The organism is Gemmatimonadota bacterium (assembly GCA_040388535.1).
GTDB lineage: Bacteria > Gemmatimonadota > Gemmatimonadetes > Gemmatimonadales > GWC2-71-9 > Palsa-1233.
Genome location: JAZKBR010000002.1, coordinates 252,630 through 310,300, shown reverse-complemented (window position 1 = coordinate 310,300; position 57,671 = coordinate 252,630). Strand labels below are relative to the sequence as shown.

At 65.3% G+C, this 57,671-nt stretch carries 45 protein-coding genes; 18 read left to right on the top strand and 27 right to left on the bottom strand.

What is annotated here, in order from left to right; translation table 11 throughout:
• Nucleotides 1–43 precede the first annotated feature (43 nt).
• Nucleotides 44–3,625 (bottom strand): multifunctional oxoglutarate decarboxylase/oxoglutarate dehydrogenase thiamine pyrophosphate-binding subunit/dihydrolipoyllysine-residue succinyltransferase subunit, encoded by a 3,582-nt coding sequence (locus V4558_04935; GenBank protein ID MES2304826.1) that lies wholly within the window; start codon nt 3,623–3,625, stop codon nt 44–46.
• A 60-nt stretch (nt 3,626–3,685) separates the two neighbouring features.
• On the opposite strand from V4558_04935, the gene V4558_04930 reads away from it, so the two are divergent.
• From V4558_04930 to V4558_04900, 7 genes are read left to right on the top strand one after another with little or no spacing between them, the layout of a single operon-like run.
• On the top strand, nt 3,686–4,984 hold the full coding sequence (locus V4558_04930) for an acetyl-CoA C-acyltransferase (GenBank protein MES2304825.1): 1,299 nt from the start codon (nt 3,686–3,688) through the stop codon (nt 4,982–4,984).
• On the top strand, nt 4,981–7,119 hold the full coding sequence (fadJ, locus tag V4558_04925) for a fatty acid oxidation complex subunit alpha FadJ (protein ID MES2304824.1): 2,139 nt from the start codon (nt 4,981–4,983) through the stop codon (nt 7,117–7,119). The genes V4558_04930 and fadJ overlap by 4 nt, the downstream gene beginning before the upstream one ends.
• Before the next feature lie 35 nt (nt 7,120–7,154).
• On the top strand, nt 7,155–8,105 hold the full coding sequence (locus V4558_04920; GenBank protein MES2304823.1) for a hypothetical protein: 951 nt from the start codon (nt 7,155–7,157) through the stop codon (nt 8,103–8,105).
• A 2-nt stretch (nt 8,106–8,107) separates the two neighbouring features.
• A complete protein-coding gene (locus V4558_04915; GenBank protein MES2304822.1) occupies nt 8,108–8,602 on the top strand; it encodes a GNAT family N-acetyltransferase in 495 nt (164 codons plus the stop codon).
• Complete coding sequence (locus V4558_04910) at nt 8,599–8,811, top strand: hypothetical protein (protein MES2304821.1); 213 nt, start codon at nt 8,599–8,601, stop codon at nt 8,809–8,811. Before V4558_04915 ends, V4558_04910 begins: the two co-directional genes overlap by 4 nt.
• Nucleotides 8,812–8,869: 58 nt before the next feature.
• Nucleotides 8,870–9,169 (top strand): hypothetical protein, encoded by a 300-nt coding sequence (locus tag V4558_04905; protein MES2304820.1) that lies wholly within the window; start codon nt 8,870–8,872, stop codon nt 9,167–9,169.
• 58 nt (nt 9,170–9,227) lie between these two features.
• Nucleotides 9,228–9,596: a translation initiation factor Sui1 gene (locus V4558_04900; GenBank protein MES2304819.1), complete on the top strand. Its 369-nt coding sequence runs from the start codon at nt 9,228–9,230 to the stop codon at nt 9,594–9,596.
• A gap of 6 nt (nt 9,597–9,602) precedes the next feature.
• On the opposite strand, the gene V4558_04895 is transcribed toward V4558_04900, so the two are convergent.
• The 8 genes from V4558_04895 to gnd all read right to left on the bottom strand — a co-directional run bounded on the left by V4558_04895 (nt 9,603) and on the right by gnd (nt 20,836).
• Nucleotides 9,603–12,746 carry a CusA/CzcA family heavy metal efflux RND transporter gene (locus V4558_04895; protein ID MES2304818.1) on the bottom strand — a complete coding sequence of 1,048 codons (3,144 nt, stop codon included), beginning with the start codon at nt 12,744–12,746 and terminating at the stop codon, nt 9,603–9,605.
• Nucleotides 12,743–13,897: an efflux RND transporter periplasmic adaptor subunit gene (locus V4558_04890; GenBank protein MES2304817.1), complete on the bottom strand. Its 1,155-nt coding sequence runs from the start codon at nt 13,895–13,897 to the stop codon at nt 12,743–12,745. The genes V4558_04895 and V4558_04890 overlap by 4 nt, the downstream gene beginning before the upstream one ends.
• Nucleotides 13,894–15,249, bottom strand: a complete 1,356-nt coding sequence (locus V4558_04885; protein ID MES2304816.1) for a TolC family protein — start codon at nt 15,247–15,249, stop codon at nt 13,894–13,896. The genes V4558_04890 and V4558_04885 overlap by 4 nt, the downstream gene beginning before the upstream one ends.
• A 63-nt stretch (nt 15,250–15,312) precedes the next feature.
• Entirely contained in the window at nt 15,313–15,666 is a 354-nt protein-coding gene (locus tag V4558_04880; protein MES2304815.1) for a hypothetical protein, read from the bottom strand.
• Between the two features lie 110 nt (nt 15,667–15,776).
• The gene (locus V4558_04875) at nt 15,777–17,690 is read right to left on the bottom strand and encodes a beta-L-arabinofuranosidase domain-containing protein (GenBank protein MES2304814.1); all 1,914 of its coding nucleotides are present in this window, start codon (nt 17,688–17,690) and stop codon (nt 15,777–15,779) included.
• 40 nt (nt 17,691–17,730) lie between these two features.
• Entirely contained in the window at nt 17,731–18,438 is a 708-nt protein-coding gene (gene pgl, locus V4558_04870) for a 6-phosphogluconolactonase (GenBank protein MES2304813.1), read from the bottom strand.
• Nucleotides 18,435–19,814, bottom strand: a complete 1,380-nt coding sequence (gene zwf, locus V4558_04865) for a glucose-6-phosphate dehydrogenase (protein MES2304812.1) — start codon at nt 19,812–19,814, stop codon at nt 18,435–18,437. Before zwf ends, pgl begins: the two co-directional genes overlap by 4 nt.
• Complete coding sequence (gene gnd, locus V4558_04860) at nt 19,811–20,836, bottom strand: decarboxylating 6-phosphogluconate dehydrogenase (GenBank protein MES2304811.1); 1,026 nt, start codon at nt 20,834–20,836, stop codon at nt 19,811–19,813. Before gnd ends, zwf begins: the two co-directional genes overlap by 4 nt.
• A 107-nt stretch (nt 20,837–20,943) precedes the next feature.
• Here gnd and V4558_04855 point away from each other — a divergent pair, with 107 nt between their 5' ends.
• The 3 genes from V4558_04855 (at nt 20,944) to V4558_04845 (ending at nt 26,088) form a co-directional block, all read left to right on the top strand.
• Nucleotides 20,944–22,260, top strand: coding sequence for an amino acid permease (locus tag V4558_04855; protein MES2304810.1), 1,317 nt, complete (start codon nt 20,944–20,946; stop codon nt 22,258–22,260).
• A gap of 79 nt (nt 22,261–22,339) precedes the next feature.
• Complete coding sequence (locus V4558_04850) at nt 22,340–25,834, top strand: glycosyl hydrolase (GenBank protein ID MES2304809.1); 3,495 nt, start codon at nt 22,340–22,342, stop codon at nt 25,832–25,834.
• A 77-nt stretch (nt 25,835–25,911) separates the two neighbouring features.
• Nucleotides 25,912–26,088 (top strand): hypothetical protein, encoded by a 177-nt coding sequence (locus V4558_04845; GenBank protein MES2304808.1) that lies wholly within the window; start codon nt 25,912–25,914, stop codon nt 26,086–26,088.
• A 21-nt stretch (nt 26,089–26,109) separates the two neighbouring features.
• On the opposite strand, the gene rho is transcribed toward V4558_04845, so the two are convergent.
• From rho to V4558_04815, 6 genes are all read right to left on the bottom strand, one after another.
• Nucleotides 26,110–27,357 (bottom strand): transcription termination factor Rho, encoded by a 1,248-nt coding sequence (gene rho / locus V4558_04840; GenBank protein MES2304807.1) that lies wholly within the window; start codon nt 27,355–27,357, stop codon nt 26,110–26,112.
• A complete protein-coding gene (locus V4558_04835; GenBank protein MES2304806.1) occupies nt 27,354–27,923 on the bottom strand; it encodes an ankyrin repeat domain-containing protein in 570 nt (189 codons plus the stop codon). Before V4558_04835 ends, rho begins: the two co-directional genes overlap by 4 nt.
• 260 nt (nt 27,924–28,183) lie before the next feature.
• Nucleotides 28,184–30,031: a CocE/NonD family hydrolase gene (locus tag V4558_04830; GenBank protein MES2304805.1), complete on the bottom strand. Its 1,848-nt coding sequence runs from the start codon at nt 30,029–30,031 to the stop codon at nt 28,184–28,186.
• A complete protein-coding gene (locus V4558_04825) occupies nt 30,006–32,543 on the bottom strand; it encodes an ATP-binding protein (protein ID MES2304804.1) in 2,538 nt (845 codons plus the stop codon). The genes V4558_04830 and V4558_04825 overlap by 26 nt, the downstream gene beginning before the upstream one ends.
• On the bottom strand, nt 32,540–33,937 hold the full coding sequence (locus tag V4558_04820; protein ID MES2304803.1) for a tryptophanase: 1,398 nt from the start codon (nt 33,935–33,937) through the stop codon (nt 32,540–32,542). Before V4558_04820 ends, V4558_04825 begins: the two co-directional genes overlap by 4 nt.
• Entirely contained in the window at nt 33,938–35,263 is a 1,326-nt protein-coding gene (locus V4558_04815; protein MES2304802.1) for an amino acid permease, read from the bottom strand. It lies immediately after the preceding gene.
• A gap of 172 nt (nt 35,264–35,435) precedes the next feature.
• On the opposite strand from V4558_04815, the gene V4558_04810 reads away from it, so the two are divergent.
• From V4558_04810 to rsgA, 3 genes are read left to right on the top strand one after another with little or no spacing between them, the layout of a single operon-like run.
• Complete coding sequence (locus V4558_04810) at nt 35,436–36,368, top strand: proline dehydrogenase family protein (GenBank protein ID MES2304801.1); 933 nt, start codon at nt 35,436–35,438, stop codon at nt 36,366–36,368.
• Complete coding sequence (locus V4558_04805; protein ID MES2304800.1) at nt 36,365–36,682, top strand: hypothetical protein; 318 nt, start codon at nt 36,365–36,367, stop codon at nt 36,680–36,682. The genes V4558_04810 and V4558_04805 overlap by 4 nt, the downstream gene beginning before the upstream one ends.
• Nucleotides 36,679–37,587, top strand: a complete 909-nt coding sequence (gene rsgA / locus V4558_04800; GenBank protein ID MES2304799.1) for a ribosome small subunit-dependent GTPase A — start codon at nt 36,679–36,681, stop codon at nt 37,585–37,587. Before V4558_04805 ends, rsgA begins: the two co-directional genes overlap by 4 nt.
• 43 nt (nt 37,588–37,630) lie before the next feature.
• Here the strand turns inward: rsgA and V4558_04795 are convergent, their stop codons facing one another.
• The 11 genes from V4558_04795 to V4558_04745 all read right to left on the bottom strand — a co-directional run bounded on the left by V4558_04795 (nt 37,631) and on the right by V4558_04745 (nt 45,976).
• Complete coding sequence (locus tag V4558_04795; GenBank protein ID MES2304798.1) at nt 37,631–38,932, bottom strand: hypothetical protein; 1,302 nt, start codon at nt 38,930–38,932, stop codon at nt 37,631–37,633.
• A complete protein-coding gene (locus tag V4558_04790; protein MES2304797.1) occupies nt 38,929–39,246 on the bottom strand; it encodes a nucleotide pyrophosphohydrolase in 318 nt (105 codons plus the stop codon). The genes V4558_04795 and V4558_04790 overlap by 4 nt, the downstream gene beginning before the upstream one ends.
• A gap of 137 nt (nt 39,247–39,383) precedes the next feature.
• On the bottom strand, nt 39,384–39,890 hold the full coding sequence (locus V4558_04785) for a type 1 glutamine amidotransferase domain-containing protein (GenBank protein MES2304796.1): 507 nt from the start codon (nt 39,888–39,890) through the stop codon (nt 39,384–39,386).
• Nucleotides 39,891–39,980: 90 nt separating this feature from the next.
• Nucleotides 39,981–41,195, bottom strand: a complete 1,215-nt coding sequence (locus tag V4558_04780) for a hypothetical protein (GenBank protein ID MES2304795.1) — start codon at nt 41,193–41,195, stop codon at nt 39,981–39,983.
• A gap of 14 nt (nt 41,196–41,209) precedes the next feature.
• On the bottom strand, nt 41,210–42,106 hold the full coding sequence (locus V4558_04775; GenBank protein MES2304794.1) for a prepilin-type N-terminal cleavage/methylation domain-containing protein: 897 nt from the start codon (nt 42,104–42,106) through the stop codon (nt 41,210–41,212).
• Nucleotides 42,100–42,483: a prepilin-type N-terminal cleavage/methylation domain-containing protein gene (locus V4558_04770; protein ID MES2304793.1), complete on the bottom strand. Its 384-nt coding sequence runs from the start codon at nt 42,481–42,483 to the stop codon at nt 42,100–42,102. The genes V4558_04775 and V4558_04770 overlap by 7 nt, the downstream gene beginning before the upstream one ends.
• Nucleotides 42,480–42,935, bottom strand: coding sequence for a prepilin-type N-terminal cleavage/methylation domain-containing protein (locus V4558_04765; GenBank protein MES2304792.1), 456 nt, complete (start codon nt 42,933–42,935; stop codon nt 42,480–42,482). The genes V4558_04770 and V4558_04765 overlap by 4 nt, the downstream gene beginning before the upstream one ends.
• A gap of 83 nt (nt 42,936–43,018) precedes the next feature.
• The gene (locus V4558_04760; protein ID MES2304791.1) at nt 43,019–44,215 is read right to left on the bottom strand and encodes a hypothetical protein; all 1,197 of its coding nucleotides are present in this window, start codon (nt 44,213–44,215) and stop codon (nt 43,019–43,021) included.
• Nucleotides 44,215–45,108 (bottom strand): type II secretion system protein, encoded by an 894-nt coding sequence (locus tag V4558_04755; GenBank protein MES2304790.1) that lies wholly within the window; start codon nt 45,106–45,108, stop codon nt 44,215–44,217. Before V4558_04755 ends, V4558_04760 begins: the two co-directional genes overlap by 1 nt.
• A complete protein-coding gene (locus tag V4558_04750) occupies nt 45,105–45,491 on the bottom strand; it encodes a type II secretion system protein (protein MES2304789.1) in 387 nt (128 codons plus the stop codon). Before V4558_04750 ends, V4558_04755 begins: the two co-directional genes overlap by 4 nt.
• Nucleotides 45,491–45,976, bottom strand: coding sequence for a type II secretion system protein (locus V4558_04745; GenBank protein MES2304788.1), 486 nt, complete (start codon nt 45,974–45,976; stop codon nt 45,491–45,493). Before V4558_04745 ends, V4558_04750 begins: the two co-directional genes overlap by 1 nt.
• A 63-nt stretch (nt 45,977–46,039) precedes the next feature.
• Here V4558_04745 and V4558_04740 point away from each other — a divergent pair, with 63 nt between their 5' ends.
• Genes V4558_04740 through V4558_04730 form a run of 3 tightly spaced genes read left to right on the top strand, consistent with a single transcriptional unit; the run spans nt 46,040 to nt 50,110 of the window.
• Nucleotides 46,040–46,288, top strand: coding sequence for a hypothetical protein (locus tag V4558_04740; protein MES2304787.1), 249 nt, complete (start codon nt 46,040–46,042; stop codon nt 46,286–46,288).
• Between the two features lie 14 nt (nt 46,289–46,302).
• Entirely contained in the window at nt 46,303–47,943 is a 1,641-nt protein-coding gene (locus V4558_04735) for an amidohydrolase (protein ID MES2304786.1), read from the top strand.
• 49 nt (nt 47,944–47,992) lie between these two features.
• Nucleotides 47,993–50,110 carry a thiamine pyrophosphate-dependent enzyme gene (locus tag V4558_04730; GenBank protein ID MES2304785.1) on the top strand — a complete coding sequence of 706 codons (2,118 nt, stop codon included), beginning with the start codon at nt 47,993–47,995 and terminating at the stop codon, nt 50,108–50,110.
• 111 nt (nt 50,111–50,221) lie between these two features.
• On the opposite strand, the gene V4558_04725 is transcribed toward V4558_04730, so the two are convergent.
• Nucleotides 50,222–52,240, bottom strand: a complete 2,019-nt coding sequence (locus V4558_04725) for a serine/threonine-protein kinase (protein ID MES2304784.1) — start codon at nt 52,238–52,240, stop codon at nt 50,222–50,224.
• 289 nt (nt 52,241–52,529) lie between these two features.
• Between V4558_04725 and lon the strand changes: the two genes are divergently transcribed.
• Nucleotides 52,530–55,106, top strand: a complete 2,577-nt coding sequence (gene lon, locus V4558_04720) for an endopeptidase La (protein MES2304783.1) — start codon at nt 52,530–52,532, stop codon at nt 55,104–55,106.
• Between the two features lie 512 nt (nt 55,107–55,618).
• The gene (locus tag V4558_04715) at nt 55,619–57,517 is read left to right on the top strand and encodes a hypothetical protein (protein MES2304782.1); all 1,899 of its coding nucleotides are present in this window, start codon (nt 55,619–55,621) and stop codon (nt 57,515–57,517) included.
• Nucleotides 57,518–57,671: the final 154 nt, after the last annotated feature.

The window sequence follows — 57,671 nt, the reverse complement described above, 5'->3', positions numbered from 1 at the left end:
CAGTCCTCTAGTCTCTAGTCTCTAGTCTCTAGTCTCTAGTCTCTCATCTCTGCGCGCTGATCGCCTCCGCAACAATCCGCTTCTGCTCCACATCATGCTGCGACGAGTATCCCTCGGACGGCGACGCGCGCTCAGGCCGCCCGACGTACCGCAGCGTGACGCCCTTGGGGAGAATCGCCGTGAGGCGCGGAGCGATGTAACTCCACGCTCCCATGTTCTGCGGCTCTTCCTGCACCCAGACGATCTCGGTGAGCGCGGGATAGCCGGCGAAGAGTGCGGCGAGTTCCTTGTCGGCGAACGGATAGAGCTGTTCGACGCGACCGATCGGCGGCCGGGCCTGATCTCCTGCGCCCTTGAGCAGGTCGTAATACACCTTGCCGCTGCAGAGCAGCAACCGCTTTGCTTCGCCCGACGGTGCATCGCCGAGCACCGGCTGAAAGCGGCCGGCAGTGAGATCGTCGAGCGATGAGCCGGCGGCCGGGAGCCGCAGCAGCGACTTCGGCGTCATCACGACGAGAGGGCGCAACTCGCTGGTGAGTGCCTGACGGCGCAGCAGGTGGTAGTACTGCGCTGCCGTCGTGGGGTTCGCCACGCGGATATTTCCTTCGGCGCAGGCCTGCAGATAGCGCTCAAGACGTGCGCTCGAGTGTTCCGGTCCGCCACCCTCATAGCCGTGCGGCAGCAGGAAGGTGAGCCGCGAGGTGACGCCCCACTTACTCAGGCTCGAGGTGATGAACTGGTCGATCATCACCTGCGCGCCGTTGGCAAAGTCACCGTACTGTGCCTCCCAAAGCACCAGGGCTTCGGGTGCGGTGGTGGCATAGCCGTACTCGAATCCGATGCAGGCGAGTTCGGAGAGCGGCGAGTTATGCACCTCGACCGTTGCCGTGGCTTCGGGCAAGCGCTGCATCGTGATCACTTCGGCGCCGGTGTTGGTGTCGTGCAGTACGATGTGCCGCTGCGCAAAGGTCGCGCGGCCAACGTCCTGGCCCGTCAACCGGAGCGGCACGCCGTCCACGAGCAGTGACGCGAACGCGAGCGCCTCCGCGTGGCCCCAATCAATTCCCTTGGGAGCGGTGAGCCCGGCCCGCCGCCGCTCAAGCGTCTTCGCAAGCTTCGGATTCGGCGTGAATCCCTCGGGCCAGGTCAGCAACTGTTCGTTGAGCGCCGTGAGCATCGTCGCATTGACCGACTTCACCTCGATCGGAGGCGCTCCTGCGCCGCCGTGCGATGGCTTCGGCTCTGCCGTCGCCATGGACGCCCTGAACGCCGTCTGTACCGCGATGAAGTTGTCGTACGTCCGCGTCACGATTGTCTCGGCTTCACCCGGCGCGATGGCGCCTTCGCGCGTGAGCGCCTCGGCGTATTGTGCCCGCACCGTGGGCAGTGCCTTGATCAGTGCGTACATCGTCGGCTGCGTGTACGAGGCCTCGTCGCCCTCGTTGTGGCCGTGGCGACGATAGCCAACGAGGTCGATCAGCACGTCGCCGCGGAACTTCATCCGGTACGCCACGGCGAGCCGCACGGCGGAAAGACAGGCCTCCGGATCATCGGCATTGACGTGGATGATCGGAATGTCGAATCCCTTCGCAAGGTCCGACGAGTAGCGCGTGGAGCGCGCATCGATCGGGTCGGTGGTGAAGCCGACCTGATTGTTCGCGATGAGGTGAATCGTGCCACCGGTCCGGTATCCCGTGAGTCCGCCGAGGTTGAGCGTCTCGGCAACCACGCCCTGACCAGGGAACGCAGCATCGCCGTGGATGGTGACGGGCATCGAGGCATCGGAGTTGTAGCTCAGCTCCCGGGTGCTGCGATCGGTCTGCCGGGCTCGCGCATGACCAATGACGACCGCACCGACGAACTCGAGATGACTCGGATTCGGCAGCAGCGTCACCGACGTTTCCTTGCCACTCGGTGCGACAAAGGCTCCGGTCGCACCGAGATGGTATTTCACGTCGCCGGTGCCGCCCTCGGGAATCATCCCCGATTCGGCTGCCTTGCCACCCTCGAACTCGGCGAAGATGGTGGCGTACGGCAGATTCACCGTGTGAGCCAGCGCGTTGAGCCGGCCACGATGCGCCATGCCGAGAACCACTTCGCGCACCCCGGCATCAGCCGCGAGCTCGTTCACGAGGTCGAGCATCGGGATCATGATGTCGACGCCTTCAATGGAGAAGCGCTTGGCGCCGATGTAGGCGTTGTGAAGGAAGCGCTCCATCCCCTCGACCTGCGACAGCCGCTCCAGCAATGCCCGCTTCTGCGTGACGGTGAGTGGCACGCGATGCACGCCCGACTCGATCTGCTCACGCAGCCAGACGCGCCGTTCGTGCGACGCGATATGCTCGACCTCATAGGCAATCGTGCCGCAGTACGTTGCCTGCAAGTGCGGCAGCGCCTCGGCGAGTGTGTTGCCCGGAACGGCAATGCGCAGCACGTCGGTCGGAATGGTCGCCATGTCCTGCGCGGTGAGGCCCACCTCGGCCGGATCGAGGGCCGGGTCGCCCACGGGAGTGCTGCCGAGCGGGTCGAGATGCGCCGCGAGATGGCCGTGGGTGCGGAACGCCTTCACCAGCGCCATCGCGCCGGCAACGTGATGCAGCTGCACCGGCGAGGCTGGCGACATCGCCTCGTCCACGCGCGCGGGGCGCGGCGCATCGACGGAAGCAGCGGCCGGCGCGGCGATGGCCGCAGGGGCGGCGACACCGAGGCCCGAGAAGATCGTCTCGTAGAAGTTGTGCTCACCCTGCAGCATCTGATCGACCGCGCGCAGGAAGCTCCCCGACTCGGCGCCCTGGATCACCCGGTGATCGTAGGTGCTGGTGATCATCATCACCTTGGAGAGCCCGAGCTGCTTGATCGTCGCCTGGTCCATCGCCGCGAACTCGGGCGGGTAGGCAATCGCGCCCGTCGCGATGATGGTGCCCTGACCTGGCATCAGCCGCGGAACCGACGCCACCGTCCCGAGCCCGCCGGGGTTCGTGAGCGTCATCGTGGCACCCGCGAAATCGTCGGGCATCAGCTTGTTGGTGCGCGCCTTCTCGACCAGCGCTTCATAGGTGGCGAGGAAGGCCGCGAACTCCATGGTGTCGGCCTGCTTGAGCACCGGCACGACGAGGCCGCGGGTGCCATCCTTGCGCTGGGCATCAACTGCCAGCCCGAGATTGACGTGCTCGGGGACCACCTTGAAGGTGTCGGCGCCGCTCTTGAGGACGCTGATCCCCATCGAGGGGAATTCCTTGGTTGCCTGCACGAGGGCCCAGGCGATCAGGTGGGTGAACGAGAGCTTCTCGCTCCGCCCAGCCGCCTTGAGCTTGGCATTGAGGTCGGCACGGCGCAGCTCGAGGGTCCGGACCGGGAGCTCGCGGAAGGTGGTCGCGACCGGCAGGGCCAGCGACGCCTCCATGTTCTGGGCCAGCTTGAGGGCCGGGCCCCTCAGCTGTACCGCATTAGCGGGTACCGTGACCGTGGCGGCCACCGGGGTCGCGGGCGCGGCGGGGGTCGGCGCGGGCCCATGTCCGTTGGTCGCGGGCTGGAAAGGAACGGTATTCTGGCTCTCGAGCAGCGCCGTGAAGATGGCTTCGGCGGGAAGGGCGACTTCAGGCTGCTCGGGTTGGGTCGACGACACGCTTGGCTCCGACAAGTAGGTAACCCCTAAACATAAGCAGCTTTCGCTTACCTTTCGGCCATGCTCACTCCATCTCCCGGACGCCGCGCAGTTGTCATTGCCGGGGTCCGGACGCCGTTCGCAAAGGCCGGTACGGTGCTGCGCGACGCTTCGGCCGCCGATCTGGCCCGCCACTGCACCCGCGAACTCCTCTATCGAACCGAACTTCCCGGGTCGGAGGTCGATGAGGTCATCTACGGCCAGGTGGTGCCGTCGCCACTGCTTCCGAATGTGGCGCGCGAAGTATCCTTGCTGCCGCAGCTCCCCCGCACCGTCCCGGCATACACCCTGAATCGCGCCTGCGCCTCGGGGGCCCAGGCCATCTGCAACGCCGCCGACCAGATCATGGCCGGGCACGCCGATGTGATCCTGGCTGGCGGGGTCGAGACGTTTTCCGATGTGCCGATCCTGCATACCCGGAAGTTTTCCCAGGTGCTGGTGTCGGCGAGCAAGGCGCGTTCACTCGGTGAGCGGCTTGGCCTCTTCGCGCAGGTCCGGCCTCGCGACCTGGTGCCCGTCTCACCCGCCATCGCCGAGCCGAGCACCGGTGAGAGCATGGGGCAGTCGGCAGAGAAGATGGCGAAGGAGAATCACATCACGCGCGAGGCGCAGGACGAACTCGCCCTGATGAGTCACCAGCGCGCGGCCGCCGCCACTGCCGATGGCCGGCTCACCGCCGAAATTGCGCCGTGGTTCGCGGGGCGTGGCATGGATCAGGTCATCGCGGCCGACAACACCGTGCGCGCCGACTCCACCCTCGATGCCCTCGCCAAGCTGCGGCCGGTGTTCGACCGCAATTACGGCTCGGTCACCGCAGGCAACGCATCGCCACTCACCGACGGGGCCGCAACCACGCTGATCATGAGCGAGGAAAAGGCCAAGTCGATGGGTTACCGTCCGCTCACCGCGATTCGATCGTATGCGGTGGCCGCCGTCGACCCGGGCTGGCAATTACTGATGGGGCCGGCCTATGCGGTGCCGCTAGCACTCAAGCGCGCGGGGATCACCTGGCAGCACCTCGGTTTGGTCGAGATCCACGAGGCGTTCGCGTCACAGGTGCTCTCGAATATTCAGGCGTGGGGTTCGCCCGAGTGGTCGGCGCGCCTCGGACTCCCGGGCGTGACCGGCGAAGTGGACTGGAGCCGGACCAATGTCTCGGGCGGGTCGATCGCGATCGGTCACCCGTTTGCGGCCACTGGTGCGAGACTGGTGACGACGCTCTCCAACGAGATGGTGCGTCGCGATGTGCAGTTCGGCCTCATTTCGATTTGTGCACAAGGCGGGATGGGGTTCGCGATGGTCCTGGAGCGTGTGTCGTGAGCGCGTTCGTGGTGGAGCGGCGCGGCAATGTCGCGATCGTCACGTTCAACGTGCCGAACGAGCCGGTCAACACCATCAGCAAGGCGGTCGGCTGGGAACTCGACGAAGTGCTGTCGCGCCTGGCCTCCGACGAACCAACCAAGGCAATCGTGCTTCGCTCGGGAAAGCCCGACTCGTTCATTGCCGGTGCCGACATCGAAGAGTTTGTACAGCTGCGCTCCGTTGAAGAAGCGGTGCGCCTCTCGCGGGACGGCCAGCTGTTGATGCAACGCGTTGCCGATTCCAGCAAGCCTGTCGTGGTGGCGATTCACGGGGCCTGTCTCGGTGGCGGGCTCGAACTCGCTCTCGCCTGTCGCTACCGCGTCGCATCAGATCATCCGAAGACGCAGCTCGGCCTGCCCGAAACTCAGCTTGGCCTGATTCCGGGCGCCGGCGGCTCCAATCGCCTGCCACGGCTCATCGGCGTTCGCGCGGCGTTCGACATCATCCTCGCCGGCAAGAGTGAACGCGCGAAGAAGGCGTTCCAGATCGGTCTCGTCGATGAGCTGGTGCCCGAGGCGATACTGCTGGAGACGGCGATTGCCGCGGCCGAACGTCTCGCTCGCGGCTGGAAGCCGAGTCGCAAGGGACGTGGTATTGGTGGCGCCGTGCTCGATGGCACACCACTCGGCCGACTCGTGGTGTACTCCAAGGCGAAGGAGATGGTCGAGAAGAAGACCGGTGGCAACTATCCCGCGCCGTTGCGTGCGATCGACGTGATCCGCACCTCGCTCGAGAGCGGCATGACCAAGGGTCTCGAGGCCGAAGCACAGGCGTTTGGCGAACTGGCGATGACCGACGTGTCGCGCCGACTGGTCGAGATCTTCTTTGCCACGACGGCACTCAAGAAGGACGATGGCGTGCCGGCCGGAATGGGACGCGCGAGACCGGTTCGGCGGATCGGTGTCATCGGCAGTGGTTTCATGGGCTCGGGGATCGCTGGCACCGCGGTGCTGCAGGCGAATGTCGAGGTGCGTCTCAAGGATGCCGATCTGGTGCGGGTGGGGAAGGGGATCAAGGCGGCGACTGACCTGCTCACCGAACGACTGAAGCGCCGCCGGCTCACGCGTTTCGAATACGAGCGTCAGCGCGCATTGCTCTCGGGCACCGGCGATTTCTCGGGCTTTGGTGGGGCGCAGATCATCATCGAGGCGGTCTTCGAAGATGTCGCGGTCAAGCGCCAGGTCATTGCCGACATCGAAGCTTCGGTGCCGACTACCACCATCATCGCCACCAACACCTCGACGATTCCGATTCACGACATCGCTGCGGAATCACATCATCCGGAACGGATCCTCGGCATGCACTTCTTCTCGCCGGTCGAGAAGATGCCGCTGCTCGAAGTCATTCCCACGGGCAGCACCAGCGCCGATGCCATCGTGACGGCAGTGCAGTTTGGTCGACGGATGGGGAAGACGGTGATCGTCGTCGCCGATTCGCCTGGCTTCTGGGTCAATCGCATCCTCTCGCCCTACGTCAACGAGGCCGGGTATCTGCTCGAAGAAGGGACCCCGATCGAGGTGATCGACTCGGTGATGACGCAATGGGGTTTCCCGGTTGGGCCGATTGCCCTGCTCGATGAAGTCGGGCTCGATGTTGGCGAGAAGGCCGGCAAGGTGATGCATCAGAGCTTTGGCGATCGCCTGACACCGTCGCGCGTAATCGGCGTGATGCGCGCCGATGATCGACTCGGCCGGAAGAACGAGCGCGGCTTCTATTTCTACAAGGATGGCCACAAGACCGGCGCCGATGGCAGCGTCTTCCAGCTGCTTGGTGTTCGCCCGCAGGGTGAGGTCGATCGGCAACGCGTCGAGGATCGCCTGGTGTTCGCGATGCTCAACGAAGCGGCCATGGCGATGGGCGAAGGTGTCGTGCGGATGCCGCGCGATGCCGACGTCGGAGCGATCTACGGTATCGGCTATCCGCCATTCCGTGGCGGCCCGTTGCGCACCCTCGACGCGATGGGAGCGGCCGAGGCTGTTGCCCGGCTCGAACGGCTCGAGGCAGCGCACGGACCACGCTTTCACCCGGCCCCGGTGCTGGAGGAAATGGCGCGCACCGGAGGCCGCTGGTATCCGGCGGGCGGCGGCCGCTGACTCCCCCGCGTCGACGGGCGATCCTCGCCTGGCTTGTGGCGGCGGCCGTGATCTGGTGGCGCGCCCGTGCAGGAGGGTCATTCTACATCGTGGGGATGGAGGGGGCCTGGTCCGCCTCGCTCGGTCCGCTGCTGCCGGCGATCTGCGGCGGCATCAGTGCCGCTCTCACGCTCTCGATCGTGGACGCCGCGGCGGGGCCAGTGGCCGGTGTGGGCGCGGCGCTGATGGTGGTCGTGCTTCCCGGTTTCATTCCGCTGCACAGTGCTTCACTGATCGGCCCACCGCTTCTCACGCTGATGCTGGCGACGCTCGCGGTGATGCTGCACGCGCCGCGCTTCTCGCTGGCGTATGGCACCCTCGCGGCGGTCGTCGCGGTCTATGTGGCGCCTGCGGGCATTGGCTTGCCCGCCGCGGCCGTCGCGTGGGCGTATCTCTCGGGAAGCGGCCGATCGCGTTCGCCGATTCGTCGAGTCGCCTTCGCACTGGTTCCCCTGCTGCTGTTGCTCGCCCTCTCGCACTGGACCGGTGATGGCTGGCCGATCGCTGGAAGCGTGCTCTGGCGCGGTGGGCTCGATCGGATGTTACGCGCTGCGGGGAGCATCATTGGCGAGCAGCTTGCCCCGGGTATTGGGAATCCGACGCTCCGCTGGTTTGCGATCGCCGACATCTCGCTGCTGCTCATCGCGATTGTCGTGGTGGCGTGGCGCCGCGAAGCGCGTCGACGCCCCGAAGGTGCCTTCCTGCGACGCCTCTACCCGGCGGCCGGCGTGATCGCGCTCGCCTACGCGGCCGGGCTCGCGGCGCACTCGCTGCTACTGACGGGGGCTGCTGCACCCGATCTCGCGGCGGTCTTCCCGCTGGTGGTGGTCGCGATGCTGGTGGTGGCCGCGAGTATTGGCGTGTTGTGGCCGCGCTGGCCTCGGGTCGGCAAGCTGGCGGCGCTGGTGCTGATCCTGGGATGGGCCCAGGCGGCCATCCGGGGATGACGATGCCGACGATCGAGATCCGCGCCGCCGTGCCCGAGGATACGCCGTTGATCCTCACCCTCATCAAGGGACTGGCGGAGTATGAACGCCTCGCCGATTCGGTGGTGGCGACGGAACCGCTGATCCACGCGTCGCTCTTCGGTTCCCGACCAGATGCAGAGGTGATCATCGCCGAAGTCGACGGAGCCCCCGCCGGCTTTGCCCTCTTCTTCCACAACTATTCGACCTTCCTCGCCCAGCGCGGCCTCTACCTCGAAGATCTCTTCGTCTTCCCGGCATTTCGTGGTCTGGGCATCGGTACCAGACTCCTGGTACGGCTCGCGGCGATTGCCCTCGAACGGAACTGTGGCCGACTCGAGTGGTCGGTGCTCGACTGGAACGCCGACGCCATCCGCTTCTATGAGTCGCTTGGCGCCGTGCCGATGTCGGAATGGACCATCTTTCGTGTCACCGGGAGCGCGCTCGATGCGCTCGCGGTGCGATCGGAGGGAGTATGAGCGTTTCATTGCGATGCATCGCCTGTGGCCTGCTTCTCCTCGCTGCCTGCAAGTCGGCGCCACCGCCTGCGCGCACCGAACGCGAGCGGGATTCAATCATCGGACAGTCGAAACTGCCCGGCGCCGGCGGTGTTCGCGGAGCCACCCGCGCTGGCGATACGGCGGTGGCGCGCAACGCCCTCCGCGATTCCCTGGCGCAGGAGCCATAGCCGGGAGCTGCACCGCGCGGTAGCGTTAGCAGGGAACGTTCCTGCAGGAGGTGCCGCAATGAGTGGCTTTGGCGAGATGATCGCCTTTCGCGAACGTGGCGTGGCCGACGTGTTCCGCCATGCTCACGCCATCGGTCGTGCCACGGCGCGGGCCCCATCCGAACTCGGCCTCGAGATCAGCGCCCTGCAGTCGCTCCGCAGCCGGGGCATTCTCCGCGACGGCGAACTCGGCCGACTCTACCTCGACGAGGATGCCTTTGCTGCGGTGGCCCGCGCCCGACGAATGGCCCTGATGGCGCTCGCCATCTCGACGGCAGGCGTGATCCTGGTTGTCTGGGGATTGCTGCGACGGCGGTGAGGCCCCGCGTTACTTTGCTGCGCCGTTCGTATCCGATCCCGAAGGTTCAGGAGCAGTGATGCCATCGCGACCCCGCCCGCCACGCGGCGGCCTGGTCTACTCTACCGAGCTGGGGCGAACCTGCCCCGATTGTCGTCAGCAGATCAACCAGTGTCGCTGCCGCCACTCGACGGCCGTGCCCGCTGGCGATGGCATCGTGCGCGTCGGTCGCGAAACGAGTGGCCGGAAAGGGAAGGGCGTCACGGTGATCCGTGGTGTCCCCCTTTCTCCCGCCGACCTCGAACAGCTGGGCACTCAGCTCAAGAAGCGCTGTGGTTCCGGCGGCACCGTGAAGGACGGCGTCATCGAGATTCAGGGCGATCACCGGGATGTGGTGATCGCCGAGCTGACCGTGCGCGGGATGAAGGTGAAGCGTGTCGGCGGCTGATCCGCGCTAGACCTCGAGTCGGTCGCCCTCGCGCGCCGTGCCGACATAGAGCACCGGCATCAGGAAGACCGAGATCAGCAATCGCGAGAAGAGTCCCCCCACAATCACCAGCGCGAACGGCTTCTGCGAGTCGGAACCGACTCCGGTCGAAAAGGCCGCAGGCAACAGGCCGAGCGCGGCGACCAGCGCCGTCATCATGATCGGTCGGAGTCGGTGCGAGGCCGCTTCGCGTGCGGCCGAGGCGATGCCCATCCCTCGCAAGCGCAATTCGTTGACGTAGGAGATGTAGACCACGGCGGTCTGCACCGAGACGCCGAAGAGCGCGAGGAAGCCGATCCCCGACGAGACGGAGAGTGGTGTGCCGGTGGCCGCAAGTGCGAGCAGCCCTCCTACCGGCGCCGAAAGCACGACACCCACCACGGTAATCAGCGGAAACGAGAAGTTGCGGTACAGCGCGAAGAGCAGCACGAAAATCAGGATGATGGTGAGCGGTAACACGAACGCGAGCTGCCCGCGCGACGCGGTATAGTCCTCGTACTCGCCGCCCCAGTCGGCACGATAGCCGCCGGGGAGCTTCACCTTCGCCGCAACCTGCTTCTGGGCATCCTGAACTGCACCCGCGAGATCGCGACCGACCACCGCGAACTGGACCCCGATATAGCGCGAATTGTTCTCGCGGTAGATGTAGGATGCGCCGCTCGAGACCTGGATGTCGGCGAGCTCGCGGAGCGGTACCTGCTTGCCGCTCGGGGTCGCCATCAGGATCGCGCCGATCTGCTCCGGCGTGCGCCGGGATTCTTCCTGCAATCGCACCACCACATCAAAGCTTCGTTCGCCCTGCACCACCTTGGTGGCCGCCGCGCCGCCCACAGCCGCCGCGATCAGGGTGTTGACGTCCCCCGCATTGATACCGTACTGCGCGACCCGGGCCCGATCGACCTTGATGTTGAGCGAGGGCTGGCCGAGTTCGTGAACCTGAGTGATCCGGGTGATGCCGCGGACCTGCGCCAGTACCGCTTCAATCTCGAAGGCCTTCTGCTCCAGTACCTTGAGATCACTCCCGAAGACCTTCACCGCGAGCGAGCTCTTGAGCCCGGTCTCGGCCTCGTCGACGGCATCTTCTGCGGGCTGAGTGTAGTTGAATTCCACGCCGGGGAATCGGGCGAGTTTCTTGTTGACCTCGTCAATCAAGCCGGCCTTGGTGTGATAGGGGCCCTTCCAGTCGGCGTACGGCTTGAGTCCGACGAAGAATTCGGCGTTGAAGAACCCGGTGGCATCGCTGCCGTCATCGGGGCGGCCGTGCTCCGAGGCCACATCGGTGACCTCGGGAAAGGTGCTCAGAATCTCGCGGATCTGCGGCACCAGCCGCGCCGATTCGTCCAGCGAGATGGTCGCGGGCATCGTGGCCCGGACCCAGAGCGCCCCTTCATCAAGGTGCGGCATGAACTCCGCACCCAGGCGGGTCGCGAGCAGCAGTGCGGCGGCAAAGATCGCGGTCGACCCGCCCACCGTGAGACGCGGCCGCGCCAGGCACCAGTCGAGCGCGCGGACGTAGCGCTCGCGAACCCACTCGAAGGCACCGTTGCGCCGCTCCTGCACGCCCTTCCGAAGCACCACGGCGCAAAGCACCGGCAGGACCGTGAGTGCGAGGATCAACGAACCGATGAGCGCGAAGATCGTGGTGTCGGCCATCGGCGTGAAGAGCCGCCCTGACGGGCCGGTGAGCACGTAGATCGGGAGGAACCCTGCCACGATGATCGCGACGGCATACACGATCGGTCGATCGACCTCCGCGGCCGCCTCGGCGATCACTTCCCGGATGGAATACACCGTGCCGTGTTTTCGGGCGAGCGTCCGGTGGATATTCTCGACCATCACCACTGCGCCATCGACCAGGATGCCGAAGTCGATGGCACCGATAGACAGCAGGTTCGCCGGAATGTGCTTGAGGTCGAGGCAGATGAAGGCGAAGAGCAGGGCCAGCGGAATGGTCGCCGCGACAATCAGCCCCGAGCGAACATCGAAGAGGAAGAAGATCAGCACCGCCACCACGAGAAAGATGCCGCGGCCGAGATTTTCCGCGACCGTGCGCGTAGTCAGCTCGATGAGATTGCTGCGGTCGTAGTACGGCTTAATCCGGATATCCTTGGGGAGCACCGAGCTGTTCAGCTCCGCCGTCTTGGCCTGCACCCCCTTCAGGACGGTCTGCGCCTGCTCGCCGGTGCGCATCAGGATGACGCCTTCGACGGCGTCACTGTTCTTGTTGAAGCCGAACAGCCCGGTGCGGGGCGCGTTCCCAATCTCGACCTGACCGACGTTGCGAATCAGGATGGGTGTGCCGCCACGCACGGCGAGCACCACGTTGCCGATGTCCTCGGGCGTCTGCAGGCGACCGAGTCCGCGGACGTAGTAGAACTGCCCGCCCTCGGAGTAGAAGCCGCCGCCGGCGTTGCTGTTGTTTTTGTCGAGGGCATCCACCACGTCGGACACCGCCAGCCCCGCGCCGGCGAGCCGGGTCGGATCGAGCACCACGTGGTATTCCATCGTCGGGCCGCCGAACCCCGACATATCCGCCACGCCCTTCACCGACTTGTAAGCCTTGGCAATAAGCCAGTCGTTGATCGTCTTGAGTTCCATCGGCGATCGGTCGGGGCTTTCCAGCACATAGCGGTAGACGAGACCGGACGGCGAGAAGAGCGGTTCCACGCCGGCGCTGACGCCGTCGGGGAGTTCAACATCGGCGAGTCGCTCGAATACCTGCTGGCGCGCGAAATACGGATCGACGCCGTCGTCGAACGTGAGGTCGACCGACGAGAGTCCGAAGAACGACACCGAGCGCAGCACGTGCACGCCAGGAATGCCGTTGAGTTCGGTCTCGATCGGCACCGTGATCTCGCGCTCGATCTCCTCGGCCGCCTGCCCGGCCCACTGCGTCGAGATGCTCACGATCGGCGGGGAGAGGTCGGGGTAAGCGTCAATCGGCAGCCGGGAAAATGACCAGATGCCGACGGCCACCAGTGCCACACTCGCGAGCAGGACGAGGATCGGCTGCGCGAGTGCGGTGGCCACTATGCGGTGAATCACCGACAGCTTGGTGGTCGAGGTGTCGGCCGACGGCAGATGGCCGTGGCTGCTGTGCGGCTCGGTCACTGGGAACCGGCGGCCTGCTGGAGGAAGAGCGCGCCCTGGATCACGACCTGTTCACCCGCGGCAAGACCGCTGGTGACCTCGTACACATCGCCGGTCCGGCCACCGAGTCCGATGCGCCGGCGACTGAAATGGTCCTTGCCGGCATCGACATAGACGAAGGGGAGATTGTCGTCGTCGCGCAGCACTGCCGCGACCGGAATCACGATCCCCTCGCGCGCACGCGAACCGCGGATTTCGACGCGGACCAGCATGTTCTGCTTGAGGCGCTGCTTGAGGTTCGGCACCAGGATCCGGACGCCGAGCGCCTTGCTGTCGGGGTCGACGAGGGCGCCCACGTAGTCGATTCGCCCCGGGAACGAATCCGCGACGCCATCGATCCTGATCATCACCTGCTCGCCGCGATACACTGAACCCGCATCGCTCTCGAAGACCTGCCCCATCACCCACACCGAGCTGAGGTCCGCGATCGTGAAGGTCGGCGTCGCTCCGGCCTCGAGCAACTGCCCCTGCGTGATCAGCCGTTCGACGACGACGCCTGCAATGGGCGCACGCAGCGCCGATTGTCCGCTCGCAAGCGCCTTCCCCTGGCGGATGGCTTCGATCGATACCGAGTCCACTCCGAGCGCGGCCACCTGCTGCAGGGCAGCGTCGCGATCTGCTTCAGCGGCGGCGAGGTCGCTATGGGCCTGATCGAGTTCGGCGCGCGCCAGTGCGTCATTGGCGTAAAGCTTCTCATCGAGAGTCGCAATGCGCTGGGCATTCCGGAGAGACGCCTCGGCCTTGCGATAGTCGGCGACGGTGCTGGCGAAGTCGGGTGATGCGACCGTAGCGAGCTGCTGTCCCGGATGGACCACATCCCCCGTGTTCACGAGCAACCGCGAGACCGGCCCGGAAATCGTCGCCAGCATCTGGGTCGACTTGTCGCCGTTGAACTGCACCGTTCCGGTGGTGAGGATCGTGGGCGAGAACGCCTTCCGTTCCACCGGCGTGGTCAGGATCTGCTTGCGCTGCTCCGGCGTCACGACCGTGCCGCCATCGCTGCTGGTGGTGACGGTGGTCGTGTCGGGTGCCTTGCTGCGGCCGCACCCTGCGATGGCCAGGGTGATGCCAAAGATGAGCGCGAGCGCATTGCGTGCCGGGCTGCCGATCATTGGGAGACTCCCGTTCCAAACGTCGCGAGCGGTGAGGCCACCGCGCGCTCGAGGTCGGCCCGCGCCGTGTTCGAAGCGGCGAGGGCATCGGTGTACTGACTTTCGGCAGCGACCAGCGCCACCCGTGCAGCGTTGACCTCGAGCGCCGACGAGCCGCCGAGGGCGTAGCTCGCAGCGGCGATGCGATAGGCCTGGCGTGCGGCCGGCAGCAGTTCGTCGCGGATGAACACGGCCTGGCGCTGGGCGGTGGCCGCTGCAGCGTAACTCTGGCGCACCTCTTCACTCACCGCGGCCGTGAGGTCGCGGTAGCTCGCGGCGAGTTCGTCCTCGCGCGATTTCGCCAAGGCGATCTCACCCTTCGAGTGATTGCGATAGAGGATCGGAATCGGAAACGAGATCGCCGTGGTGAGGTAGCCTGGCGTTGGGGCGGCGTCGTAATCCTTGGCGATGCCGATGGTGAGATCGGGGAGCCAGAACTCGCGTGACAGTGTGGTCGCGGCCCGGGCGCCGTCGCGCTGATGTTGCAGCGATCGCAGCTCGGGGCGCTGGTGCAGGGCCGCGGCTTCGAGGGCATCAATCCCGGGAAGCGTCTCCGGAACCATCAGCGTGTCTGCGGTAACCAGCGGTGCGCCAAGCGGTCGGCCGAGCAACCGGTTGAGCGAGGCCCGCGCATTGGCAATGTCGGGCTCGTTGGCCATCAGGTCGTTGCGGGCCTGAGCCACGCCCACCTGCGCGTTCACGACATCGAGACGCGCCACTGTGCCGGCCTCGAAGCGCGACTGCGTCCTGGCCAGAAACTCCACCGCGAGGGAGTCGGCCTGTCGCAGGTTGGCCTGGTGCCGCAGCGCCGCGAGCAACGCGTCGTAGGTCTGGGAAGTCTGCGCCGCGATCGCCTGCCGCACTGTTACCGAATCCGATTCGCTCTGCCGGATCCCCGCCGTGCCGATCCTGGAGTTGAGCCGGAACTTGTTGACGAACGGGATGGTGATCGAGGCGCCGACGACTTTGCTGTCGTGGCCGCCGAGGCCGAACGGGCCCTTCGAGTTGTCCCACTCGGCGCCGAAGACTGGGTCGGGGAGCGCGGCACCCATCACCTTCCCGGCGCGTGCCTGCTGCGCCACGGCGCCGGCAACCTGCAACTGCGGATTCGCGATCAGCGCACCGGCAATCGCTCCGGCCCGCGAGAGGCAGAGTGGGCCATCGGGTCGCGCACCAGCCGCGGACTGCGCCAGGGCGCATTCCGGTCCGATGATCGGCGCCGTCGCGCCGGTAGCGGTTGTACCTGTTGCCTGTTGACCGAGCCCGGCGCTGGCATGGGCTGCCAGCGCGAGCGCGCCAAGAAAAGTTCGCATGTTTCCCTGCCGTGAGAGACGCGAATCGGCCCTGATGGGCGCGACTCGACTACCGACTACGCGTCAGCTGACAGCAGGTGGTGCGCGCGACTGATGGCTGGAGGGCGGATCGTGATGCGGGAGGAGAAGCGGTCGGACATCGGCAGGCGCGCGTTCCGACACGATGCTGGTCGGCAGACGGACGCCAAAGGCGACGTGCGCGAAGAGGGTCTGGGCGATACAGGCAGGGCAGGTGGTCGCGTCGTGATGCGTCGTGCTCGTCGGCGTTGCCGCGCCCATCGAGCTGCCGGAGCCGGCGACCAGCGACTGGATCGAGACGGGAGCGCTGCCGTTCTCGTTGCGGTCGACCAGCGGCATGATGAGCAGCAGCAACTGCGCAACCGTCGCAACGCCTGAAAGCGCGCGACGAATCGTCAATGCCAAGCCACCCCGCCTGAAGCTGCCCATGATTGGTAAGCCTAAAGGCGTCTGACGCCTGGCGCTAGAGAACTCTTGCAATGTTCCGATTGGGAACGCGGTGCCAGCTATCAGCCCGCCCCTGGCGGGTTGACCTGCCAGTAGACCACGAATCGTTCGTCCATGATCGAGTTGAACGGGACCAGGGTAATCGGCTCACTCTGCCCTTTGGTCTGGAATTCGAGCGTCTTCCCCGCGACCGGGGTGACCCAGTTCGTCACGTCGCCCGACGCCCGGATCGGTGCCACCGCAATCGGCTTGGCAGGATTGTCGGGGGACATCCGTACCGGTGTCGGCGGCGCGCGAAGCACGTCGGGGGTCAGCCCTTCGGCACCCAGCCTGCCAGCGAGGACCAGTGGTCCGAACATCACGGCTTGCTGGGTGGGCTCGCCAGGTAGCGCCTCGGTGTGGAGCGACATCGGCGTCGTGAACTCCACCAGGTCGGTATCGCGCCAGGTCCGCTTGAGGGTGAGCCATTGGCCCGGCGTGGCCACCGCGTTCTTGACCTTCAAGCCGTTCACCTTCACGGTCGCGCCGGTGGTCCAGCTCGGGACGCGCAGGCGCAGCGCCATCGATACGCCGTGCTTCGCCGAAATCCGGAGTCGGGTCGTGGCTTCGTGCGGGAAGGTTGTGTCCTGAACAATCCGCAGCCCGCGTTCGGGCCAATCGAGCTCCGAGGCGATGAACTGATTGACGTAGAGGCCGTCATCACTGCGGAAGTAGATGCTGTCACCGAACTTCGAGAACGATTCGACTCCCGATCCGTGACAGCACCAGAAGCCCTTGTCGGGTGTTCCGAAGTAGCGCCAGAAACCCGAGGCCAGCGCGAGATAGTACAGCTTCTCGCCGTCGCGCGGATGCTGGGTGCCGAGCATGCCGTTGAACAACGCGCGCTCGTAGTAGTCCGCGGCCTGCGCGTCCGCGTTCCACGCCATGATATCACGCGTGAGCTTGAGCATGTTGTAGGTGACGCAGCTCTCTTCGGTGTCCCACGACAGCGTGTTCGTCAGGTTCCCCGGTTCACCCAGCCAGAGCTCGCCGCTGCTCGAGCCTCCCGTCACGTAGGAGCGTCGCTGCGTTACCGTCTTCCAGAAGAACTCCGCGATGTCGCGCGAACGCTGCTCGCCAGTGAGGTTGTAGTGCCGCGCAGCGCCGAGAATCTTCGGGATGGTAGTGTTGGAGTGCACCTTGGTGAGGGTGTCGCGTTGCTCGGCCAGCGGCGTGAGGATCCGCTCGTGATGGAAGCGCTGCGCCAGCGTCGACCAGGCGCTGTTCCCGGTCGCGGTCGCAAGCTGGTACAGCGTGTCGGCCATTCCGCCATGCTCGTTGTTCAGCACCCGCGCCATGCGGGCGGCATCCAGCGGCTCGGCCCACGTCCGTGTCCATTCCGCCATCTTCGTGACCATCTCGAGCGCCCGCGCGTTGCCGCTCAGCGTGTAACTGTCGAGCAGCCCGGCCATGATCTTGTGGAGGGTGTAGAACGGCGCCCAGACCGACTTGCCATCGCGAAGTCGCTGGAAGAGTTCATCGGGGAAGGCACTGAGGTACCCATCCGCACGCTGGCACGCGGCGAGGCCATCGACGATCAGGTCGCCGCGGCGGCGGACTTCGCCATCTCCGAGTTGTGCCCCCATCAGCGCGCAGCCACTGAGATAGTGGCCCACAAAATGTCCACGCAATTCGTTATTGGGCGCTTCCCAGCCGTAGTACGGCTCGGCCGTGGACGGGAGCCCGGCGGTCGTGCGGAAGGAGTGCAACAGCCGATCGGGATCGAGCGACATCAGGTAGCGGCGATTGACATCGAGGGCGTCGCGAAAGATTCCAGGCCGGAGCCGCACTGCCTTCAGGTCGAAGGGCCGCGCCGCAAAGGTGACCCGCCGGACCGGCGCCGCCGTGCTCTCCGGTGACGCACCAGGGAGGGCGAGCATGGCGCCCATCGCCGCGGTGGTCGCGAGGAATTCACGGCGATCTGGTTGGTAACTCACACGTCCTCCTGACAGGTGCATTCGGCCCATATGCTAAAGGCTACCGTCCCGCAGCGGCCTCGTCCACCAGCCAGTCCAGGCGACCGCTACCCGGATGGATCACCTGGGCCGGCAGTGAATCGGGGTCGCGTGGCGGTTCCAGGACGCTGCGCAGCACATCGGCCTTGGCCGCGCCGCTCACCAGAAAGATGACTTCGCGCGCGGCATTGAGAAGCGGCGGCGTCACCGTGATCCGCCACATCACCTGCTCGGCGATTTCCTCGGCCACAACCCAGCGTACCTGCTCGCGGACCGCGGCGTGCCCGGGAAAGAGCGACGCGGTGTGACCATCGTCGCCGAGGCCGAGGAGGACCAGATCGGGGCGGCCACTGCCGAGCAGAGTGCGCAACGTGCGCTCGTAGGCGAGGGCCGCCTCGATCGGCGGCCGCGCCACGTCGACCGGATGCACGTTCGCAACGGGAATCGGCACCCGCGAGGTCAGGATCTCGCGGATCATCCGGAAATTGCTTCGCGGGTCGTCCGCCGGAACGTAGCGCTCATCGCCGAGGGCGATGTGGACCCGCGACCAATCGACCTGGCCCGCGAACTCGGGCGAGGCCAGTCGGGCGTACGTTGCCTGCGGTGTCGTCCCGCCCGACAGCAACAGCACGCATTCGCCGCGGTCGGCAATCGCGCGTCGCGCCGTGGCGACGATGCGCGTGGCCGCGCGATTCGCGAGTCCGGCCGGGTCGGGCGCGACTTCGATCATCCGGCCGTATCCGGGATCGGGTCGTGCCAGCTTCCGCCTTCAATGAAATTGGTGGCATCGGCGGGCCCCCAACTCCCCACGGCATAGGAGTGAAGCGGCGAGCAGTCGCCGAGGACGCCGTTGACGATACGCCATTCCTCTTCGACCATGTCCTGCCGCGCGAAGAGCGTCTGATCGCCATCCATCGCCTCGTGGAGCAGGCGCTCGTACGGGGTGGGCCCCGCACCAGGCCGTCGCGTTGCCAGCAGCTCGACATCTTCGCCGACCATTTCCTCACCGGCGACCTTGGCGCGCGCCTCCAGCGCCAGCGAGACATCCGGACTCAGACGGAAGCGGAAGCGGTTCGGACTCGCCTGGCCGGTATCTCCCAGGTGGATCTGCGGTGGCCGCTTGAGTTCGACCACTACTTCGGTCACGGTCACCGGGAGGTTCTTCCCGGCGCGGATGTAGAAGGGAACGCCAGACCACCGCCACGAATCGAGCCAGAGTCGCACCGCCGCATAGGTCTCGACATTCGACTCGGGAGCCACCCCTTCCTCGTCGCGATAACCATCGAACTGGCCGCGAATGACATCATCTGGTGTGAGCGCACGGATCGAGCGAAAGGCCTCCACCTGGGCGTCGCGGATGGCATCGGGTCCGTGGGCGACCGGTGGCTCCATCGCGAGCAGTGAGACGATCTGCAGCAGATGATTCTGGACTACGTCTCGGATGGCGCCGGCTTCTTCATAGAACTTCCCGCGCCCCTTCACGCCGAACGACTCGGCCATCGTGATCTGGACACGCTCGATGTAGTTGCGGTGCCAGAGTGGTTCGAGAAAGGTGTTCGCAAAGCGGAAGTAGATCAGGTTCTGGACCGGCTCCTTGCCGAGAAAGTGATCGATCCGGAAGATGTCGGATTCCTGGAAGTAGTTGTGCAGCGTGGTATTGAGCTCGAGGGCCGAAGCGAGATCACGCCCGAACGGCTTTTCGACCACGAGCCGTCCGGTGGTGGAGCACCCCGAGGCCGCGAGGCCACTTGCCACGTCATCAAAGAGTGACGGCGGAATCGCGAGATAGAACAACGGGTGCGATCGCTCGCCCATTTCCGCGCGCAGCCGGGTATAGGTGTCGGCGTCGGTGTATTCGCCTTGCACGTAGCGCATCAGCTCCGAGAGTTTCGCAAACGCCGCTTCATCGACGCCGCCGTGTTCGGCGATACTTTGCCGGGCGCGCGCGCGAAAATCGTCGATACTCCATTCCGAACGTGCGACGCCGATCACCGGCACGTCGAGGTGGCCGTGCTGCATCATCGATTGCAGGGCGGGGAAGATCTGCTTGTACGCGAGGTCGCCACTGGCCCCGAAAAAGACCAGGGCGTCCGACTGCGGGCTCATCCGTGGCCTCCGGCGGGCTTCTCGTGGTGGCCGCCGAACTGGAATCGCATCGCGGACAGCAACTGATCGCCGAAGCTGGCGGCGCCGCGCGAGGAAAACCGCGCAAAGAGTGCGGCACTGAGTACTGGCGCCGGCACACCTTCTTCAATCGCGGCTTCGAGGGTCCAGCGCCCCTCTCCGGAGTCCGACACACGCCCGGCAAACCCTTCGAGCTGCGGACTCTGGTGGAGCGCGAGCGCTGTGAGATCGAGCAGCCACGACTGGACCACACTGCCGCGACGCCACAATTCGGCAATCTCGGCCACATTCATCGTGTAGCCGAACATCTCCGGCTGGCGCAGTGGTGTCGTTTCGGCGTCGGCGTCCTTCTGGTGCAGTCCGGCGTCGGCGTGTCGCAGGATGTTGAACCCCTCGGCGTACGCCGCCATCAACCCGTACTCGATCCCGTTGTGCACCATCTTGACGAAGTGACCCGCGCCAGCGCCGCCACAATGCAGGTAGCCCTGATCCGCGGTGCCGCTCCCCGGTGTGCGTCCGCTGGTGGGTGGGGCCGCGGCGAGGCCGGGCGCGAGCGAGGCGAATATCGGATCGAGGCGCGCAACCGTGGCGGCTTCACCGCCAATCATCAGACAGTAGCCGCGCTCGAGTCCCCACACGCCTCCCGACGTCCCGACGTCGACCGCGTCGATGCCGCGGGTAGCCAGTGCTGCTGCGCGGCGGACGCCATCCTGATAGTGCGAGTTACCACCGTCGATGATGGCGTCACCCGCGGCGAGGAGCGGCGTGAGCGCGTCGATTTCCGTGTCGACGATCGCTGCCGGCAACATCAGCCAGATCGCGCGCGGCGCGCTGAGCTTCGACACCAGGTCGGCCCGTGAGGTCGCAGCCACCGCCCCTTCCCCCGCGAGTCCGGTCACCGCAGCGGCGTTGACGTCGTAGACAACGCAGCGATGACCCGAGCGCATCAGGCGACGAACCATGTTCGCCCCCATGCGACCGAGCCCGATCATGCCGATTTCCATCTGCTGCCTCCCTGGAGAACCCGGCGGCTGGCGAATTCGGGCCGCGGGTACGATGATGCAATCACGCCCGCCCGCGGTTCTCCAGCAACCCCGACACGAGTTTTTCGGTGACAGATCGCCTGCCGCGTGTTGTCGGCCCCGCCACCACTGTGCTCTTCGTCGTCGGCTGGATCATTGGCAGCGGCATCTTCCGCCTCCCCGCCGAGGTCGCCGCGCGCACCGGCTCTGCGGGCGTGACGCTGCTCTGGTGGGCCCTTGGCGGCGTTTTCGCCCTGGCCGGCGCGTTCTGCTACGCCGAACTGGGGACGCGGTTGCCCCGCTCCGGGGGCGAATTCGTCTACCTCAACGCCGGCTTCGGCCCCGGGCTCGCCTTCCTCTTCGGCTGGTGCAATCTGGTCTTCGCCGGGCCAGCCTCGATCGCGGCCGTCTCACGCACCTTCGCCGACTACGGCGCGACGCTGGTTCCGATGACCGAGTGGGCTCGACGCGCTGTCGCGGCATCGCTCATTCTGGTACATACCCTGATCGCCATTCGCTCGACCCGCGCGGGGGCGCGGGTGATGAGCATCGCCACGACCGGAAAGATTCTCGCGATCGGTGTCGTGGTGCTGGCGGCCTTCCTGCTACCGGTACAGGTTGCGCCCCTGCCCGATGTCTCGCGCGCCGTCCCGTCGGCCACCAATCTCGCCCTCGGATTCACCGCCATCATCTTCGCGTACAAGGGCTTCCAGAGCATCGCCCTGCTCGGCGGCGAAGTGCGCGATCCCCAGCGTTCGCTGCCCCTTGGACTCCTCGGCGGCACCGGTCTGGTCGCCATTGCATACCTCCTGCTCAACGGGGCGTTCCTGCGTGTCCTCGGTTTCGAGGGCGTCCGCGCCTCGACCGCAGTCGCTGCCGACGCCATGCACGGCGTGCTCGGGCCGAACGGCGCCCGGTTCGTCGCCGTGCTGGTGCTCACCGCGACCTTCGGTACCGTGAGTGCGCAGATGCTGGGCTTCCCGCGGCTCGCCTTCGCGATGGCCGAGGAGCGACTCTTCTTCGCCCGGTTTGCGTCGCTCTCACGCTGGCAGACGCCCTGGCAGGCGGTGCTCCTCGTCGGCGTCATGTCGGCCGGCCTGGTGCTTTCGGGGAGCTACGCCTCCCTGATCCGGCTGGCGGTGCTCGCCATCTATCCGCTGACCGCGGTCACCGTCTACTGCACCGTGCGGCTCAGGCAACGGCAAGGGCCACCGAGTTGGAGCATGCCGCTCTATCCGCTGCCGCTGCTGATTTTTGTCGCCACCGTCGCAGTGGTGAGCGGCTTCTCGCTCCTGGGCGATCCCCAATCATTTGCGTTCAGCATGGGCGCGACGCTGCTGGGGATTCCCGTTTATCTCGTCTGGATCCGCTTCTTCCGCGGGGCCGCGCCCGCTACCCGCGACTGATCCTCTGGCGCGAACTCCGGGGTCGGGTGATTGTTGAGCGCTTACCTACCCAGCTTCCGTCCACCCGGAGTCCCCGTTGATGCAACGTTCCCAAGTGATCGTCCGCGTTGTCGCGACTGCCGCCCTCCTTTCCTTTGATGGCGCGACACTCTCGGCCCAGCAGCCGGCGTCACCACCCCGGCGCGGTCAGACGGCACCGGTGGTTGCACCCCGGAAGACCCCCACAGACTCGATGAAACGGCCGGCAGGCGCCGCGCGCCCGGATACCACCCGGCGCGACTCCACACGTGCACCTCGCAGCGACTCGACCCGCGCCGAGGGCAGCGACACCACGCCGGGCCGGGGGATCGCAGGGGCGCTCGCCGCCTTGCTCAAGCCGCGGCTCATTGGCCCGGCGACCACTGGGGGCCGGATCTCGGCGATCTCGGTGCACCCGGAGAATCCCGGGATCATCTACATCGGCGTCGCATCGGGCGGCGTCTTCAAGACCGACAACGGCGGGGCCACCTGGAGCCCGATCTTCGATCGCCAGGCCTCGTACAGCATTGGCGCCGTAGTCGTCGATCCGAAGAATCCCAGCACCGTCTGGGTCGGCACCGGCGAGAATAATTCGCAGCGCAGCGTCGCCTATGGCGACGGCGTCTATCGCTCCGATGATGCCGGCAAGAGCTGGAAGCGGATGGGGCTCGAGAAGTCGGAACACATTGCCAGGATCGTGATCGATCCGCGCAACAGCGACGTGGTCTACGTCGCGGCGCAGGGGCCGCTCTGGGCCGACGGTGGCGAACGCGGCCTCTACAAGACCACCGATGGCGGCAAGACGTGGAGCTCCCTCATCACCGTGAGCGAGCGCACTGGCGTCACCGATGTGGTCATGGATCCGCGGAATCCGGATGTACTGATTGCCGCGACCTGGCAGCGTCGCCGCCACTTCTACACCCTGATCAATGGCGGTCCGGAGAGCGCGCTCTATCGCTCCACTGATGCGGGCAAGAGTTGGAAGAAGCTCACCAGCGGACTGCCGTCGGGAACACTGGGCCGGATCGGCCTTGCCATCTCGCCCAAGGATCCGTCGGTGGTCTACGCCACCGTGGAATCGGCGCCGGGCGATGGCGGGATCTTCCGTTCGAACGACGGCGGAATCACCTGGGAGAAGCGCTCATCGTATACGGCCCAGCCGATGTACTACGCCACACTCTTCGCCGATCCGTTCAACAGTCAGCGGCTCTACTCGATGGACGTGCAGACGCAGGTCTCCGACGATGGCGGTGCGAACTGGCGCACGCTGGGCGAGCGCTCGAAGCACTCCGACAATCACTCGCTCTGGGTCGATCCGCGCTTGCCGGAGCATTACCTCAACGGCAATGACGGCGGGCTCTATCAGACCTGGGACGGTGGCAAGAGCTGGATCTTCTTCGCGAACCTGCCGATCACCCAGATGTACGATGTCGACGTCAGCACCAATGGCCCGTTCTACATGGTGTGTGGAGGCACTCAGGACAACAACTCGCTCTGCGGGCCGGCCGCCAGCCGCAATACCAGCGGCATCCTCAACAGCGACTGGTTTGTCACCAACGGTGGCGATGGTTTCGTCTCGCGCATCGATCCTCAGGATCCCAACACCGTGTACGCCGAGAGCCAGAACGCCGGGATGGTCCGCTTCGACCTGCGCACCGGCGAGGCGATCGGCATCCAGCCATCGGAGGCGCGCGGTGAGGCCCCGAGCCGGTGGAATTGGGACACCCCCATCATCATCTCGCCGCACTCGCACACACGGCTCTATACCGCCTCGCAGCGGCTCTATCGCAGTGATGATCGCGGCAACAGCTGGAAGCCTGTGAGCGCCGATCTCACGCGCGCGCTCGATCGCAACAAGTTGCCGGTGATGGGGAAGGTGTGGGGCCCCGATGCCGTCGCGAAGAACCAGTCCACCGCGTTCTACAGCAACATCAGCCAGATCGCGGAGTCGCAGAAGCAGGAAGGGCTGCTCTACGTCGGTACCGATGACGGCCTCATTCAGGTCTCGGAGGATGGCGGCACCAACTGGCGCAAGGCCGACTCGATTCCCGGCGTGCCGTCCAACGCGTACATCCAGCGCCTGATCACTTCGCGTCACGATGCGAAGACCGTCTTCGTCGCCGTGAACAACCATCAGAACGGCGATTTCAATCCGTATCTGCTCAAGAGCACCGACGCGGGACGCAGCTGGGTCTCCATCGCCGGCGACCTGCCGAAGCGCGGCACGGTCTACACCATGGCCGAAGATCACGTCGATCCGAAGCTGCTCTTCGCGGGGACCGAGTTCGGTGCCTGGATCAGCCGGGACGGCGGCGCGCACTGGAACAAGATTCCCGGACTGCCGACGATTCAGGTGCGCGACATGGTGATCCAGCGCAGCGAAGACGATCTCGTGCTCGGCACCTTCGGGCGCGGGATCTATGTCGTCGATGACTACTCGCGCGTGCGCGATGTCACGACCGAATCGCTCGCGGCCGCGGCGTCACTCTATCCGGTGAAGGATGCGACGTCATTCGTGCGGCGCGGCCCCTTCGGTGGTGGCGGCAAGGGCTCGCAGGGAGAAGGGCTCTACACCGCCAACAACAAGGACTACGGCGTCCAGCTCACCTACTCGCTCAAGGAAACCCTCTGGACCTCGAAGAAAGACAAGCGGCTCGAGGCGCAGCGTGCCGCGGAACGCGCCGGCAAGCCGATCAGCTACCCGTCGGCGGAGGATTTCATTGCCGAAGCTGAAGAGGAGCCGGTGGTACTCGGCGCCTCGATTGCGGATGCATCAGGCAGAGTCTGGCGCGTGCTGACGCTCTCTGGCTCTCGCGGAATGCATCGCGTCACCTGGGACATGCGTGGCGCGCTCGATGCGCCTGGTGATGGCCAGACCAGCGGTGGTGGCGGCGGTGGCGGCGGTGGCGGCGGTGGTGGTGGTGGTGGTGGTGGCGGTGGTGGATTCGGCGGCGGTGCTGGTGGCGCTCCGGTTCCCCCGGGCAAGTACACCGTGACGCTGGTGCGGCGCGAGAAGGGAGTGACCACTCCGCTCGCGGGACCGGTCTCGTTCAACGTGCTCCACGATCCGGCAGCGACCACGACCGTCGCCGATCGCGAGGCCAACCTCGCCTTCCGGGCGCAGGCGCAGAAGCTCACCCGGCAGATTTCGTCGGCGGTCGATGCCGCCAGCACCGCGAAGACCAAGATGGATGCCATCGTGCGCGTGATCGATCAGATGCCACAGGCGCCCCGAGCACTCGCCGAGCGAGCGCGGGACATCAATCGGCGGCTGACCCTCTCCTTGCGCGCGCTGCGTGGCGACGCCATCAACTCGGCCCGGGGCGAGCAGGTGCCGGTCTCGATCCAGGCGCACGCCGGGAATGCCTCGCCCGACGGGATGCTTGCGGCACCCACGACCACCAATCGGGAGCAGTACGACATCGCCGCGGCCGACTTCACCGCCGAGTACGCCAGGCTGAAGCCGATCCTGGTCACGGAAATCCCGGCAATCGAGGCCGAATTGGAACGTCTCGGGGCGCCGCCGACGCCGGGCCGGATTCCGGCCCTCCCCTGACTGGAGCGGGCCCGGTCGGGGTACTAGCTTGCAGGCTGGTACCCCGCACGTCACCCTACGACCCGGGAGGTCACGCGGTGAAGAACAAGCAACTCGAAGCATTGATCAAGAAGGCAGCAGCGCAGGCGACGTCGGAGAAGGGGCGCAAGGCGCGCTTCGTCGACCCGACGCTCGAGGCCACCAAGCGGCCCGAGCAGGCAGAAGACAACGACCGGCTGCACATGTTCAAGGAGATGAAGCGGCGCGAGTTCTGAGTCTCGCGCCGCGCTGACGCGTCAGATCCCTCGCGCGATCAGCTCCCGCACCGTCTCGACCGCCTTGTTGGGCGAAAGATCCGCCACGGCCTGCCGCATCTGGTGCGAACGCTCCAGCTGATCCTTCGGCAGCAGCAATTCCTCGCGCCGCGTCCCGCTCGCCGCCACGTCGATCGCCGGGAAGATCCGTCGCTCGGCCAGTTCACGGCTCAGCACGATTTCGGAATTGCCGGTCCCCTTGAATTCCTCGAAGATCACTTCGTCGCCGCGTGAACCGGTATCGATCAGCGCGGTCGCAATGATCGTGAGCGAACCACCACCCTTCGACGGTTCCACCATCCGGGCGCTGCCGAAGAACTTCTTCGGGCGTTCCATCGCTTCGGCACCGATACCGCCAGAGAGCGTGCGCCCTGAGCCCCGATCAATGTTGTTGTAAGCGCGCGCGAGACGGGTCAGCGAATCCAGGATGATGACGACATCCTGCCCCAGCTCGACTCGGCGCCGCGCACGCTCGAGGGTCATCTCGGCCATCGCAACGTGTCGCGAGGCGCCGTGGTCGAACGATGATGCGATCACTTCGCCAGCACCCGCCATCTCCATTTCGGTCACTTCCTCGGGCCGTTCATCGGCGAGGAGGATGTAGACCGTGGCATCGGGATAGTTGGTGACGATGCCGCGGGCGATGGTGGTGAGCAGCGTCGTCTTGCCGGCCTTCGCAGGCGCGACCACGAGGCAGCGCTGTCCCTTGCCAAGGGGGGCGAGCAGGTCGATCAACGGTGCGGTCAGATCGCCACCCCGCTTGATCCCTTCCTTGGGGGAGAGCTTGAGCTGTTGCGTGGGGTGAATCGCCGGGAGCCGGCCGAAATCCTGGCGACCCTCCAGCGTGACGGGATCGAATCCGAAGATCGTCGTGACACTCGCCAGCGCTGGTGCCCGGCCGTTCTGCGGGATCGCTTCACCGGCGACCTCGTCGCCTGGGCGGAGTTTGTGGCGCTGGATGATCGACTGTGGTACGAAGACGTCGCCCGGTGAGGGCAGGTAGGAGGCGGAACGCTGCCGCAGGAAACCACCGCCCTTCTCGGTGAACTCGAGTACGCCGCTCACCTCGATTCGGGCGCCCCCATTGCCTCCGTTGCCGCCTCGCGGCGTCTCGAGTGCCGCGCCCGCTCCGCCGCCGTTCTGGATCGGATGCTCGCCCGTCTGCCCGGTCCGACGCCCCCGACCACGACCACCCCGCCGCCGCGGCGGCTTCCCGCGAGGATCGCTCACATCATCCCCCGTGCGCGCAGGGCGTCCCGGACCAGTGCTGCCCCCGCTTCGAAGTGATTCCCTTCGGCGAGGGCGAGCGGCGTCCAGCCTGCCGCTGAGATCGAGGGGTCGGCCCCTGCCGCGAGCAGGAGCTCGGCGAGGGAGAGGCGCTTGGCAGCGAGGGCAGCGTGGAGCGGGGTATTGGCCATGTGGTTTCTTGAAAGGAGTCGGTGGTCGGCACCACGCGCCAGCAGGAGCTCCGCCGTGAGGCGGGCGCCGAAGAAGGCGGCAAGGTGCAAGGGAGACCAGCCGTCTGCCGAGAAGGTATCGGCGACCTGCGGGTCAGAGTCGAGCAATTCCTGAAGTCGTGCGACATCATCTACGGCCGCCGCCTCAAAGGCGTTTCGCGGCCAGTGTTGTTCCCGCAGCCACCCGGTCGTCTCGCCGCTTCCCGCATAGAGGGCCGCGAGCAGGGGCGTTTCGCCGGTGGGCGCCTGGTGCATCAGCAATGTGGGGTCGGCGGCGACGAGCGAACGCACACGCTCCAAATCATTCCGCCGACACGCGTCGAGCAGGTCGTCGAACATGCAAACCGGTGTAGGGGAAGCGGCGCCGACGGGCGCGACTGCAAATAAGAACGCACGATGGGCGGAAATGCGCTAGGGGGCCAAAGGGATGACGGATGATGGATGACGGCTGACGGATCTGAACCCGGCACCCTCGAACCCCCGACCCATACCCCCCATCCCCCATCCATCATCCATGATCCATCACCCATCACCCATCATCCATCATCCACCATCCGTCATCCATCATCCGTCATCCGTCATCTGTCATCTGTCATCCGTCAGTTCACGATCGGCATCACAATATGCGTCGGACTCGCCGCGCTCCGCTGGATCGCGTGGGTCGCCTTCCGGAAATCAGCCGCCGTGGCCGCGAAGATATTGGGGACGTAGCGTTGCGGATTCCGGTCGATCACCGGGAACCAGCTGCTCTGGATCTGGACCATGATCCGGTGGCCCTTCCCGAAAGTGTACTCCTGCGTGTGCAGGTCGACGGTGAACTTCTCGACCTTGTTGGGTACCAGCGCACGCGGTTTCGAGAACGACTCCAGGTAGCGACCACGCAGCGCATCATTGGCGACCATGAGCTGGAAGCCGCCCATCTGGGGGCCGAGCGAGTCAGGGTAGACGTCGATGAGCTTCACGATCCAGTCGGCATCGCTGCCGGAAGTCGAGGCGAAGAGCTTCGCCGCAATCTCGCCGCTGATGGTGATCTCCCGATCGAGGACCCCGGTCTGCCAGGTGAGCACATCCGGGCGCCCCTCGACGAAGCGCTGATCCTCAAGGAGCCAGGTCCGCCAGAGCGAGCCGGGGCCGTAGGTCGGCTGGATCGGCCGCTTCCGATACGGGACCGGATTCGCCGGATCCGAGACGAACGAGTCCGCTGCAGCGGCGGCTGTCGGCCGTGTGAAGGTGAGGGTGCCGTGCGGGCCGAGGTAGAGCGGCGTCGCGGTCACGCCCTCCTTCCGCGGGAAAGTGGCGCTCGTCTCCCAGCGATTCACGCCGCTCCGGAACAGCGTCGCCTCGGCCGGCGTGCAGCCGATGCCGCTCTCCTTGAGGTGGCAGGCGAAGAACGGGCGCTGCACCTCGTTGCGATACCAGTCGCCCGTCGCGGCGCCGAAATCGATCGCGCCGAGTTTCTGGCCGGTGCCGCCCCAGCCACCGTGGTTCCACGGCCCCACCACCAGGAAGTTGAGATTCTTGCTGTCGTGCCTTTCCATCTCGCGATAGATGGCGACTGGTCCGTAGAAGTCTTCCTGGTCCCACCACCCCGCCACATTCAGCGTCGGGACGGTGACCGGATGATTGAGATACGGCACGGCCGCCTGCTTCTGCCAGAAGGCGTCGTAGTCCGGATGCGCGGCGTAGTCGGTCCAGGTCGGGATCTTCCCCTTGAAGAACTCCGGCTGCACCCGCGACAGCGGCCCGAGGTCGAGGTACCAGCTGTAGGTGTCGGCGCGGTTGAAGGGGAACTGCTGCGATTCCTTCCCCGATTCCATCATGTAAGCGTACTCGAAGCCGTAGGCCAGGCGGAACGCACCCTGATGATGGAAGTCGTCACCCATCCACATATCCGCCGGCGACGCCTGTGGTGACGCGGCGCGGAAGGCGGGATGCGGATCCATCAGGGCCTGCACCGTGGTCCAGCCATCATACGACACGCCCAGCATGCCCACCCGGCCGTTGTTGTTCGGGGTGCGATGAATGAGCCATTCCATCGTGTCCCAGGCATCGCTTCCTTCATCGATGGCCTTGGGATCCTTCCGATCGCGCGGCGGGCGCTGCATCACGAAGACGCCTTCGCTGCCGTAGTGACCGCGCAGGTCCTGGAAGGCGAAAGCGTAGCCGTCGGCGGCGAGCTCGCGATACGAACCACGGAATCTGCCATCGGCGCCATCGATGCCATACGGCGTGCGGGTGAGGATGATCGGGAGCTTCCCACTGCTCTGCTCCGGCACCCAGATCGAGGTGTGCAATCGGATGCCGTCACGCATCGCGATGAGGGTATCGACCAGCTTGACGTAGCGTGGGGCGGCCGGCGCGGTCTGACCGCGCGCCACCTGCCACGGGCCCAGCAGCAATGCAATGAGTATCAGGCTCGCGCTACAATCCCACCGACGATGGCGCATCCAGAACCTCCCTGACTCGTTCCGCGAGTTCTCGCGGGGTGAACGGCTTCTGCAGGAATGCGAGTTCGCCGCCGCGAAGGCCGAAGCGATTGAGCTCGTCACCGGTGTATCCCGAGATGAACAGCACCCGCATATGAGGATACGTCCGGCGCATCGCTTCGGCGAGTTGTGGCCCGCTTTCGCCGGGCATGATCACATCCGTCACCAGCAGCGCCGGTGCGCCGCCAACGTTGATCGCTCGGCGCGCCTGCTGGGCATCGGCGGCCGTCTCGATCTGGTAGCCGAGCCGTTCCAGAATCCGCCTGGCCACATCGCGCAGTGCCGGTTCGTCTTCCACCACGAGCACCCGCTCACGCCCGCCGGGGCTCTCCGAGAGCGCCGATGGCGTGGCCGACTGTGATTCGACAACAACGCGGTCAGTGGCCGGTAGCCAGATTGTCATTCTGGTGCCACCCTCCGGCTGCGACGCCACCGTGATGCCGCCGCGATGCTGCTCCAGAATGCTCAAGGTCGTGGCCAGGCCGAGGCCGGTGCCTTTGCCAGCCGGTTTGGTCGTGAAGAACGGTTCGAAGAGTCGCGCGCGCGTGGCCTCATCCATTCCCGCGCCGCTGTCGGCAAACTCGAGCACCACGTAGGCTCCGGCCGGGGCCGCGAGGTACGGTGAATTCAGCGGGCTCGTGATCGACTCGCTGCGCAGGGTGAGCACCAGCGTTCCGCCGCGCGGCATCGCATCGCGGGCATTGAGCGCGAGGTTGAGAATCACCTGCGTCAGTTGATTGGGATCTCCCAGGACCCGGGGAATCGATCCCTCGCTCCGGAGTTCCACCCGGATCGCCCCCTCGGCGAGGCGCTCGAACATCCGCAGCGTTTCTCGCAAGAGCAGCTCAAGATCGACCGGCCGTGGGGCGAGCACCTGTTGCCGAGAGAAAGCCAGCAGCTGGCCGGTGAGCCCGGCCGCCCGGCCCGCAGCCTGCCGAATCGTGAGCAGATCCTCATGATTCTCGTGCCCTTCGCGTGACGAGTCGAGCAGCATTTCGGTGGACGCCAGAATCGTCGTCAGCAGATTGTTGAAATCGTGCGCCACTCCGCCGGCGAGCCGGCCCACGACTTCCATCTTCTGCGCCTGCCGCAACTGCAGTTCAAGATGCGTCCGCTCTGTGAGATCGCGGGTCGACAGGACGATGCCGCCGACACCTGGCTCGGCCCGCAGATCCGTCGCCACGCTTTCCATCGGTCGCCACGAGCCATCCGTATGCAGCATGCGCCACATCTGGGTCAGCGATCCCTTGCCGGCCTCGACTCGGGCCACGAACGACCGGGCCCCGTCGAAATCCTCGGGGTGCAACAGGATGCTGAGCGGCTTGCCGAGCACCGATTGAGCAGGGGTACCGAGGACCGCGAAGACGCTCGGCGAGACGAACGAGATCTGCAGATCGCCGTCGCAGACCAGGATCATGTCGGACGAGTGCCGCACCAGTGCTGCGACGCGGGCCTCTCCACGCCGCTCTGCCTGTTCGGCGAGCAGCGTCCGGTTCTGCCGGGCGGTAAGCGTCTGGCGGACCAGCAGCAGCACGGTAAGGCCGATCACGGCGAAGGCGAGTGGCGAGGGAATGGTGGTCGAATGGCGAATCGAACTCACCAGCAACACCAGCGTCACCCCACCGGCTGCTACCAGGGGAAGTGGCGAGAACGGCTCGGCGATATCGGTGTCCGGCCTGGCGTCGACCTGCGGCCCCGGCCGGCTGTAAGCGAAGCCGGCGACGGCGAAGAGGGTATACGCGATGACGTAGGCGAACTCGGAAATTGCCTGCAGCCCGGTTTCGCCAGAGCCGTAATACGCCAGCTGATACAGCGAATCGGCGATGACGTACGTCACCACGGCCGCGCTCAGCAGGCGGAACGCGCGCCGATGGCCCGCCGGCCCGCCGGCGAGGACAATCGTGTTGAGCGTGATCAGCAGGAGGAGATCAAGAAACGGATACACCACCGTCACCACAAAATCGAGCGCCGGTTTTGCCGTGCGCGTGGTCGGCACGATGACGAAGAGCCAGATGAGAATCGTCGCGGCGACGAACGCAGTGGCGCTGTCCACGATCAGTTTCCATCGCTGATACGTGGCACCCTGCCGGCGCGGCAGCTGCCAGAGTCCCGCGGCGATTCCGATATAGGCCAGGATGTAAACTGGATCGCCGAGGTTCGCCGCCCCTTCGGGGACCTGCAGCACTTTGTGGACGTAGAGATAGATCGCCATCCCCGCGGCCATCCCGGCGAATGCGGCCGCGAGGATCCGGAGCGCGCGGCGCGTGTCGTGATCCTGGTGCGCGGCCATCGCCGCGCGAAGGAAGAGCCAGATGCCGGTGCCGACGAGTGGCAGGTAGGCCAGATCCTTCCGGACCACATCGCTGATAGCCGCGGGAATCGCTGTCGGGAGAAGCAGGCACGCGCCAAAGACCAGCGCGTAGCTTCCGGCGAAGACGAGGGGCGCGCTGACCCGTGGCGCGGGGTGGGTCATTGTGGCGGGAACACGGCCCCGTGCGCCGGCTCGAGCCGGGCAGTGAAGTGCCGCAGTGCCGTGGGCTGTTCGGTGATGCGCATCCCCTGCACCTGCTCTCGACGTTCGTGAACGTGCAGCAGCACTTCCGCGAGATAGTCGACGTGACTCTGGGTGTAGACGCGACGGGGAAATGCCAGCCGCACCAGCTCCATCGCGGCGGGCTTCTCGCTGCCATCAGGCTGCTGGCCGAACATCACCGAACCGATCTCGACCGACCGGATACCACCGACGAGATAGAGCGCGCAGGAGAGCGCCCACGCCGGATATTCGGTCACGGGGATGTGTGGCAACATTGCCTTGGCATCGATGTAGAGCGCGTGACCGCCTGATGGCGTGACCATCGGAATGCCGGCCTTCGCGAGGCGCTCCGCGAGATACTCTACCGACCGGATGCGGTAGCGGAGATAGTCCTCGTCGAGCGCCTCGTCGAGTCCGATGGCGATGGCCTCGAGGTCGTATCCCGCGAGCCCGCCATACGTCACGAACCCTTCGGTGAGAATCAGGTTGTTCTTGCACTGCCGCGCGAGGTCATCGTTGTTGAGTGCAAGGAAGCCGCCGATGTTGGCCATCCCGTCCTTCTTCGCACTCATCGTGGCACCATCAACTTCCGCGAACATCGCCTCGGCGATCTCGCGCGGCGTCTTGTCGGCCCACCCTGCCTCGCGCTGCTTGATGAACCAGGCGTTCTCGGCGAAGCGACAGGCGTCGAGAATGAAGGGCACACCGTGGCGCCGGCAGATGGCGCTGGCGCCGCGAAGGTTGGCGAGCGACACCGGCTGCCCGCCGCCGGAGTTGTTGGTCACCGTCATCATCACCAGCGGCACCTTTCCGGGATTCTCCTGCAGCACTCGCTCGAGTGCCTCGAGATCCATATCTCCCTTGAATGGATGCGAGACGCCGGGTTCGCGTCCCTGGATGCTCGGAAGATCAAGCGCCGTGGCGCCGCGCGCCTCGATGTTGGCGCGCGTGGTGTCGAAGTGCGTGTTGTTTGGCACGATTTCGCCGGCCTGCACCGCCGTGCCGAAGAGGATCCGTTCAGCGGCGCGGCCCTGGTGCGTGGGGATCACGTGACGCAGCCGGGTGATCCGTTGCACCGCCGCTTCGAAGCGATACCAGGAATCGGCGCCGGCGTAGCTCTCATCCCCCATCATCATGCCGGCCCACTGCCGCGATGACATCGCGCCGGTCCCCGAGTCGGTGAGCAGATCGATCAACACGTCCTGCGCACGCAAGAGGAAGAGGTTGTAGTGCGCGGCCCGAAGTGCCACGTCCCGCTCGGCGGGAGTAGTCTGCCGGATCGGCTCGACGCTCTTGATCCGGAACGGCTCGATGATGGTGCGGGGCTCGAACATTCAGCTCGTCGCGGCGCGTCGGCGCCAGAAAAGGAAGACCGGCACGCCGAGCAGCAGCAGCGCGGCGCCGCGGATGGCGTTCTGCGGGTTGGATGTCACCGACCCGACGACAACGTACACCGCCGAAGCGATGAAGATCAGGGTACTCACCGGGTGCAGCGGTGTCGCCGCTTTCACCGGGATGCCGCCGTCACGGCGTCGCAGCACGAAGAGTGAAGCGGCCGTGAGCCCGAAGAAGATCCAGTCGCCGAACACGACATAATCGAGCAGCTCGCCGTAGTGCTTCGAGAAGAGCAGCCCGATCGCCCAGGCACCCTGCAAGGCGATCGCGGCGACCGGCGTGCGCCAGGTCGGGTGCAACTTCGCAAATGAAGCGAAGAAGAGTCCATCACGTGCCATCGCCTGATAGACCCGCGGCGAGACGAGGATGACCAGATTCAGGAAGCCGAAGGTCGAAGCAACAATTCCGGCGGCGATCAACCGCCGGCCCGCCTCGCCGGCAATGGCACCCATCGTCTCGGCTGCCGGGGCGCTGCTCGCGGCAAGGCCGCTGATGCCCAGTGAGCGAAGATACGCCACGTTCACGAGCAGGTAGGCCGCCACCACCACCAGCACCCCAACCACGAGTGCCCGGGGCAGGTCGCGCTCGGGGGCCACCATCTCTTCGGCCACGAAATTCGTCTGTTGCCAGCCACCGAAGGCAAAGAGCACCGGGACCAGCGCCGCGCCGAGGGTGAGCACGATCCCGGTCTGGGGAAGTGTCGGTGCCGCCATCGCGGCCTGTATCCCCTGCGGGGCCGCCAGGGCGGCCAACACCAGCACGGCGATGGCCGTGAGCTTCAGGATGGTAAAGAGGTTCTGGGTCCAGGCAGCAGGGCGGACACCCCGGACGTTGATCACTGTCAACAGGACAATCGCCCCGGCGGCCAGCGGTTGCTGGGCCGACTCCGGCCACCCGAACAGGGTCGCGGCATACCCGGCGAAGGTCATCGCCACGGCGGCGATCGCTCCGGTCGCCATCACCAGCAGGAGCGCCCAGGCATACATGAATCCTGCGAGTGGGCCGAAGGCCTCGCGCAGGTAGGCATAGCCACCGCCCGCCCGCGGCCGCCGCTGCCCCAGTTCGGCAAAGACGAATGCCCCAATCAGGGCGATCACCGCCCCCAGCCCCCACGCCAGATAGACCAGCTCGGGAGTCCGGACGATCCGCGCCACCTCGGCGGGATTCCGGAAGATGCCCGAGCCGATGATCCCGCCGATGACCATCATGGTCGCCGAGAAGAGTCCCAGTTGTCTGGCGTACCCGACGTCCTTCGGTGTGGTCATCAGCTGTGCTCCGGGAGAGATGCGGGCAGTGTGCCGCCCCGGAGTGTCGCAATACGGTTTCCCGGGCGCAAGCGCGGCCCCTCCCCCCCGCCTCCCGCCGCGCTACTATTCCCGCCGTTCCGCTGCCCGCTGGGCGGTGCGTTCCAAACCCTGGCCCAGGTGATGCCGTCCGATGATGCGTTCCACACTGCTCTGGCTCTCCCAGCGCCAGTCGATCTTCAACTTTGTCCGCAGCAACGGGCTGGCCAACAAGTTTGCAGCGCGATTTGTCGCCGGCGAGACGATCGACACGGCCGTCCGGGCTGCCGAAGAGCTGCGGGCCAAGGGGATCACCGTCTCCCTCGACCTGCTGGGCGAGAGCGTGCACAACCCCGCCGAGGCCGGGCAGGCGCGGGATATGTACATCACCATCCTGCGCCGGATGCAGGCGGCGGGGCTCGAGGTCAATGCCTCGATGAAGCCCACGCAGATGGGGCTCGACATCGACGAACAGCTCTGCGAACAGAACGTGCGCGCCGTGCTCGATGTCGCGAAGCAAACGTCGGCCTTTGTGCGGCTCGATATGGAGGGCTCCGCCTACACCCAGCGGACCCTCGATTTCTTCGGGCAGAAGCTTTTTGCTGATTACGGCAAGCATACCGGCGTCGTGATCCAGGCCGCGCTCCGCCGCTCGACCGACGACGTCGCCTCCCTGATCCAGCTCGGCGCCCGCGTCCGACTCTGCAAGGGCGCCTATCTCGAGGCCGCGGATGTGGCGTATCCTGACAAGAAGGATGTCGACGCGCACTACGTCCGGCTGATGGAATCGTTGCTTACCAGCGGCAACTATCCCGGCATCGCGACCCACGACGAAACGATTATCGCGCACGCCAAGCAGTTCGTCACCGCCAACAACATCCCGCGCGACCGCTTCGAGTTCCAGATGCTGTATGGCGTCCGGCGCGACCTGCAGGAGGCGCTCGTCAAGGAAGGCTACCGGATCCGGGTCTACATCCCGTTCGGGACCCAGTGGTATCCCTACCTGATGCGTCGCCTCGCCGAACGCCCCGCCAACATCGTCTTCATCTTCGGCAACGTCGTCAAGGAAGCGATGCGCCGCTCGTGAGCGAGTTCACCCTGGGCGGTTACATGGCTGCCCACGATCGCGCCGCCGCATTTTCCGGAAGCGACGGCCAGCCGTATTCGGTGGCGCTGCTGGTGGAGGACGAACCTGATGAGCGTGGACGTTTCGGCGGTGCCTTGCTCTTTGTCCGCTGGACACCGTCGGGTGATGCACCGGTTGGACACCTCGAATCCGACTTCCTGGTCTGGGGCAAGACACCAGATGATGCGCGCGAACGCCTCGGGGCACTCTCACTCTATGATGTGAAGGCCGCGCTCGACGAGCTGGTCGCCCACGGCCGGCCGGAGGAGTTTTGAGCGACGTCGTGGCAGTCGTACTCGAACGCGAGGGTGGCAGTTATCGCGTGCTGGTCGACGGCATCGAACGGGTCGCCATCCTGCGCGGCAAGGCCAAGCGTGCCGAGGAGCGCGCGGTGGCAGGCGATCGTGTCCGTCTCGATCCTGCGACGCTCGGCGACGATGTCGTGGCGATCGATGCCGTCGAGCCGCGAACCTCGATCATGGAACGGCGCGTGCCCGATGGCCGCGGGACGCGGCCTGTCGCGGCGAATGTCGACCAGGTGCTCGTGGTCACCGCCGCGCGCGACCCCGATCCGATCCTGCAGCTTATCGATCGTCTCCTCGTGGTCGCCGAAGCCAACGATCTCCCCGCGTCGGTAATCGTCAACAAGATCGATCTCGGTTCGCCCGCCGGCATTATCGAGCACTTGGCGCTGGCGGGGTATCCGGTGATCGCGACCACAGCCAAAGCGGGTGAAGGGCTGGAGTTGCTGCGCGCGGCGCTGGTGGGCAAGGTGTCGGTGCTCACCGGGCCGAGCGGCGCGGGGAAGTCTTCACTGCTGAACGCCCTCGAACCGGGGCTGGGCCTGCGGGTGGGAGAGATCTCGAAGAAGGTGCGTCGCGGCACGCACACCACCGTTTCGGCAGTGATGATCCCGCTGGTGCAGGGCGGTTTCGTCGTCGATACCCCGGGATTCAGCGAGGTCGGCATCTGGGCGCTGCACCGCGACCAGGTCGATCAGTGCCTCCCCGAATTCCTGGCAGTACTGGGCGACTGTCGCTTTGGCGATTGCACTCACCGCACCGAGCCGGGGTGCGCGGTCCGCGCACTCGTCGATGCCGGCGGCGTTCCGGCCGAACGCTACGCGTCGTATCTCGCGATCCGCGCCGAACTCGAGGCGATTCCCGAAGACTGGGAATGACCGCACCAGAGGTGCGGTCATCCCGAGCGCAGCGAGGGATCTCTCAGGGCGTAGCGGGCTTCACCGTGTTGTCGAGTGCGGCCCCGACTCGGCATTCGCTTTCCCCTTCCTTTCCTGCGAGCGCGCACGCCTTCGCACGACCATCCAGATCAACCGAATGCAAGACTGAAATCTGCTGCCCAACGGCGACATAGCATTGCGTCCGGTTGGCACCCTCTGGAATCTCCCGGCAGAAGTTGATCCCGTCTTTCGGGTTGGCCGTGACGTCGATCCGGTTCTTCACCACACCCGAGAAGCAGAACGGCTGGTACCCGACGTCGCCGTGCGCGCAACTCTCGGCGGCCTTCTTGTCGTCGCCGATCGTCATTCCGGCCGTCATGGTGCCGATGCTCTGGTAGCACGCCGAACGAACCAGCGGAGGCGCCCGGTCGCACGTCGCGGCCGTCGCGGTCCAGTCGCGTCCACTGCGACGGAGGATGATCCCCCCCTGCAGCTCGTAACAGGAGCGATGATACTTCGCCTCGACCAGCGTGCAGGGGTAAAGCAGATCGGTCGAGTCGAGCATCTTGAAGGTGATGGTCTTGGTGTCTGGCGTGTGCTCGTGGTCCATCCCCTCCATTCCCTTCATTTCATCCTTGGCGGCGGTTTGCAGCGCGTGCGCCGAGGTGTGATGCGGGCCTGTCGCTGCGGCAACCGCATTCTCCATGAAGGCACCGCCGTAACACGACTCGCGATCCCACGAGGAGACCAGCCAGTCGCAGCCGGTGAGCGCCTTCGGCAAATCCCAGTTCCACACCATCTCGAAGCCGTGGCCGAGGCCGTGAACACACTGGAACCGGAGCCAGCGATCGGCCGGATCGGGCGCAATGAGGTTGCAGAGTTCGTTCGCGCGGGCCGAGTCGATTGGGCCCGACTGGGTGAACCACGACTGGATCACGCCGTGGTAACACCCCGACTGGAACAGGCCGTTGCAACTGCGGAATCGCGCCGAGACGTCGTCGCCGGGCTTCCACGCCCGGATGCCGATCACGTGGGTGTACTGGTGGCCGTCGCGTTCGACCTGGGGATCATCCTTGCCTAGTCGCGCCAGCGCGCCCAGTGCCAGCCGGACCCGCTCCCCCTTCGCCAGCGCGAGGAAATAATCTTCGTAGCACTGCCGCGAAACATTGGCGTCGCCGCCGCGGCACTGTCGAGCGGCGAGACTCGCGAGTGCAGAGGTATCGCCGGAAGTCACCAGCTGCTCCATTCGCGCGGTCAGCTCCTCGGGCTTGAGCTTGGGCGCGAGCTGGGCGCATGCAGCGCTGACCAGCAGGAACACCGGGAGGAGCAGGACCCGCACTTTCATGATTTCCTCGTCCAGCGGTTGACGTCGCGTTGCTCGACCTTCGCCATCATCCGGTCGAATGCATCGTTCAGATCGATCCCTTCCCGGTTCGCCATGCAAATCAGCACGAAGATGATGTCAGCCATCTCCATCGCCATCTCCCCTTCCGCCTCATCGCGCTTCTTGGTCTTCTGCCCGAAACGATGATTGACCTCGCGAGCGAGTTCCCCAACCTCCTCGCTTAGCCGCGCCATGTTCGTCAGCGGGTGGAAGTAGCCTTCCTCGAATTGCGAGATCCAGCGGTCTACTCGTTGTTGAGCATCGGCGAGTGGCATAGAGGAGTTCCGGTGAATCGTGAGTGTCATCCTGAGCGAAGCGAGGGAGCCTGAGCTCCACCCCCTCGCTTCGCTCAGGGCGACAAATTGCTTCTCCCTTCTCCCTTCTCCCTTCTCCCTTCTCCCTTCGCTAGTCTCTACTTCAACGCCGCGATAATCGCCTTCGTAAACGGCACGAGGTCCGCCGGCGTCCGCGACGATATCAGGTTGCCGTCGACCACGACCGGCGCGTCTTCCCAGAGCATGCCGGCGTTCACCAGGTCGTCCTTGATGGCGCCAACCGACGTGCCGCGTCGACCGCGGACGATGCCGGCGGAGATCGGGACCCAGCCGGCGTGGCAGATGAACGCGATCGGCTTGCCGGCCTCGTGCATCGCCCGCGTGATGGTGAGCAATTGTTCGCTTCGCCGCATGATGTCGGGAGCGTAGCCGCCCGGTATCACCAGGGCATCGAACTCTTCGGCGCGGATGTTGTCGACCGAGGTGTCCGCGGTGATCGGGTAGCCGCGCTTCCCCTGGTAGGTTCGCTCGCCCATGCCAGCCACAGTCGTCTCGTATCCCTCCTCCTCGAGGCGGATCTTGGGATACCAGAGCTCCAGGTCCTCATAGAGCGGCGCGACAAAGAAGAGAATACGGCGGGGCATGGGATCCTGTCCGTCGGGGTCGCCCAAAGATAAGCGGCCGGTGGGGAAGACCCCGCCGGCCGCTCTTCTGTGCACCCCTGGGCTGCGGTGCTAGTAGGCCTGCGCCCAGCCGTGCTGGGTGAGCGGCCGCGCGAGCGATGCGCCGTTGACCGCCTTGGTAATCGCGCAGGCCGAATAGTGGATGTCCACGTTGCCGCCGACTGAGCCGTTCGTCGTGGCGACGTCGGCACCGGCGGCCAGGATGGCCCCGTAGATCTTGTTCCCGTTGCCGGTAATCTTCAGCTGGTTTCGGACAATGATCAGTCCGGTCCATTCGAAGCCGCCGACGAGTTCGAGATCGCCGTCGATGAGCAACGTTCCCTGGCCCCGGCTGCCGGCGGCGAACTTGGTCTGCGCACCAGTGCCGTGGACCACCGGGAAATACCCCTGGCACTGCGGCACGGTCGCCGATGCCCGCCACGGTTCGCCGAAATTCAGCTGCACCGTGCGGTCACAAATCCCGAGACCGGCATCGAGCACCGGGCCGACGCCGTTGTACGGCGTCGTGTTCGGCAGAATCTTCACCCCGGGCTGGGAGCCCAGCGTCGTGAAGGTGTAGTCGACGAAGTTGGTGAAGGTCGCCGACGTCACGGTCGGGTCGTTCGGGGCATCGCGCGCCGGAAAGCCGAAGACGTTGTCGTTGTCCTGGTTGCTCACGCCGGTGCCGGTGGCGCTGCGCACGCCGACGACGTCGTCACTGTTCCCCGCGTCGAGTGCGTCGCATTCACCGGCGCCCCATTCGGGGGGCAGTGAATTGAAGCCGTTCACCTCGAAAGCGTTGCCGTTGAACTTGATCGGATCGTTCACGGTGACGGCGGCGTTCACGCCGATCGTCGGCTTCACGGTGCGGAACCACTGGGTCAGCGAGAGCTGGGCCAGCCGATTGCTGCTCGTCCCGCGCCATCCGGTAACTTCAACCATGAAGAGTTGCGTGTTGATCCGCTTAACCGTGGGCAGGTAGTAGAGCTTGCTTGCCTGCAGCGTCCGGGTGCCCCCGGACCAGAGCGTCGGCGAGGTTGGCGTCCAGACAGCCAGCGCGCCCTGCACCGTCGGGTCCCAGGTCGCGTAAACGTCGGCAAGGCCCGCCTCGGCGGCGTTCTGCGCATCGGCCGCCACCGTGGCGCTTGAAGAGGCCGAGCGGTCGAAGCGCACCACCATGAAGGCGGCGGTGATCGTCGCCCCAAGCACGATCAGCGCGTAGAGCGAAAGCAGCAGGGTGACGCCTCGCCGGTCGGCCCGGGTCGACATTCCGTTCAAATGTGTCATATCTCCTCGCGCCGTCACGGCCGGAGTGCGTTGCGAAGCGCGACGCGGGTGTACATCGGATACTGGTTCGTGCCGCGGCTGGTGGTGCCCGCGAGTGAGCTCGAACGGTCGGTGATTGTGGTGATCGCGACGCCGATCGAGCGCACCAGCAGGGGACTGGCGACGGCCGGATTGAGCGCGGTGCCGGCCGCGTTGTAATACGTCAGGTTGAAATGAGTCGTGTCGGGGAGGGGCCCGATCACCGGACTCATCTGGGTCTCGCCCAGCGAAATCGATCGTACCCCGATGAATGCCTGCCCCGAGGTGCCATCGACGAACGGGCCGTATTCCACTCGTTCATACCAGCGAATTGGGCCACCCACGCGCAGCTGCGGGATCGCCATCGCCGTCGTTCCATCGATGGTTGGCGGGACCGAGAGCGTGAGGGTCATCGCCGGGTCGGTGCCGCAGGTGCTGTTGGGGTCGATGGCCGTAACCAGCATCGGGAACCACTGGTCATCGAAGGCCGCGTTCGGGTCATTCTCGACGAAGAGCAGGAACTCGTCCGTCAGACGCGGAAGCCGCTGTCCGGTGACCGGCTTCCGGATCTTGAATTCGGTCAAGGTCGGCGTGCCGCAGGTAATGGCCATCCCGCGCATCGCCTTGAACGAGATCCGGTGGGCGGCGATCGCGATCAGGTCGGTCCCGGCCGAAAGCGTGGTGATGTTGGTGTCGTAGCCGACCTCGCGCAGCTCCTGGGGGAGCGAAAGCGTGCCGTTGCGCGCTTCGCCCATCGAGTTGGCCAGGGTGATCTGCGCGGTGGAAGTGTTGAGCATCACGCTCATCACCTTGGTAATGGTCACGCCGATGATCGCGAGCACGACCATGCTGATGAGCAGTTCCACGAGGGTAATGCCGCGACGATTCAGCACGCGACCCGCCCCGTGAGGGTATCGACCCTGGTCTGACCTCTGGAGAGCTTGTAGCTCGCGAAGACCTTCACCGTCCGGAGTACACCCGTCGTCGGGACATTCCAGGTCACCGAGATCCGGTTGCTCACCTGTGCCGACGTCGAGGAGGCGAACGTCCCGGCCGTGCATGCCGGCGAGGTCGCATTGGCATAGCTCAGCAACTCATCGAGCTTGGCGGTCGTCAGCCCGGAGGCGAGGGTCGAGACCTTGCTCCGCTGGAGATTGCGCGTCGTCATCATCGAGCCGCCGGCCACGGCAAGAATGCCGCTCGTGAGGATCACGATGGCGACCAGCAATTCCACCAGGGTGAAGCCACCCCGGCGAGGCTTGAGACTCATTCGACCCTCCCGTAACCCGTCACCCGGACAGTATCGGCCGCATCACCCTTGGTCGCGATCACCACAAACGGGGTCCCGCTCAGGACCAGCCCGGTCGGTTCGACCTGGAGGGTGACGGAGGTCGTGCTGACGCTCACGCCGTACTGGGTGGGGAAGTCGAGGTTCTGCCCGATGGTGACGCTCGAGCCGTTCCGGACGATGCTCACCGAGGCGATGCCGCTGGCAAAGGTTATCGTGGCCGGGAGGCGCGATCCGACCGCCGTGGCCCGGGCTCGCCGGAACAACGACTCGAATCCCGCGGTGGCCCCGCGCACATTGCGCCGGGCGAGTGCCGCGGAGATGGAAGGGGCGGTCATCGCCAGCAGAATACCGATGACGACAACAACCAGCAGGAGCTCCATCAGGGTGAATCCCCGACGGGTTCCGGCTCTACGGTTGGTAACGCGGTCCATCTGCAACCTCCTGCCTCAAGGGGTTGGGGGGCCGCCTTGGCCGCCTCAACCCGAAAAAAGCTACCTGATGGTCCCGCTCCCGGTCAGTACGAGGGCCAGTTGTCTGTCCACGCATTGCCGAGGCGAGCCCAGTCCCCATACTGGGACAGTGCTTTCTTGATCATGCAAGAGTCGTACTGGTACGTTTTGGTGCCGTTGCCTAGATCTGATGCAGTCGGAATCGGGAAGGAGGGGTTGGCAGCATTTGGTGGATTATAGGCCGGAACGGAGATGTTTAGCCCGGTATAAGTGGCTCCGTAGATGGTATTGTTACCATTTGATGTCAGCTTGCCACCGACCATTACGATGCCGTTAAAGCTCCAACTTCCGCCCAGTGTCAAATTTCCAGTCACTATCAGAATGCCATACCCATTGTTCATATCGCCCCCTCCGTTCAGGGTGACGTCTCCCTGAACGAAGTACAGCCTGGCGTTCGACGAGGTGGGAGGAGTACTCGGCGTCCAGCCGACCGTTGGTGAGACGGTCCTCTTGTAATAGTCCGGCGTGATGTTGGTCCGCTGCGAGAGATCGTACCAGTCGAAGGAGAGGTTGTCCTTGGCGGTGCCCGTGGGACCTGGGGTCCCGAGGATAACTGGGGCATTATCCGGGTTCCCATCCATCCAGCCTGACCCCGAACCCCCGGATTGGGTCAGGTCGGGGGTGGTGGGACTGCCGCTGGTCGACGGCACCCCCAGGCCGGGGATGCTTGCCAGTGGAGCAGGTGCTGTGGTGCAGTGATCTACGCCGCTGACGGTCCCCGACGCGCCATTCTTCTCAAACCCCGCGAGCGCGAAGAATCCCGCGTCGACGTCGAACGTGGCCGGGGCAAAGCGGAGGAATTGGCTCACGGTGCGTGTCGCCCGTGGCGCCGTGGCGTTGTAACGGTCGTTGGTGACCTCGGCCCGCGACGTAATCAACAGAATCGTGTCGACTGGGGTCACCGGCGAACGCCGGAAGTAGCGCAACGTCACCGTCACCTTGCCGCCGGTGACGTTGTACGTCACCGAATCGGGAAGCGTGGTCGGTTGGCTGGGGTTCGCCACCAGGTACTTGTCGATGCCGCTCTGCGCCATGGTGTACGCGTCGACCTGGGCCGTCGCATCGAGCGCCGTGCGTCGCTCGGTGGTGGTTCGGGTCCAGGCGCCGACAATCGCGACCAGCAACAGCAGCACCAGCAGCATCACGGTCATCAACGCCGCGCCGCGACGATTGGCGGTGAGTCGACTCTTGCGCGCTTTCATCAGGATGCTCGGTTCACGAGAAAAATCGCGGTGGTCACATCAGCTTGTTCCGGTCCGCTCGCCTTGCGCGCCGTCAAATCGCTTTCGCCAGGCAGGAAGAGCTCGAATCCCTTGATGTCGGTCAGCGGTGATGGCACCGCCGTCTGCGAGACGGTGGCGGCCTGATTGAAGAATCGAAACGCCGCCGAGGCGTCAAATGGCGCCGCAAGTTCCACGGCCGAGCCGCCGCCATCGAGGTAATTCCGCCAGAGTGCCGTCCGTCCGCTGAGCCCGGTCTGGTTCGAGTTGCCGAAGTAGAAGTTCGTCCGCCGATAGAGCATCACCGGTGTCCCGACCGCCACACGCACATCACTCCCCGCGTTGACAACAATGGTGATCTGCCGGGTTTTCTGGTTCGGAGCACTCGACGGCGCCGCGATCGCAAAAACGTTCGCCGGCGCGCTAGTGCAGGTCGAGGTCAGTGCGCCGTTGTCAGTCACCGTTCCCCCGGCGACTGCGGTATAGACGCCCGTGTTGCCTCGCGTTGCGTACCCTGAATATCCGCCCAGGTTCAGCACAACGCTGTCCACCGGGAGGAGGGCGATCACCTGCGTCGTGTTGGGTGAGACATAGGCGGCCGAGCAGACCACCCCCAGGGCATACGGAACCTTGACCGTGATCGAGCTCGCGCTGGCGGCTTCGATGCCCCAGTCGGGATCGACCATTCGCAGGTCGTTGCTGAGCACGTTGATCGCGCTTCGACCGACGCGTCGACCGGCTCGCTGCCCTTCGGCGCGCTCGGTGAAACGGCTCTGGCTCATCATCAGCGAGAGTGTGGCTGCGCCAAGGATCGCAGCAATCACCATCGCGATGAGCAGTTCAATGATCGTCACGCCACGCCGCGAATGGATCATGGCGTGTAGAAGGGGTTGGAGACACCACCCTTGCGGGTGATGACGCGGGTGAGCGCCCCGATCGGCCGGGTGCCCGTTGGGGTCAGGGTAATGGTCACAGTCTGGGTCCCGCTGGAGGTCGCTGCCACCGTGGTCATGGTGTAGGCGAGCGGAAGAGAGGTGACGGTCTTGGTCACCGTGCCGTCGGTCATATCGCCTGCCGGGATTGCCGTCACCCGGGAAACCTCGGCGTTCAGCACCGCCGCCCGGTAGGCCAGCTTGCCGGTATCGCGGGCCTGACGGCCGCTGGTCAGCAGCATCGCCGAGAGGCCACCCGCCATCGCGCCCAGGATGACGATGGCAATCAGCACCTCAATCAGCGTAAAACCGTTGCGTTTCCGCATCACTGCAACCTCACCAGACCCGCGGGTGAAACCGTCACGTGCCGCGAAAAATTGTCTCCCGTGACCCGCACCAACAGGGAAGCATCCACCAGTCCGTTGGGATAGACGATCACGGATGTCGGTGTAAACGCCACCACCGCAACCCCCTGATCGGGGCCGAATCCGAGGTCCCGGCTCAGGCGCAGAGTATCGTTCGGCGACGTCGCCCGGTCGCGCACTGTATACTTTCCACCCGACACATAGCTGATGACAACGGGCTTCCGGAGCCGAGCTGCCAAACCCACCGCCTGTTCCATGTCGCCGGCGATGATCGTCGCGGCCTCGTTGAGCTTGGCGTGGGTGGTGATCCGGGAGACCCGCGGCATCAGCATCGCCGAGAGCAATCCCAGCATCACGATCACCAGCAGCATCTCGATCAGGGTGAAGCCCCGTCGCCGTCGGGGGCCCTGCCTGAGCGAGAAATCACTACCAGATTGTAAGGTCATAGCTCACCGTATGGGGCGATTTTCGTGCCGTTTCCGGGCCCAGAATAACCAGACCGAGGCGAGATGCGCACAAGAGAACGAATTCTCAATAACCTCGAGCAGATCTATCGGGAATCATATGAGGCCGCCAAGCTCGGCGACAACGGCGTCCGGATGGCCGACCTCGACAATTCCTACATGCGTGACCAGTTGATGCTCGAGATCCTGCTCGATATTCGCGACCTCTTTGCCGTTTCACCGGCGGCTCCGGCCACCTCGGGGCAGAGTGCCCTCGAGAAGCTCACCGCCCTCCGCCGGCTCACCGGCCGCTGACCCCAGGAGCCCTGATGCGCCGCGCCTTTCCGCTGCTTCTTCTGCTGCTGGCCGCCTGCGAACCGGGCGCCAACGCCCCCAACCTGGCGATTTTCGGCACCATCTGGACCGGCGATTCGACCGCCCCCGAGGTCCGCGCCATGGCGGTTCGGGGGGAGACCATCTCCGCGATGGGCGACAGCGCCTCGATCGCGGCCATGGTCGGGGCCAATACTCGAATCCTCCTGGTCGGCAATGGCATGATCGTCCCGGGCTTCGCGGATGATCATGTCCACCTCACTGATGGCGGTGCCCAACTCGGCTACGTCGAACTGCGCGATGCCGAAACGCCGGCCGAGTTCACCCGACGCGTCAAGGCCTATGCCCAGACGCTCAAGCCAGGCGAATGGATTCTCGGCGGCAATTGGGATCACGAGCGGTGGAACGGCTCGCCGCTTCCGCGGAAGGAGTGGATCGATTCCGTAACGCCCGACAATCCCGTGTTCATCCAGCGGCTCGATGGCCATATGGGGCTCGCTAATTCGCGTGCGCTTGCCTTGGCCAAGGTGACCGCGGCGACCGCCAACATCACCGGTGGCACCATCGTCCGCGACGCATCGGGAGAGCCAACCGGCGTCCTCAAGGACGAAGCGATGAATCCGATGTTCGCGGTGATTCCCGCCGCGACTCCGGAACAGGTCGATTCGGCGGTTGCCCGCGCGATGCGGCACGCCAACTCGCACGGTCTCACCTCGATTGCCGCGGTCTCTGCGCCCTGGAGCGAAGTCGCGGCAGTCAAGCGCGCCAAGGCCAACGGTACCCTCTCGCTTCGCGTGGCGTTCTTCCCCGCACTCAGCGCCTGGCGCAACGTTGCCGACACAATGCGTGCAAACGGAGTGGGCGACGACTGGATCCGCCTCGCGGGCGTGAAAGGCTTCGTCGATGGATCGCTCGGTTCGACGACCGCGCTCTTCTTTCAGCCGTACCTCGATGATTCGACCTCGTCGGGCCTGCTCACGACTCCGCTCGATTCGCTGGCGCACTGGATCGGCTCCGCTGATTCGGCCGGACTTCAGGTCGTCGTCCATGCCATCGGTGATCGCGCCAACGCGCTTCTGCTCGACATCTACGACTCAGTAGCAGCTGCGCACGGCGCCCGTGATCGCCGATTCCGGATCGAGCACGCCCAGCATCTGCGAGTCGAGGATATCGGTCGCATCGCGCGCACCGGTGTGATCCCCTCGATGCAGCCCTATCACGCCGCCGACGATGGCCGCTGGGCATGGAAGCGGATCCGTCCCGAGCAGATGGCCGGGACCTATGCCTTCCGGTCGCTGCTCGACGCGAAGGCGCGCCTCAATTTCGGTTCCGATTGGCCCGTCGCGACGCTCGAACCGCTGCAGGGAATCTGGACGGCGGTCACCCGCCAGACGCTCGACGGCAAGAATCCGCAAGGCTGGCTCCCGGCACAGAAGATCACCGTCGACGAAGCCCTGCGTGCCTATACCGCCAACAACGCCTACGGTGTCTTCGCCGAGTCGCGACGTGGAACGCTGGCGGTGGGGAAGCTCGCCGATTTCGTGATGATCGATCGAGACCTCCGTAAAGTGCCCGCCGACAGCATCCGGGTCGCCAGGATCCGGACCACGGTCGTCGGCGGCAAGATCGTTTACTGAGCGCCGGGGCCACCTTACTTCGTGGCCCCTGTCTCGCCATCTTTTCGGGATGGCAACTCGCACGCAGTCCCGGCCCAAGGCCGCCACCAAGCTCGACAAGGGCGACCTGCTCGAATTCTTCCGGCTGATCACGCTCTCGCGCCGCCTGGACGACAAGGAAATCCAGCTCAAGCGCCAGAACCGGATCTTCTTCCAGATTTCGGGCGCCGGGCACGAGGCCGTGCTCGTGGCCGCGGCCAAGGTCTTCCGCGCCGCCCACGACTGGTTCTACCTCTACTATCGCGACCGGGCCATCTGCCTCGGCCTCGGGATGACGGCGACGGAACAACTCCTCTCTGCCGTGGCCGCCGCCGACGATCCCAACTCCGGCGGTCGCCAGATGCCCTCGCACTGGGGTCACAAGGATCTCAACATCGTCTCGGTGTCGAGTCCGACCGGTACCCAGTTCCTGCAGGCCGTCGGTGCCGCAGAGACCTGGCTCCGTGCCTCGGCCAATCCCGCCATCGCGGAGATGACGCCTGGTGACGAAGTCGTCCTCTGCACCACGGGCGACGGCACCACCAGCGAGGGTGAATTCTGGGAGGCGATGAATTCGGCTTGCAATCTCAAGCTGCCGGTGGTCTTTCTCGTCGAAGACAACGGCTACGCGATTTCGGTTCCGGTCGAGGTCAACACGGCCGGCGGTTCGATCTCGAAGCTGGTGCAGTCGTTTCCGAATCTGCTGGTGCTCGAAGTCGATGGCTGCGACCCGCTCGCTTCCTATGATGTGATGCTCAAGGCGCACGACTACGCCCGCCAGCGGAAGGGACCCGCGCTGGTGCACGCCAAGGTCATCCGCCCCTATTCGCACTCCCTCTCCGACGATGAAGTGCATTATCGCACCCTCGAAGAGCGGGATCGCGATGCCGCGCGCGATCCGTTCCACACCTTTCCGCGCTATCTGCTCGAGCAGGGCGTCGCGACCGAGGCCGAGCTCGAACTTATCCGTGCTCAGGTCGAGGAAGAGGTCAATGTCGCGACCGACATCGCGCTCGCGGCGCCACAGCCGGCACTGTCGACGATCTACGACTACGTCTACTCGCCCGATGTCGACCCCACAGCCGAACAGTTCGACACCGAGGACGATCCGCAGTTCAGCGGTGACCCGACCACGATGGTCGACCTGCTGAATGCCTGCCTCAAGGACGAGATGGCGCGCGACCCGAAGATCCTGATCTTCGGACAGGATGTGGCTGACGCCTCGAAGGAATCGGCCTTGCCGGATGTGAAGGGGAAGGGCGGGGTATTCAAGGTCACCTGGGGGCTGCAGAAGCAGTTCGGCAGCAATCGCGTCTACAATTCGCCGCTTGCCGAAGCCAACATCGTCGGTCGCGCGATTGGTCTGGCGACCCGCGGGATGAAGCCGGTCGTCGAGATCCAGTTCTTCGACTACATCTGGCCGGCGTACATGCAGCTGCGCGACGAACTCGCGCTGATGCGCTGGCGCTCCAACAACACCTTCGCCTCGCCCGTCGTCGTTCGCGTGACCTACGGCGGCTACCTCAAGGGCGGTGCGGTCTATCACTCGCAGACGGGTGCCGCGATCTTCACCGGTGTGCCCGGGCTCCGGGTGATCTGCCCGAGCACGGCACTCGATGCGAACGGTTTGCTGCGCACCGCCATTCGCTGCGAAGATCCGGTGCTCTTCCTCGAGCACAAGCACCTCTATCGCCAGGCCTACAACAAGGGTTCCTACCCGGGCCCGAATTTCATGATCCCGTTCGGCAAGGCGAAGGTCGTTCGTGAGGGCACCGACGCCACGGTGATCACCTACGGTGCCGTGGTGCAGCGCACGATTCAGGCAGCGAAGGAGCTCGAGGAAGCCACCGGCAAGCGGGTCGAGGTCATCGACCTCCGCTCGCTCAACCCGGTCGACTGGGACACCATCGCCGACTCGGTGAAGAAGACCAATCGCGTCATCGTCGCCTACGAGGATTCACTCTCGTGGGGCTACGGCTCGGAGATCAGCGCGAAGATCGCTGATGAAATGTTCCACTGGCTCGACGCCCCCGTCCGCCGCGTTGCCGCCACCGACACCTTCGTGGCCTATGCGCCCGAACTCGAGGACGTGATCCTGCCCCAGACCGCGACGCTCAAGGCGGCGATGGAAGAGATCCTCGCCTACTGAAGAGCAGGATGACAGATGACAGATGACAGATGAAAACTGAAAGGCCGGCACCTCATCGAGATGTCGGCCCTTTGCCTATCCATCATCTGTCATCCGTCATCTGTCATCCCCTTACAGCGCCTCTCTCAGCTCCGTCGCCACATCAATCGCATTGTCGACATCGCGGCTGAGCGCGCGCGCCTGCTGCGTGGCCTGGGTGAGATCGTTGATCACCGCGCCCACGCCGCTCTGGCGGAGGCGGAGGATGTCGAAGCGCAGGTTCTGCATCGCCAGCACGCAGCTCTCGAAGCGATCGGAGATCTGGGTCCGGCGCGTCGTGAGATCGGTGCGCGCCTGGCGCTGCCGTTCGAGCATCGCGACCTGGCGATCGCGTTCCTCGCTCTCGGGGCGCGCCTTTACTTCGGCGAGCCGCACATCGATCCGCAACCCTTCGTCACCTCCGAGCGCGGCAGCGTCCATCGCGTTGAGCGCCTGCGCCAGGTCGACCGCCCGGTCGTGCAGGCCTTCCACCGTCTGGATCATTTCGGGAAGGAGCTCGCGATCGGCGTCACCGAGCTTGGCCCAGAGCGTGAGGATCGCGATCCGGTCGCCGTGCATCTGCATCATCCGGTCGTACTGCGTGCCGAACTCCGCCTTGCTGGGCGCCGCGAGACTCTTCACTCCCTTGATCTTCTTGATTGAGCCGCCGCCGCTGATCGCGTCCGGTGCGTCCGGGCGATGCAGTACGTCGCGCCACGAGTAGCCTGCCTGCCACAGGTCGGAATAGCGCTTGAACAGATTGAACGACATCCCGGCGAGCGGGAAGAGGAACCATGGCGAGTGCAGCCCGGTAAAGACGTTCAGCATGAAGAGGCCGCCGTTGATGGCAGCAAATCGTGCGAACTCGGCGCGGGCCTGACGCACGACGACTGGCTCACCAGTCTCCGGCAGCGGCAACTCGTTCTTGCCGCGCCGACGCGCTTCGCGCGCCGCACGCGCCGCTTCTCGCGCCGCATTCGCAGCGTCACGCGCACTGAGGCCGCGTTCGCCCGGGCGAGCCGGAAGATTTCCTCGCGTCCCGCCAGACCCCGGGCGTTCACCTGCGCCACGCGTCGGCCGCGCGGTTGACGACGGCCGGGTCGACGACGGACGCGCGCTGCCAGTGCGATCCAGCGAGCGCGGTGAGGGACGATCCCCCGCGAGCGGCCGCGTTGGCCGTGCGCCGCGACCAGCCGGCGACTGTGGCCGCGTCTCGGCCTTCCACCCAAGCCCGGTGGGGCGGTAACCCGCGACATTGCGACTCTCGAGCGACCGTCGCAGGCCGTCGGCCGAGGGCCAGCGATTGGTCGGATCCTTCTCGAGGCAGCGCGCGACCGCGAGTGAAAGATCCTCGGGAATATCCGGGTACTTCTCGTGCAGCAGCGCCGCCGGCTCGGTGATGTGCTTCATCAGGATGCCGGCCACGGTGGGCGCGTTGAACGGCAACTCACCTGAGAGCATCTGGAATGCGACGACACCGAGCGAATAGAGATCGCTCCGTCCGTCGATCTCGCGCTCGCCCGCCGCCTGCTCCGGCGACATGTACGACGGCGTGCCGATCGCCATGCCAGCACTCGTGAGTGTCGCGTTGCTCGTCCCCGACATCGCCTTCGCGATACCGAAGTCCGTCACCATCACGCGGCCACGTGTTCCTTCGAGCAGGATGTTGTCGGGCTTGATGTCACGATGAATCACGCCCTGCCCATGTGCGGCGGAGAGTGCGTCGGCCGTCTCTTTCATGATCCTGCGCGTTTCTTCGGCAGGCACGCGACCGCGACGACGAATCCTGGCCGCGAGCGACTCGCCCTCGATCAGTCCCATCACGAAGTAGACGATACCCTGACCTTCTCCGACGTCGTGGATCGGGACGATGTGCGGATGCGCCAGCTTCGCGGCCGTCTGCGCTTCACGGGTGAAGCGTTCGCGGATTTCCTTGGAGAAGGCCAGCTCAGGCGGGAGCACCTTGACGGCAACGCGCCGCTGCAACCGTTCGTCGCGCGCGCGGTAGACCACCCCCATGCCGCCCCGGCCGATCTCGCCCTCGATCGTATAGGCGTCGCCGAGCGCCTCCTTCAGGAGCGTCGGCAGCGCGTGCTGGGCAGGATCGCTCATCAAGGACCTTGGGTGGCAGAACTGGTTGGCGGCAGGTGCACTAACCCCTGAATTTGCACAGGGATGCACCTGCGAGCAATGTGCCGCCCGAAGCCTGCCGTGCTGACAGCCCCCCAAGGCTCCCGGGCGGGATCTCCGTCCCGGTGGCGGGCGTACTAGAAGGGAACCGGCCACCACGGCAGGTATTTGGCTCTGAAAGGTGGCACGACGGATGCGCTTCCGTCCCCACCGGCCCCGATCGGCCATCCGCCCCCGGATGCGCCATCGGTCCACTGGCAAGGAGAACATCGTGTCCGAACGTCTGAGTCTTCCCGTCCTGCCGCTGCGGGACGTCGTCCTCTTCCCCGGGGTTACCGCGCCGATTGGCGCCGGTCGCCCGATGACCATCAAGGCGATCGAGGCCGCCCTCGCCTCGCCCGACAAGCTGATCTTCGCGGTCGCCCAGCGCGAAAACGTCGAAGGCGTCACGCCCGAAGGGCTGCACGCCATCGGCACTATTGCGCGCATCGGCCAGCTCCAGCGCGGCATGTCGGGGATGCAGCTCCTCCTTCACGGTGAGCGGCGCGGGATGACCGTGACCATGACCGAGGAGAACGGCCACCTCGTGGCAGCAGTCGTCCCGATGGACGATCTCCCCCCCGTGAGCGACAACGACCCGAATTTCATTGCGCTCCACAAGGAGCTTCGCGCCCGGGCGGCCGAGCTGGGCCAGAAGTCGGGCCTGCCGGAAGAAGTGGTCCAGCAGGTGCTCAACGGTGTCGACGACCCAGGTCGCTTCGCCGACCTCGTGGCCGGCTACCTCGACCTCGAGGCCAAGCAGCGGCAGTCGCTCCTTGAAACCCTCGCCGTCGACGAGCGGCTCCGTCGCGTCCTCGTGCAGGTGCAGCGACAGATCTCGGTGCTCGACGCCCAGGAGGAGATCAAGACCCAGGTCCAGGAAGAACTCGGCGATCGTCAGCGCGAGATCTACCTGCGTGAACAGCTCAAGACCATTCGTCGCGAGCTCGGCGACGAAGACGAGGCGGGTGAAGTCGATGAACTCGAGCTCCGTCTCGAAGCACTCGACCTCCCCGAGGACGCGCGCAAGGAAGTCGATCGCGAACTCGGACGCCTCCGCCGCATCGGCCGCGAGTCGATGGAGTCGCAGGTGATCCGGACCTACCTCGAGCACGTGGCCGAACTGCCCTGGAACGATCGCACCGACGAACGGCTCGATCTTCCCGAGGCCGGTCGCATTCTCGACTCCGATCACTACGCCCTCGGCGACGTGAAGGACCGCGTCCTCGAATTCCTGGCGGTTCGTGCCATGCGCGCGCGGCGTGATGCTGCGGCCGCGGCGGAATCCGCGGCTTCAGCCCACCCGGAGCCCGCGGCTTCAGCCGCGAACGTTCCCAGCAGTACACCGGGCGGCGCTGGTGGTGACCCAACGGATGGGGCGCCCGGCCGAGCCGCGACTTCAGTCGCGGATTCGGCCGCGGATTCGGCCGACCCCGAAGAAGCCTCCAAGCGCTCGCCCATCCTGCTCTTCGTCGGCCCTCCTGGCGTCGGCAAGACATCGGTGGCCAAGAGCATCGCCCGTGCGATGGGACGGAAGTACGTCCGCATCTCGCTGGGCGGCGCCCGTGACGAGGCCGATATTCGCGGCCACCGCCGCACCTATGTCGGTGCGATGCCTGGGCGCATCATCCAGGGGATGAAGCAGGCCGGCACCCGCAACCCGGTCTTCCTGCTCGACGAAATCGACAAGCTCGGCGTCTCGTTTCAGGGCGATCCTGCCTCGGCGCTGCTCGAGGTGCTCGATCCGGCACAGAACGATTCGTTCACTGATCACTACCTCGGGATTCCCTTCGACCTGAGCGAAGTGCTCTTCGTGGCGACGGCGAACTTCGTCCAGAACATTCCCGGACCGCTGCTCGACCGGATGGAAGTGGTGGAATTCTCGGGCTACATCGAGGCCGAAAAGGTCGCCATTGCCGAGAAGTACCTGGTACCGCGGCAGGTCGAGGAAAACGGCCTGACCACGGAAGAGATTTCGTTCACCGGCCCCGCGCTCCTCGAACTGGTACAGCGCTACACTCGCGAAGCGGGTGTGCGTCAGCTCGAGCGTGAAGTGGGCAAGGTCGCCCGCAAGGCGGCGCGCCGGATCGCTGATGGTGCGGCGACGGTGGTAGAGGTCACGCCTGCCCTGGTGCGCGAATTCCTCGGCCGACCCAAGCTCCATCCGGAGCAGAAGTCGGGCGTCGACCAGATCGGGACCGCGACCGGGATGTACTACACCCCGATGGGTGGCGACATCATGTTCGTCGAGGCCTCGTCAATGCGCGGCAAGGGTGAGCTGGTGCTCACCGGGCAGCTCGGCGACGTGATGAAGGAGTCGGCGCGCGCGGCATGGACCTACGCCAAGGCGCACGCCGCAGCGCTGCACATTCCCGAGGAGATGTTCGACCGCGACCTGCACATTCACGTGCCGGCCGGCGCCATCCCGAAGGACGGCCCGAGTGCCGGTATCACGATGGCGACCGCGCTCGTCTCGGCGCTGTCAGGTCGCGAGGTGCGTCACGACATCGCGATGACCGGTGAAGTCACCCTTCGTGGTCGGGTGCTCCCCATCGGCGGCGTGAAGGAGAAGCTCCTCGGCGCGCTGCGTGCGGGCATTACCCGGATTATCGTGCCGAAGGACAACGAGTCCGATCTCGACGATCTGCCGGCCGAGGCGCGCAAGCGGCTCGAGGTCTACCCGGTGGAAGAACTCGGCGAGGTGCTGGCGCTCGCGCTGCGTGATGTTCGCTACACCGAAGGGAAGCTGCTCTTCGGTGACGAGAACCCGAGAGATGTGGTCGCGTTGAGTGCGCCGTTCAAGCACTAACTGCAGGATGATGGATGATGGATGATGGATAAGAGCACGGGCCGGCATCTCAGTGAGGTGTCGGCCCGTTCTCTGTCTACAAGTACACGTTCGGCGCCAATTCCTGGAGTCAGCTTGCGAGGTGCGCCCTCGCGGTCTATTCATTGATTCCTGCGCTTCACAACCCGATCGTACTTGAGTTGCCCCCGGCTCAGAGGTAGGTGGTGATCCCACGACGGTTGTTCGCGGCTGGACTCTTGCTTTTCCCCCATGCGTGGGTCGCGGCGCAGTCGAACATCTCTGGACAAGTAGTATGGGCCGACAACGGTTTGCCCCTTCGCGGCGCCTCGGTCGAGGCCAGGTCAAGCCGGGTCAGGGTCACTTCGGACAGTGCTGGTCAGTTTCGGCTTTCCATCACCCGATTTCCTGCGGTCCTCATCGTACGTGCGATTGGGGCCGAGCCCGATAGCCTGACATTTTCAGTACTCCCGCGCGGACCGGTCTCCTTCCAACTCCGCCGGGCTGCACAACGGTTGAATGACCTCGTTGCTGCGGAGAGATCACGTACCACGAACGTCACGGAGCTCGCCGGGAGAGCCGTTGCAACCGCTCCCATTTCGGTAGAGCCGGATGCAATCCGTGCCCTGTCCAGCGCACCCCAGCTTGCCTTTCCCTCGTTTGTCTCGGCCCGCCCCTCGATTCGTGGTGCCGACCTTGACGACGCGTCCCTGACAGTCGATGGGATAGAGGCCATCAACCTCTTCCACGTTGGGCGCTACATCTCCGCGTTTCCACCGCTTGCGGTCGGCAAGGTCAGGTTGAACGCTCAGCCCGCCGCGATGGAAGTGGGGAACACTCTGAGCGGCCGGATTGAAATCGAGGGACTGGTTCCGGAGGAAGAGCCGTTCATTTTGGCTCAGTATGGTCTTGGGATGACTTCGCTGGCCGGCGCCCTGCCGGGTCGTATCGGTCTCTCGGGCGCCGTCCGCAGTGCCGCCGGATCCGCAGTCGGCGTTGCTGCTGACCTCGCGGATTTTCACTTTTCAGTTCGCGATGCGTACCTCCATGGCGTCTCTCGTATTGGCGCAACACCCTTGCGCGGTACGGTCTTCGCCTCGAAAGATGAACTGGTCAGCAATGACGAAACCGCGTTCATGCACTGGTCAAACCTGATACTCGGGGTCGAGGCAGACTTGAAGCCGCTGCCCTCGCTGACGATTCGGCCCCGGGCATTCCTCTCCCGACACAGTGAACGCGCCATTGAAATTGATGCGCGAAATGGTGAGGCCGACGTGGACAACCAGTTTGAGCTCGCGGGTATTGCGGTCGCAGGAACCTACTCCCCTCGAGAATCATCATCGAACGTGGTATTTGGCGGGAGCTTGGCAAAACGGGCAGTGATCAACCGGATTCTGGTCGGCGGGTCTCCCCCCATACCCGGCCGCGACTATCGCGGCTCAATGCCGGAATTTGACGCCCACCTTGCTGGGAGTCGTCGCGTCCGTGGACTGGGAGTGGAGCTCGGACTTCGTGTCGATGGGTCGAACGGTGTCACGCGATGGCAACCCGGGCTGAGTATCACGAGCGTGGTTTCGAATAGCTCCAGATTTGAGTTCGGCGTGCGGCGAGCCGCACGACTGCATCAGATCGTCTCGGATGCGAAGACCGACCCGAAACTGGCATACTACGACTACTGGCTCAACGGTGGGGTGGATGGCGCGCCCGTCGCGCAGGCCACGGTAGCAAGCATGGGATATCAGGCGTGGTCATCGAAAGTGCGTTGGGGTGTTTCGATTTTCGGTTCGAAGGGCACCGGTTCAGTCGATCTCGCCCCTGAGGAGCAGGTCGGTCGCGAGACAACATTTCTCCGCTTCGGGCGAAGCCGGACCGTCGGTGTCGAAATCAGTGCCGGGGCGGGAGATCTCGCGTCTGGCAACGGGTTCAACGCGGCCTACTCGCTGATGAGGACTGACCGCGATTGGGGAGGAGGCTGGGTACCTGCGAATCTCGACAAGCGCCATCGCTTCAAGGTTCTCGCGTCGAAACGCATCGGCTCTTCGACGATCCTCTCGACGGGTACCTACATCGAGTCGGCAGCCCCGTTCACGCCGATCACGAGCTTTTCCGTCGGGCCCGGTCCCTCGTTCATTGCGTATGGGAGAGAGAACAGCTCTCGTGGGAAATGGGGAGCGCGGATTGACGCATCATTGTTGTACGCCGTTCGCGGGCCTGGCAGCTCGCACCTTGAACTTGGCGCAAGCATCACCAACCTGAGTATTGGTGATCAATCACCGCGTGAAGGGCAGATCAGCTACTCGAGGACGCCGTATATCACTTCCAATCCCTTGATAACGCTGCCGCCCATCCCGAGCATTCTCATTCGGGGTTGGCTCGGCCTCGGGCCCAAACTCGGCGGCCGACCACCATACTGACTCCAGAAACCACGACCGGCTGGAGGGCGCGAGACTGGAAATCGGAACGGGCCGGCATCTCAGTGAGGTGTCGGCCCTTGGTACATTCGGAAATCCATCATCCATCATCCATCATCCATCATCCATCATCCATCATCCATCATCCATCATCCAT

Bases quoted from the DNA above. Each gene is read 5' to 3' on its own strand.
- V4558_04910 (MES2304821.1), top strand. From the start codon at position 8,599: ATGAGCGTTTCATTGCGATGCATCGCCTGTGGCCTGCTTCTCCTCGCT.
- V4558_04915 (MES2304822.1), top strand. From the start codon at position 8,108: ATGCCGACGATCGAGATCCGCGCCGCCGTGCCCGAGGATACGCCGTTG.
- V4558_04890 (MES2304817.1), bottom strand. From the start codon at position 13,897: ATGATCGGCAGCCCGGCACGCAATGCGCTCGCGCTCATCTTTGGCATC.
- V4558_04850 (MES2304809.1), top strand. From the start codon at position 22,340: ATGCAACGTTCCCAAGTGATCGTCCGCGTTGTCGCGACTGCCGCCCTC.
- pgl (MES2304813.1), bottom strand. From the start codon at position 18,438: ATGATCGAAGTCGCGCCCGACCCGGCCGGACTCGCGAATCGCGCGGCC.
- V4558_04825 (MES2304804.1), bottom strand. From the start codon at position 32,543: ATGACCCACCCCGCGCCACGGGTCAGCGCGCCCCTCGTCTTCGCCGGA.
- V4558_04785 (MES2304796.1), bottom strand. From the start codon at position 39,890: ATGCCCCGCCGTATTCTCTTCTTTGTCGCGCCGCTCTATGAGGACCTG.
- V4558_04750 (MES2304789.1), bottom strand. From the start codon at position 45,491: ATGCGGAAACGCAACGGTTTTACGCTGATTGAGGTGCTGATTGCCATC.
- V4558_04790 (MES2304797.1), bottom strand. From the start codon at position 39,246: ATGCCACTCGCCGATGCTCAACAACGAGTAGACCGCTGGATCTCGCAA.
- V4558_04795 (MES2304798.1), bottom strand. From the start codon at position 38,932: ATGAAAGTGCGGGTCCTGCTCCTCCCGGTGTTCCTGCTGGTCAGCGCT.
- V4558_04820 (MES2304803.1), bottom strand. From the start codon at position 33,937: ATGTTCGAGCCCCGCACCATCATCGAGCCGTTCCGGATCAAGAGCGTC.
- gnd (MES2304811.1), bottom strand. From the start codon at position 20,836: ATGGAAATCGGCATGATCGGGCTCGGTCGCATGGGGGCGAACATGGTT.
- V4558_04930 (MES2304825.1), top strand. From the start codon at position 3,686: ATGCTCACTCCATCTCCCGGACGCCGCGCAGTTGTCATTGCCGGGGTC.
- V4558_04900 (MES2304819.1), top strand. From the start codon at position 9,228: ATGCCATCGCGACCCCGCCCGCCACGCGGCGGCCTGGTCTACTCTACC.
- V4558_04815 (MES2304802.1), bottom strand. From the start codon at position 35,263: ATGACCACACCGAAGGACGTCGGGTACGCCAGACAACTGGGACTCTTC.
- V4558_04780 (MES2304795.1), bottom strand. From the start codon at position 41,195: ATGACACATTTGAACGGAATGTCGACCCGGGCCGACCGGCGAGGCGTC.
- V4558_04765 (MES2304792.1), bottom strand. From the start codon at position 42,935: ATGGACCGCGTTACCAACCGTAGAGCCGGAACCCGTCGGGGATTCACC.
- V4558_04740 (MES2304787.1), top strand. From the start codon at position 46,040: ATGCGCACAAGAGAACGAATTCTCAATAACCTCGAGCAGATCTATCGG.
- V4558_04730 (MES2304785.1), top strand. From the start codon at position 47,993: ATGGCAACTCGCACGCAGTCCCGGCCCAAGGCCGCCACCAAGCTCGAC.
- V4558_04725 (MES2304784.1), bottom strand. From the start codon at position 52,240: ATGAGCGATCCTGCCCAGCACGCGCTGCCGACGCTCCTGAAGGAGGCG.
- V4558_04770 (MES2304793.1), bottom strand. From the start codon at position 42,483: ATGAGTCTCAAGCCTCGCCGGGGTGGCTTCACCCTGGTGGAATTGCTG.
- V4558_04905 (MES2304820.1), top strand. From the start codon at position 8,870: ATGAGTGGCTTTGGCGAGATGATCGCCTTTCGCGAACGTGGCGTGGCC.
- V4558_04835 (MES2304806.1), bottom strand. From the start codon at position 27,923: ATGTTCGACGACCTGCTCGACGCGTGTCGGCGGAATGATTTGGAGCGT.
- V4558_04830 (MES2304805.1), bottom strand. From the start codon at position 30,031: ATGCGCCATCGTCGGTGGGATTGTAGCGCGAGCCTGATACTCATTGCA.
- zwf (MES2304812.1), bottom strand. From the start codon at position 19,814: ATGAGCCCGCAGTCGGACGCCCTGGTCTTTTTCGGGGCCAGTGGCGAC.
- V4558_04810 (MES2304801.1), top strand. From the start codon at position 35,436: ATGATGCGTTCCACACTGCTCTGGCTCTCCCAGCGCCAGTCGATCTTC.
- V4558_04885 (MES2304816.1), bottom strand. From the start codon at position 15,249: ATGCGAACTTTTCTTGGCGCGCTCGCGCTGGCAGCCCATGCCAGCGCC.
- V4558_04745 (MES2304788.1), bottom strand. From the start codon at position 45,976: ATGACCTTACAATCTGGTAGTGATTTCTCGCTCAGGCAGGGCCCCCGA.
- V4558_04755 (MES2304790.1), bottom strand. From the start codon at position 45,108: ATGATCCATTCGCGGCGTGGCGTGACGATCATTGAACTGCTCATCGCG.
- V4558_04760 (MES2304791.1), bottom strand. From the start codon at position 44,215: ATGAAAGCGCGCAAGAGTCGACTCACCGCCAATCGTCGCGGCGCGGCG.
- V4558_04735 (MES2304786.1), top strand. From the start codon at position 46,303: ATGCGCCGCGCCTTTCCGCTGCTTCTTCTGCTGCTGGCCGCCTGCGAA.